At 61.5% G+C, this 57017-nt stretch carries 55 protein-coding genes, 5 tRNA genes and 1 riboswitch (1 of these 61 running past the window's edge); of the genes, 19 read left to right on the plus strand and 41 right to left on the minus strand.

All coding sequences use genetic code 11. The annotated features are described in order from the left end of the window. Positions 1-87: 87 nt before the first annotated feature. Both EWR20_RS11635 and EWR20_RS11640 read left to right on the plus strand, forming a co-directional pair. Positions 88-414, plus strand: a complete 327-nt coding sequence (locus tag EWR20_RS11635; protein WP_129360861.1) for a hypothetical protein — start codon at positions 88-90, stop codon at positions 412-414. 159 nt (positions 415-573) lie between these two features. Next, positions 574-984, plus strand: coding sequence for a hypothetical protein (locus tag EWR20_RS11640; RefSeq protein WP_129360862.1), 411 nt, complete (start codon positions 574-576; stop codon positions 982-984). Between the two features lie 88 nt (positions 985-1072). On the opposite strand, the gene EWR20_RS11645 is transcribed toward EWR20_RS11640, so the two are convergent. Further along, positions 1073-1399, minus strand: coding sequence for a hypothetical protein (locus EWR20_RS11645; RefSeq protein ID WP_129360863.1), 327 nt, complete (start codon positions 1397-1399; stop codon positions 1073-1075). Positions 1400-1844: 445 nt separating this feature from the next. Between EWR20_RS11645 and EWR20_RS13165 the strand changes: the two genes are divergently transcribed. Then, on the plus strand, positions 1845-2423 hold the full coding sequence (locus EWR20_RS13165) for a site-specific integrase (protein ID WP_165001038.1): 579 nt from the start codon (positions 1845-1847) through the stop codon (positions 2421-2423). Positions 2424-2444: 21 nt separating this feature from the next. Here EWR20_RS13165 and EWR20_RS11655 read toward each other — a convergent pair. Continuing rightward, positions 2445-2526: transfer RNA gene (locus tag EWR20_RS11655), tRNA-Leu, on the minus strand. A 169-nt stretch (positions 2527-2695) separates the two neighbouring features. Next, the gene (gene pyk, locus EWR20_RS11660) at positions 2696-4165 is read right to left on the minus strand and encodes a pyruvate kinase (RefSeq protein ID WP_129360864.1); all 1470 of its coding nucleotides are present in this window, start codon (positions 4163-4165) and stop codon (positions 2696-2698) included. Between the two features lie 368 nt (positions 4166-4533). On the opposite strand from pyk, the gene EWR20_RS11665 reads away from it, so the two are divergent. Continuing rightward, complete coding sequence (locus EWR20_RS11665) at positions 4534-5070, plus strand: flavodoxin domain-containing protein (protein WP_165001039.1); 537 nt, start codon at positions 4534-4536, stop codon at positions 5068-5070. 106 nt (positions 5071-5176) lie between these two features. Here EWR20_RS11665 and EWR20_RS11670 read toward each other — a convergent pair whose 3' ends face one another. The 11 genes from EWR20_RS11670 to hisI all read right to left on the minus strand — a co-directional run bounded on the left by EWR20_RS11670 (position 5177) and on the right by hisI (position 18842). Then, positions 5177-6637 carry a glutamate synthase subunit beta gene (locus EWR20_RS11670; protein ID WP_129360866.1) on the minus strand — a complete coding sequence of 487 codons (1461 nt, stop codon included), beginning with the start codon at positions 6635-6637 and terminating at the stop codon, positions 5177-5179. Then, positions 6630-11291, minus strand: coding sequence for a glutamate synthase large subunit (gene gltB, locus EWR20_RS11675; protein WP_129360867.1), 4662 nt, complete (start codon positions 11289-11291; stop codon positions 6630-6632). Before gltB ends, EWR20_RS11670 begins: the two co-directional genes overlap by 8 nt. A 36-nt stretch (positions 11292-11327) precedes the next feature. After that, positions 11328-11480, minus strand: coding sequence for a hypothetical protein (locus EWR20_RS12710; protein ID WP_165001040.1), 153 nt, complete (start codon positions 11478-11480; stop codon positions 11328-11330). Between the two features lie 337 nt (positions 11481-11817). After that, a complete protein-coding gene (gene lgt / locus EWR20_RS11680; RefSeq protein WP_129360868.1) occupies positions 11818-12690 on the minus strand; it encodes a prolipoprotein diacylglyceryl transferase in 873 nt (290 codons plus the stop codon). After that, complete coding sequence (gene trpA / locus EWR20_RS11685) at positions 12687-13547, minus strand: tryptophan synthase subunit alpha (protein WP_129360869.1); 861 nt, start codon at positions 13545-13547, stop codon at positions 12687-12689. Before trpA ends, lgt begins: the two co-directional genes overlap by 4 nt. Continuing rightward, the gene (gene trpB, locus EWR20_RS11690; protein ID WP_129360870.1) at positions 13544-14908 is read right to left on the minus strand and encodes a tryptophan synthase subunit beta; all 1365 of its coding nucleotides are present in this window, start codon (positions 14906-14908) and stop codon (positions 13544-13546) included. The genes trpA and trpB overlap by 4 nt, the downstream gene beginning before the upstream one ends. Continuing rightward, positions 14898-15737: an indole-3-glycerol phosphate synthase TrpC gene (trpC, locus tag EWR20_RS11695; protein WP_129360871.1), complete on the minus strand. Its 840-nt coding sequence runs from the start codon at positions 15735-15737 to the stop codon at positions 14898-14900. The genes trpB and trpC overlap by 11 nt, the downstream gene beginning before the upstream one ends. Before the next feature lie 114 nt (positions 15738-15851). Next, positions 15852-16100: an HGxxPAAW family protein gene (locus tag EWR20_RS11700; RefSeq protein ID WP_129360872.1), complete on the minus strand. Its 249-nt coding sequence runs from the start codon at positions 16098-16100 to the stop codon at positions 15852-15854. 97 nt (positions 16101-16197) lie between these two features. Beyond that, positions 16198-16839 (minus strand): Trp biosynthesis-associated membrane protein, encoded by a 642-nt coding sequence (locus EWR20_RS11705; RefSeq protein WP_129360873.1) that lies wholly within the window; start codon positions 16837-16839, stop codon positions 16198-16200. After that, positions 16836-18422, minus strand: a complete 1587-nt coding sequence (locus EWR20_RS11710; protein ID WP_129360874.1) for an anthranilate synthase component I — start codon at positions 18420-18422, stop codon at positions 16836-16838. Before EWR20_RS11710 ends, EWR20_RS11705 begins: the two co-directional genes overlap by 4 nt. Before the next feature lie 33 nt (positions 18423-18455). Then, positions 18456-18842, minus strand: coding sequence for a phosphoribosyl-AMP cyclohydrolase (hisI, locus tag EWR20_RS11715; protein ID WP_129360875.1), 387 nt, complete (start codon positions 18840-18842; stop codon positions 18456-18458). A gap of 59 nt (positions 18843-18901) precedes the next feature. On the opposite strand from hisI, the gene EWR20_RS11720 reads away from it, so the two are divergent. Next, the gene (locus EWR20_RS11720) at positions 18902-19582 is read left to right on the plus strand and encodes a maleylpyruvate isomerase family mycothiol-dependent enzyme (protein WP_129360876.1); all 681 of its coding nucleotides are present in this window, start codon (positions 18902-18904) and stop codon (positions 19580-19582) included. Positions 19583-19598: 16 nt separating this feature from the next. On the opposite strand, the gene hisF is transcribed toward EWR20_RS11720, so the two are convergent. The 16 genes from hisF to EWR20_RS11800 all read right to left on the minus strand — a co-directional run bounded on the left by hisF (position 19599) and on the right by EWR20_RS11800 (position 33131). Further along, positions 19599-20363, minus strand: a complete 765-nt coding sequence (gene hisF, locus EWR20_RS11725; protein WP_129360877.1) for an imidazole glycerol phosphate synthase subunit HisF — start codon at positions 20361-20363, stop codon at positions 19599-19601. A 30-nt stretch (positions 20364-20393) separates the two neighbouring features. Beyond that, entirely contained in the window at positions 20394-21239 is an 846-nt protein-coding gene (gene hisG, locus EWR20_RS11730) for an ATP phosphoribosyltransferase (protein WP_129360878.1), read from the minus strand. A gap of 52 nt (positions 21240-21291) precedes the next feature. Continuing rightward, a complete protein-coding gene (locus EWR20_RS11735) occupies positions 21292-21555 on the minus strand; it encodes a phosphoribosyl-ATP diphosphatase (RefSeq protein WP_129360879.1) in 264 nt (87 codons plus the stop codon). A gap of 23 nt (positions 21556-21578) precedes the next feature. Continuing rightward, positions 21579-22055, minus strand: coding sequence for a 6,7-dimethyl-8-ribityllumazine synthase (ribH, locus tag EWR20_RS11740; protein WP_129360880.1), 477 nt, complete (start codon positions 22053-22055; stop codon positions 21579-21581). Between the two features lie 11 nt (positions 22056-22066). After that, on the minus strand, positions 22067-22774 hold the full coding sequence (locus EWR20_RS11745; RefSeq protein WP_129360881.1) for a GTP cyclohydrolase II: 708 nt from the start codon (positions 22772-22774) through the stop codon (positions 22067-22069). Next, complete coding sequence (ribB, locus tag EWR20_RS11750; protein ID WP_129360882.1) at positions 22771-24066, minus strand: 3,4-dihydroxy-2-butanone-4-phosphate synthase; 1296 nt, start codon at positions 24064-24066, stop codon at positions 22771-22773. The genes EWR20_RS11745 and ribB overlap by 4 nt, the downstream gene beginning before the upstream one ends. 2 nt (positions 24067-24068) lie before the next feature. Beyond that, a complete protein-coding gene (ribD, locus tag EWR20_RS11755) occupies positions 24069-25148 on the minus strand; it encodes a bifunctional diaminohydroxyphosphoribosylaminopyrimidine deaminase/5-amino-6-(5-phosphoribosylamino)uracil reductase RibD (protein WP_129360883.1) in 1080 nt (359 codons plus the stop codon). Next, positions 25145-25849, minus strand: coding sequence for a nicotinamide riboside transporter PnuC (pnuC, locus tag EWR20_RS11760; protein WP_129360884.1), 705 nt, complete (start codon positions 25847-25849; stop codon positions 25145-25147). Before pnuC ends, ribD begins: the two co-directional genes overlap by 4 nt. 115 nt (positions 25850-25964) lie before the next feature. Further along, positions 25965-26105: riboswitch (FMN riboswitch) on the minus strand. Positions 26106-26118: 13 nt separating this feature from the next. Beyond that, entirely contained in the window at positions 26119-26811 is a 693-nt protein-coding gene (gene rpe / locus EWR20_RS11765) for a ribulose-phosphate 3-epimerase (protein ID WP_129360885.1), read from the minus strand. Between the two features lie 86 nt (positions 26812-26897). Further along, the gene (locus EWR20_RS11770) at positions 26898-28121 is read right to left on the minus strand and encodes a PrsW family intramembrane metalloprotease (protein WP_129360886.1); all 1224 of its coding nucleotides are present in this window, start codon (positions 28119-28121) and stop codon (positions 26898-26900) included. Further along, positions 28118-28666 carry a hypothetical protein gene (locus tag EWR20_RS11775; protein WP_129360887.1) on the minus strand — a complete coding sequence of 183 codons (549 nt, stop codon included), beginning with the start codon at positions 28664-28666 and terminating at the stop codon, positions 28118-28120. Before EWR20_RS11775 ends, EWR20_RS11770 begins: the two co-directional genes overlap by 4 nt. 83 nt (positions 28667-28749) lie before the next feature. Beyond that, complete coding sequence (locus EWR20_RS11780) at positions 28750-30372, minus strand: transcription antitermination factor NusB (RefSeq protein ID WP_129360888.1); 1623 nt, start codon at positions 30370-30372, stop codon at positions 28750-28752. Continuing rightward, positions 30369-31304: a methionyl-tRNA formyltransferase gene (fmt, locus tag EWR20_RS11785; protein WP_129361030.1), complete on the minus strand. Its 936-nt coding sequence runs from the start codon at positions 31302-31304 to the stop codon at positions 30369-30371. The genes EWR20_RS11780 and fmt overlap by 4 nt, the downstream gene beginning before the upstream one ends. Then, the gene (gene def, locus EWR20_RS11790; RefSeq protein ID WP_129360889.1) at positions 31304-31912 is read right to left on the minus strand and encodes a peptide deformylase; all 609 of its coding nucleotides are present in this window, start codon (positions 31910-31912) and stop codon (positions 31304-31306) included. The genes fmt and def overlap by 1 nt, the downstream gene beginning before the upstream one ends. 21 nt (positions 31913-31933) lie before the next feature. Continuing rightward, complete coding sequence (locus EWR20_RS11795) at positions 31934-32818, minus strand: PD-(D/E)XK nuclease family protein (RefSeq protein WP_129360890.1); 885 nt, start codon at positions 32816-32818, stop codon at positions 31934-31936. A 241-nt stretch (positions 32819-33059) separates the two neighbouring features. Next, positions 33060-33131 (minus strand) — tRNA-Val (locus EWR20_RS11800). 275 nt (positions 33132-33406) lie between these two features. Here EWR20_RS11800 and EWR20_RS11805 point away from each other — a divergent pair. From EWR20_RS11805 to EWR20_RS11815, 3 genes are all read left to right on the plus strand, one after another. Further along, positions 33407-33479, plus strand: a tRNA-Gly gene (locus tag EWR20_RS11805). 54 nt (positions 33480-33533) lie between these two features. Beyond that, positions 33534-33604, plus strand: a tRNA-Cys gene (locus EWR20_RS11810). A 27-nt stretch (positions 33605-33631) separates the two neighbouring features. After that, positions 33632-33703: transfer RNA gene (locus EWR20_RS11815), tRNA-Val, on the plus strand. 117 nt (positions 33704-33820) lie between these two features. Here the strand turns inward: EWR20_RS11815 and EWR20_RS11820 are convergent. Beyond that, positions 33821-34561, minus strand: coding sequence for a TSUP family transporter (locus tag EWR20_RS11820; RefSeq protein WP_129360891.1), 741 nt, complete (start codon positions 34559-34561; stop codon positions 33821-33823). Positions 34562-34593: 32 nt separating this feature from the next. Next, a complete protein-coding gene (zapE, locus tag EWR20_RS11825) occupies positions 34594-35652 on the minus strand; it encodes a cell division protein ZapE (protein ID WP_238147743.1) in 1059 nt (352 codons plus the stop codon). A gap of 303 nt (positions 35653-35955) precedes the next feature. Between zapE and ybaK the strand changes: the two genes are divergently transcribed. Further along, positions 35956-36462 carry a Cys-tRNA(Pro) deacylase gene (gene ybaK, locus EWR20_RS11830; protein WP_129360893.1) on the plus strand — a complete coding sequence of 169 codons (507 nt, stop codon included), beginning with the start codon at positions 35956-35958 and terminating at the stop codon, positions 36460-36462. A gap of 16 nt (positions 36463-36478) precedes the next feature. Here the strand turns inward: ybaK and EWR20_RS11835 are convergent, their stop codons facing one another. Beyond that, positions 36479-37828: an alpha/beta hydrolase family protein gene (locus EWR20_RS11835; RefSeq protein ID WP_129360894.1), complete on the minus strand. Its 1350-nt coding sequence runs from the start codon at positions 37826-37828 to the stop codon at positions 36479-36481. Between the two features lie 110 nt (positions 37829-37938). Here EWR20_RS11835 and EWR20_RS11840 point away from each other — a divergent pair, with 110 nt between their 5' ends. The 6 genes from EWR20_RS11840 (at position 37939) to EWR20_RS11865 (ending at position 43999) form a co-directional block, all read left to right on the plus strand. After that, positions 37939-38433, plus strand: a complete 495-nt coding sequence (locus tag EWR20_RS11840; RefSeq protein WP_129360895.1) for a hypothetical protein — start codon at positions 37939-37941, stop codon at positions 38431-38433. After that, positions 38420-38896 (plus strand): peptide-methionine (R)-S-oxide reductase MsrB, encoded by a 477-nt coding sequence (msrB, locus tag EWR20_RS11845; RefSeq protein WP_129360896.1) that lies wholly within the window; start codon positions 38420-38422, stop codon positions 38894-38896. Before EWR20_RS11840 ends, msrB begins: the two co-directional genes overlap by 14 nt. A gap of 83 nt (positions 38897-38979) precedes the next feature. Then, complete coding sequence (locus tag EWR20_RS11850) at positions 38980-39564, plus strand: DUF3000 domain-containing protein (protein ID WP_129360897.1); 585 nt, start codon at positions 38980-38982, stop codon at positions 39562-39564. 163 nt (positions 39565-39727) lie between these two features. After that, positions 39728-41059, plus strand: coding sequence for an HRDC domain-containing protein (locus tag EWR20_RS11855; RefSeq protein ID WP_129360898.1), 1332 nt, complete (start codon positions 39728-39730; stop codon positions 41057-41059). A gap of 102 nt (positions 41060-41161) precedes the next feature. Then, positions 41162-43300: a 3-hydroxyacyl-CoA dehydrogenase NAD-binding domain-containing protein gene (locus EWR20_RS11860; RefSeq protein WP_129360899.1), complete on the plus strand. Its 2139-nt coding sequence runs from the start codon at positions 41162-41164 to the stop codon at positions 43298-43300. Between the two features lie 180 nt (positions 43301-43480). Then, positions 43481-43999 carry a Rieske (2Fe-2S) protein gene (locus tag EWR20_RS11865; RefSeq protein WP_129360900.1) on the plus strand — a complete coding sequence of 173 codons (519 nt, stop codon included), beginning with the start codon at positions 43481-43483 and terminating at the stop codon, positions 43997-43999. A gap of 174 nt (positions 44000-44173) precedes the next feature. Here the strand turns inward: EWR20_RS11865 and acnA are convergent, their stop codons facing one another. The 3 genes from acnA to EWR20_RS11880 all read right to left on the minus strand — a co-directional run bounded on the left by acnA (position 44174) and on the right by EWR20_RS11880 (position 50602). Beyond that, entirely contained in the window at positions 44174-46978 is a 2805-nt protein-coding gene (acnA, locus tag EWR20_RS11870) for an aconitate hydratase AcnA (protein WP_129360901.1), read from the minus strand. A gap of 211 nt (positions 46979-47189) precedes the next feature. Beyond that, positions 47190-48647 (minus strand): class I SAM-dependent RNA methyltransferase, encoded by a 1458-nt coding sequence (locus EWR20_RS11875; RefSeq protein WP_129360902.1) that lies wholly within the window; start codon positions 48645-48647, stop codon positions 47190-47192. Continuing rightward, complete coding sequence (locus tag EWR20_RS11880; protein WP_129360903.1) at positions 48644-50602, minus strand: APC family permease; 1959 nt, start codon at positions 50600-50602, stop codon at positions 48644-48646. The genes EWR20_RS11875 and EWR20_RS11880 overlap by 4 nt, the downstream gene beginning before the upstream one ends. A gap of 121 nt (positions 50603-50723) precedes the next feature. Between EWR20_RS11880 and EWR20_RS11885 the strand changes: the two genes are divergently transcribed. Both EWR20_RS11885 and EWR20_RS11890 read left to right on the plus strand, forming a co-directional pair. Further along, complete coding sequence (locus tag EWR20_RS11885; protein WP_129360904.1) at positions 50724-51527, plus strand: potassium channel family protein; 804 nt, start codon at positions 50724-50726, stop codon at positions 51525-51527. A 1-nt stretch (position 51528) separates the two neighbouring features. Continuing rightward, positions 51529-52272, plus strand: coding sequence for a potassium channel family protein (locus EWR20_RS11890; RefSeq protein WP_129360905.1), 744 nt, complete (start codon positions 51529-51531; stop codon positions 52270-52272). 17 nt (positions 52273-52289) lie between these two features. Here the strand turns inward: EWR20_RS11890 and EWR20_RS11895 are convergent, their stop codons facing one another. The 4 genes from EWR20_RS11895 to dut are packed head-to-tail and all read right to left on the minus strand — an operon-like array spanning position 52290 to position 54784. After that, entirely contained in the window at positions 52290-53030 is a 741-nt protein-coding gene (locus EWR20_RS11895; RefSeq protein WP_129360906.1) for a DUF3159 domain-containing protein, read from the minus strand. Positions 53031-53053: 23 nt separating this feature from the next. After that, positions 53054-53488 (minus strand): hypothetical protein, encoded by a 435-nt coding sequence (locus EWR20_RS11900; RefSeq protein WP_129360907.1) that lies wholly within the window; start codon positions 53486-53488, stop codon positions 53054-53056. Beyond that, a complete protein-coding gene (locus tag EWR20_RS11905) occupies positions 53481-54326 on the minus strand; it encodes a DUF3710 domain-containing protein (RefSeq protein ID WP_238147744.1) in 846 nt (281 codons plus the stop codon). The genes EWR20_RS11900 and EWR20_RS11905 overlap by 8 nt, the downstream gene beginning before the upstream one ends. 11 nt (positions 54327-54337) lie before the next feature. Beyond that, complete coding sequence (gene dut / locus EWR20_RS11910; RefSeq protein ID WP_129360908.1) at positions 54338-54784, minus strand: dUTP diphosphatase; 447 nt, start codon at positions 54782-54784, stop codon at positions 54338-54340. Between the two features lie 265 nt (positions 54785-55049). On the opposite strand from dut, the gene EWR20_RS11915 reads away from it, so the two are divergent. Beyond that, entirely contained in the window at positions 55050-55616 is a 567-nt protein-coding gene (locus EWR20_RS11915; RefSeq protein WP_129360909.1) for a DUF3093 domain-containing protein, read from the plus strand. Between the two features lie 246 nt (positions 55617-55862). On the opposite strand, the gene EWR20_RS11920 is transcribed toward EWR20_RS11915, so the two are convergent. Then, positions 55863-56162, minus strand: a complete 300-nt coding sequence (locus tag EWR20_RS11920) for a DUF4193 domain-containing protein (RefSeq protein WP_129360910.1) — start codon at positions 56160-56162, stop codon at positions 55863-55865. A gap of 308 nt (positions 56163-56470) precedes the next feature. Here EWR20_RS11920 and sepH point away from each other — a divergent pair, with 308 nt between their 5' ends. Continuing rightward, positions 56471-57017, plus strand: partial view of a septation protein SepH gene (gene sepH, locus EWR20_RS11925; RefSeq protein ID WP_129360911.1) — the start only. 572 nt of this gene lie beyond the right edge of the window; only the first 547 of its 1119 coding nucleotides appear in the window; it begins with the start codon at positions 56471-56473; the stop codon falls past the right edge of the window.

A 57017-nucleotide genomic window follows, 5' to 3' on the forward strand; every position in this document is an offset into this window, starting at 1 on the left:
CCCCGTAACTTTGCCTCCCAGCTAGCACCCAGAAAACCCCACGGCTAGACTCAACTTGTTTTTCACTTCACACCAGGAGAACCAGCCATGAAAGCTAGCGCCCTCCCCATTCTCGCCATCGCCGCACTCGCGCTCGCCGGATGCTCCAATGGCGAAGACCACGCATCGCCCTCATCCAGCGCAAGTTCACCGCATGCGGCTCCCTCGTCATCCGGTGACCTGGCACCGCAGGAGCAAGAAAGCCTCGCCAAAGAGAACGTGAAGGCCGCGCAGGGCGATAGCGTCACGCTCACCGCCCACTCGGACACGCCCGCGACCGTCACCTACTCAGCAGGGTCCACGGACAAGGAAGAACAGTTCAGAGGCGACTGGTCCAAAAAGTCGAATCCCCTGGGGATGATGTTTGGGTCGTGACTATCACGCCCGACGATTCCGAGATGAGCGGCAAGCCAACCTGTCGAATCACGGTAGACGGCAAGGAAGTCAGCACGGGCAGTTTCCCCGACTCACCTGTATGTATGCAATCCCCCGAAACGCTCGTGCAAGACCAGTAAGACACGAAGGAACAATTAGATGAGCTACTTCACCGAATCCCTGAAACGGTCCCTCACACCGTCCGCCAAAACCAACAACGCCACATTCGGCCCACACGCCCTCCGCCTCGGTTGGGTCTTCGCCGGAGGGCGACGGTACGACGCAACCGAATGCACCGCCTACATCAGCGAAACCGGAACCGCCGAAGACATCCACACCTCAGGTGCCGGAGGCGCCATCGCAGGCGCAATGATCGCAGGCCCCATCGGTGCACTCGCGCTAGGTGGCGGCACGCACGTTTCCCGCAACACCGGCTGGTTCGTCCTGAACACGCCCGACAAGATTTATCAGGTCCCGTTGCATGGGCGCAATCCTGGCAAGTTTGCTAAGGCCCGCCGTTTCGTTATGAACCTTGAAGCCGAACGAAACCGCCAATTCCACAAACGTTAATGGGCACGGAAAAAGAACCCCCACCCACCGATGAAGGTGAGTGGGGGTCCTTTCGTCTAACACACAGGTCCACCAGCTAAGGGGGATGTTAGAAAGTCTCTACTTTAGCCAAGGCGTCGAGGTCCGGATACGCCTCATCCGCGACGTCCTGGAACGCGGTTTCAACCGCAGCCGGTGTTTCCGTCACCGCATGCTGACCACCATACGATGCGGTCTCTGTTGTATTGACCTCGGACGCGACGGCCTCCGCAACCTCATCAGCAGACGGAACCGTAGCGGTCGGGGCAACCTCAGCGACACGCTGTGCTACTGCATCCGCAGACGGCGCGAGAGCCTGGACCTTCGGCGGGGACAAATAAGCCGCGCCCAGGCCACACAAGGCCGACAGGACCACCGCCAGGGTCGCGGAACCCATCCGTACCAATATCAGCCGGAACAAGCTTCACGATCAACGTTGCCAGGGCGATCCCGATAATGGACGCCCCCCCCGGTGGCCGCGGGCGTAGTCGTCCCGACCTCTTCTTAGCCATATTATTTGCCCTCCTTCAGAGAGGCGATCTCCGCCTTGAGGTCTTCGTTCTGCTTCTGCACGAACAATACATCCGCCTTCAGCCGCCCGAAGTTCTGCGCGTTGTACCGCGCCTCCGTGACCAGGGTGGTAGTACCCCCGACCGGTTAGCCGTTGACCGTTGACCGAGCCTTCACGGTTGAAATTTTCGTTGTGAATCACGTTGTGGATTCACTGACACTGCCGCATCAGGAAGCGAACCCGCTAACCGCCGAGGACGCTAAAGCCGTTCTCCAAGTCGCCCAGGACCGACGCAACTCCCCACGCTGGACTGTCGCCCCTAGCTCTCGGATTGAGGCAAGGGGAAGCGCTTGGTCTTCGATGGGAGGACGTAGACCTGGAAGCGGGAGTGATCCATGTCAGGCACACTCTCCAACGGTCTATCAACGGCTCTGGGACCGGACTCGGGGAACCCAAAACAAAGAAGTCGAACAGATCGATCCCGCTGCCCGACTCTCTACGATCCGCATTGCGCTCCCACCGGACCCAACAGGCGAAAGACCGACTTACACTCGGGTCATCCTGGGTTGGCGACCCGCTAGGTGATTTCGTATTCACCACGGCGAAAGGAACACCTCTATCAGATCAGCCGGATCACGCCGAGTGGAAGAAGATTCTTACCCTTGCAGAAATGCCCGCCGCGAGGCTGCACGACGCGAGACACACGGCAGCGACACTGATGTTGGTGCAGGGGGTCCCAGCGCGTGTGGCCATGGAAATCTTGAGACATTCAACAATTCAGATGACGACCCGATATCAGCACATGGTGCCTGAGGTGACGGATCAGGCGGTGGCGGCGATGGAAAAGGCGCTCGCATGGCCGTCAAAACGAAAAAAGCGGGTCTTATGTATCACGCTAAGTAATACATAAGATCCGCTACTTTACTGCTAGTGCCCAAGGTGGGACTTGAACCCACACTCCGTGAGGAACCGCATTTTGAGTGCGGCGCGTCTGCCAATTCCGCCACTTGGGCATTCGTCGGGGCGACCCTCATAGTCACCTTCGAACCACGATTACTTTACACAATCAGGCCCTCAACGTGAAATCGCCGGTTCACGGTGACGCAACGCGGATGAGATGGCGGGGAAGGAGAAGAGATCTCCCGCCCCGCCGTCGCGCAAGTCATCGAAGGCGTTGAGCGCTTAGTGCTGGTACGGGCCCAACTTTTCGCGGCTCTCCGGGGTGCGGGTGCCGTCGTCATCGACATCCCCGACCCTGTGGACCTTGACCATGTTCGTCGAGCCGGCGACTCCCAGAGGCGAACCGGCGGTCAACACGAGCAATTCGTCCTTCTTGACCAAATTGCGGTTCAGAAGATACCGGTCCACGGCTTCCGTCATACTGTCCGTATCGCTGTACTCTTCCTGCAGCGCCGCATCCACGCCCCAGAAAAGCGCCATGAATGCACGGACCTTGGGATCCGGGGTGAAGGCCAAAACCGGCTTGGAGGGGCGGAGCCGGCACAAACGACGAGCCGAATCTCCCGATTGAGTGAATGTACAGATGTAGTTGACGTTCAGCTGGTCCGCGATGTTAACGGCCGCCAGAGTCACGGCGCCGCCGCGGGTGCGCGGGCTCGAACCAAGCGCGGGCACACGGTCCATACCGTGTTGCTCAGTTGACTCGACGATACGGGCCATCGTCTGGATCGTAATGATCGGGTACTTGCCCACTGAGGTCTCACCCGAGAGCATCACAGCGTCGGCGCCATCGAGAATAGCGTTGGCGCAATCCGAAGCCTCGGCGCGAGTCGGCATCGGGTTGCTGATCATCGACTCGAGAACCTGGGTCGCCACGATGACCGGCTTGGCCCAACGGCGGGCCAACGTAATTGCGCGCTTCTGCACGAGCGGGACCTCTTCGAGCGGGTACTCGACGCCGAGATCGCCACGGGCCACCATGATGCCGTCGAATTTGTCGACGATGTCCTGAAGGTTCTCCACCGCCTGCGGTTTCTCGATCTTGGCGATGACCGGCAGGTGCAGGCCTTCTTCTTCCATGATCTCGTGCACGCGCACAATGTCGTCGCCCGACCGGACGAAGGACAACGCGATGATGTCGACGCCGGTGTTCAGCGCCCAGCGGAGGTCCCGCTCGTCCTTCTCCGTCAGTGCCGGGACCGACACGGCAACACCCGGGAGGTTGATGCCTTTGTGATCCGAGACGGTGCCGCCGACCACGACACGAGTGGTCACGGTCGTCGCGTCAACCTGCGTCGCTTCGAGGCGAACCTTGCCGTCGTCGATCAGCAGGGCGTCGCCGGGGCGAACGTCGCCCGGAAGACCCTTGTAGGTCGTTCCGCACATCTCTTGGTTGCCGGGAACGTCCTCAATAGTGATCTTGAACGTGTCACCCTGGGCCAGATCCACTGGCCCGTCTGCGAAGCTCTCCAGGCGAATCTTCGGTCCCTGGATATCGGCCAGGATCGCAACGTTCTTTCCGAGAGTGTCCGCGGCGCGGCGCACGTTGTCATAGTTCTGGGTGTGGACGTCGTGGTCGCCGTGGCTCATGTTCAAGCGGGCGACGTTGAGTCCTGCGGAGATGGCCTCCGAGACTTTGTCGTAACTGGAAAGGGCGGGTCCTAAGGTACATACGATTTTTGCGCGTCTCATGCCGTTAACTGTAGTTCTCTTAAAGCCACATGAACAGTAAGGCTCGGTTCGTGACTCGCTCAAGTCCCGTTTACTCGCCCTGCCCCACAAAGTAGACCCAGATCACGTCCGACGCTCGCAACCCCTGGATATTCAAGGCAAAATAGAGTAAGGAGCCCGGAGCCTACTGCTTCAGGCCGCCACGGGGTGGGCGACCCACCGAACCCAAAAATCCCACACTGTCCCACACACTTGGACACGCGTTTCGATACGCCGATCCACGTCCGAAAAGTTAGTCTTGAAGGAGCATTATTTAGCTCCACTGCATGGGCCAGGAGCCTTCGCAGGGGCGATATACGTCTGACACAGGCGCAGATACAGGAGAATTCATGACCACGACCCTTGTGCTCTACGGATCGCACTACGGATACACTCGCTCCTACGCCGACTGGATTGCCGAAGACACCGGTGGGCGCGCAATGGCTCTGGACCAGGCTACCCCTTCCACCGTCGACGCAGCGGACACCGTGATCATCGGAGCCAGTGACTATGCCGGAAAGCTCACGGCTGCGGACCGTGTCCACGATTTCGCGGAATACCTACGCGACAAAAAGCTGGCGTACTTCACCGTGTCGTTCTCAGGGGATGTCTCCCAACCGAAAGAGAAGCTCGACGGGGTGCTTGCCAAAAATCTGGGAGACGCTTATCGGCCAGGTGCCCCGACCGCGCATTTCCGTGGGGGTATGGACTATTCGGTGCTTTCCCGCTCGCACAAGACCGCCATGATGGGTGTCAAGACCTTCCTCAAGTCCAAACCCAATAAGACGGAGACCGACCGCCAAATGGTCGAGTGCTACGGCGGATCGGCCGACTACCGCGACCGCTCTGCCATCGCCCCCTTCGTCGACGCCGTCAAGGCACTCTGACTCGTCTTTCCACGGCCCGGTGCAAATCACCGGACCGGATCATAGAGGACGGCCCCGAACCCACGGCGTGGGTTCGGGGCCTCCCTGCATCTGGGCCAGGGTTTCGCTACAACAGATCGATCGGACGGTCGGTCGGAGCCACCGGTTCCGGCAACAGCGTGCTGCCGACCAGATGACGTTCGACCGACGCGGCGCATGCCCTGCCCTCGGCAATGGCCCATACCACCAACGACTGGCCCCGACCGGCATCCCCGCACGAGAAGATGCCCGGGACGTTGGTCATGTACTCATCGTCTCGTGCCACATTGGAACGAGGATCCATTTCGGCTCCGGCCTGCTCGGCGATCGCCTCAGAATCCTGCCCCGTGAAACCAAGGGCCAGGAAGACAAGGTCGGCCGGAATGATCCGCTCGGTGCCTTCCTTTGGCCCCCGCTTCCCGTCGTCCTTGTACTCGGTTTCAGCAACCTTGATGCCGGTGACCCGGCCATTCTCGCCCACGAATTCAATGGTCGAGGCGAGGTAGTTGCGTTCGCCGCCTTCCTCGTGCGAACTCGCGACCTCAAAGAGGTTCGGGAACATCGGCCACGGCTCGTGCCCAGCACGTTCCTCCGGCGGCTTCTTACCAATGGCCAATGTCGTCACCGAGGCGGCCTTCTGCCGATTCGCGGTACCGATACAGTCCGCACCCGTATCGCCGCCGCCCAGGATCACCACGTGCTTTCCTTCGGCGTTGATCTGGTCCGGAACTTCATCGCCGGCCCCGACCCGGTTGGACTGTACAAGGTACTCCATCGCGAAATGAACACCGTCGAGATCGCGTCCGGGAATCGGCAGATCCCGTGGTTTGGTCGCCCCCGTTGCCACCACGACGGCATCATACCGACGCCGCAATTGGTCCCACGGGATGTCCCTGCCGATCTCGACGCCCGCGCGAAAGCGAGTACCCTCGGCGCGCATCACATCCAATCGACGGTCCAGGACGGACTTCTCCATCTTGAAATCTGGGATCCCGTAACGGAGCAGTCCCCCAATACGGTCTTCCCGTTCGTAGACAGCCACGGTATAACCGGCTTGGGTCAATTGCTGCGCTGCGGCGAGCCCCGCAGGCCCGGAACCGACCACGGCTACCGTCTTGTCCACGAGCCGCTCCGGCAGGTGAGGCTCGATGAGCCCCTCATCGAAAGCTTTCTCGCCGATCGTGTACTCGATCTGTTTGATCGTCACGGCCGGCTGGTTGATGCCCAACACGCACGAGGACTCACACGGAGCCGGGCAGACCCTGCCCGTGAACTCCGGGAAGTTGTTGGTCGCGTGCATCCGCTGAACCGCCTCTGCGGTCCGTCCCTGCCACATGAGGTCATTCCACTCGGGAATCAGGTTGCCCAGCGGGCAACCTTGATGACAGAACGGAACGCCGCAGTCCATGCAACGGGACGCCTGCTGTTTCAGCGTAGCCGAGTCCTGTTCAACCTGGACTTCTTTCCAGTCCATGATGCGTACCGGAACCGGCCGCTTGGGGCGGTCCACACGTTGTTCGTACTTCAGAAAGCCGCGGGGATCAGCCATGCGCGGTCACCTCCAGAATCTCTTGCCAGACCGGATCTCCATCCGGATCGTTGCCCTCTGCTTCGGCCCGTGACCGGATCACCTGAACGGCCGCAAAATCGCGCGGCATCACACGCGTCAGGCGTGCCATGGAACCTTCCGGATCCGCGAGCATCGTATGAGCCACCTCGGATCCTGTCTCGGCGTAGTGCTTTTCGAGAAGTTGGGTCACGAGCTTTTCGTCGTCCTCGTCCAAACCGGAAAACGTCAGTTCGCCCGATTCCCGAGCCGCTCTGTTCACGTCGGCAAGGTCCAGGTCCAGCACGTACGCGACGCCACCAGACATTCCCGCACCAAAGTTACGGCCAGTCTGTCCGATGATCAGAGCCACGCCGCCGGTCATGTACTCGCACCCGTGATCGCCGATTCCTTCAGCAACAGCGGTTGCGCCCGAATTTCTCACGAGGAATCTTTCTCCCACTTGTCCGCGCAAGAACAGCTCACCGCTCGTCGCGCCGTAGCCGATCACGTTTCCGGCGATGACGTTATCTTGGGCGTTGAAGAGGGCATCGGCCTCGGGCCGGACAATGACGCGTCCGCCAGAGAGACCCTTGCCCGTGTAATCGTTCGCGTCCCCGGTCAGCCTCAGGGTGATGCCTTGCGGCAAGAACGCGCCCAACGATTGTCCCGCTTGCCCGTGCAAATTAACCGTGATGGTGTCATGGTCCAGGAAGTCAGGCCCAAAGGTTTTGGTCACCGCGTTGCCGAGCATCGTGCCTACCGCACGGTCGGTGTTGATGATCGAATGATCAATGGATACCGGTGTACGTTCGGTCAAGGCCGCCTCGGAAAGACGGATGAGCTCATTGTCCATATGCTTCCCGAGCTCGTGATCCTGAGGACGCATATTGCGAATGCCCTGGTTGCCGTATTCATCCGCCGTCGAACGCAGGATGTGCCGAAGGTCCAGCCCCTCGGCCTTCCAATGCGCAACGGCCTTGCGAGTGTCCAGGACTTCGGCATGGCCAATGGCTTCGTCAAGGCTCCGGAACCCCAGTTCGGCAAGGTATTCCCTCACTTCCTCGGCAATGAATTCGAAGAAGTTGACGACGTGCTCAGCCTTGCCTTGGAACCGCTCCCGAAGCTTCGGATTCTGCGTCGCAACCCCCACTGGACATGTGTCCAGGTGGCACTTGCGCATCATGATGCACCCCTCGACGACCAACGGCGCGGTAGCGAAGCCGTATTCCTCGGCTCCGAGAAGAGCGGCCACGACGACGTCGCGCCCGGTCTTCATCTGGCCGTCGGCCTGAACCACGACTCGATCCCTCAAACCGTTGAGCAGCAGTGTCTGTTGCGTCTCTGCCAGACCGAGCTCCCAGGGAGCGCCGGCGTGCTTGAGGGAGTTCATGGGGGCCGCTCCCGTGCCGCCGTCGTGACCGGAAACCAGTACGACGTCGGCCTTTGCCTTGGTCACGCCGCTGGCGACCGTCCCGATACCGATTTCGGAGACAAGCTTGACGTGCACCCGCGCCTCGGGATTCGCGCGCTTGAGGTCATAGATCAGCTGCGCGAGGTCCTCGATCGAATAGATGTCATGGTGCGGAGGCGGAGAAATGAGGGAAACACCCGGTGTTGCGTGGCGGGTCCGCGCAACCCACGGGTAGACCTTGGCGGACATAAGCTGCCCGCCTTCTCCAGGCTTCGCGCCCTGAGCCATTTTGATCTGGATGTCCTTGGCGTGGGTCAGGTACAGGCTCGTCACGCCGAAACGCCCCGAAGCCACCTGCTTGATCGCGGAGCGTCGCTCAGGGTCGAGCAGCCTCTCCAGGTCCTCGCCGCCCTCACCGGTGTTGGATTTGGCGCCCAGTCGATTCATCGCGATCGCGAGGGTCTCATGGGCCTCTTGGGAGATCGAACCGTAGGACATTGCACCGGTCGAGAACCTCTTCACGATGGAGCTGACGGATTCGACTTCTTCGAGCGGCACCGGGTGGCGACGCCCGTTGAAGTCGAGGAGTCCGCGCAGAGTCATCAGGTCCCTGGACTGGTCGTCCACGAGCTTGGTGTAGGACTTGAAGACGTCATAGCGGCGAGTCTTGGTCGCGTGCTGAAGCCTGAATACCGTGTGCGGGTTGAACAGGTGTGGCGCTCCGTCACGACGCCAGTCGTATTCTCCCCCGGTCTCCAGGTCACGATACGGAACCTTGACCCCATCCTGAGGGTAAGCGCGATCGTGCCTGGACTTGACCTCATCCGAAATGACGCTCAAGCCGACCCCGCCCATTTGGGAATGCGTGCCTGTGAAGTATTCGTCCACGAGCGCCTGCGAAAGCCCGAGAGCTTCGAAAGTCTGGGCGCCGCAGTACGAACTCACGGTCGAAATACCCATTTTGGACATGATCTTCTGCAATCCCTTGCCCAAGGCTTTGATGAGATTGCGCGTCGCCTGTTCGGCACTCACGTCCTTCAGATCTCCCGTGCGGACCAGTTGCTCAACGGATTCCATGGCCAAGTACGGGTTCACGGCGGAAGCGCCAAAGCCTACGAGCGCCGCGACATGGTGGACCTCGCGCACGTCGCCGGCCTCCACGACCAGGCCGACCTTGGTGCGTGTGGCAGAGCGCAACAAGTGATGGTGAACTGCCGCGGTCAGAAGGAGCGACGGGATCGGTGCCCAATTGGCGTTCGCATTGCGATCCGACAAGATCACGTACTCGACACCGCGGTTGACGGCGGCCGAGACCTTCTCGCAGATTTCGGACAGTCGGGACCGCAACGACGCCGCTCCCCCGGCCGGATTGTATAGCCCACGCACCTTCAGGGCCGTGGACATACCGTCCTCGTCCTCAATATGCATGATCTTGTCCAACTGATCGTTGTCGATCACCGGGAAGTCAAGTTCGAGCTGCCGTGTCCGAACGTAGTCGTTGCGCAGCAAATTGCCGTTAGGGCCCAGCGAGCTCCGCAGCGACGTCACGAGTTCTTCGCGGATAGAGTCCAAAGGTGGATTCGTGACCTGTGCGAAGGACTGGATGAAGTAGTCGAAGAGCAGCCGCGGCCGCTTCGCGAGGACCGCAATCGGCGTGTCCGTGCCCATAGCGTAGATCGGCTCGGCTCCCTTGGCGGCCATAGGTCCCAGAAGGGACTTGAGCTCCTCGTGGGTGTAGCCGAAAATCTGCTGACGCACCAAGATCGATTGCGCCGAGGGATTGCGGTGCTCACGTTCCGGAAGGTCATCCAGCGTGAAGATATTCTGCTGTGCCCACTCCTTCCACGGATTGCGCTTGGCGATATCGTCCTTGACCTCCTGGTCAGGAACGATTCGTCCCTGCTTGGTGTCCACCAAGAACATAGTCCCGGGCGAAACGCGGCCCTTGGACACGATTTTGGTGTCTCCCAGGTCCACGACACCCACCTCGGAAGCGAAGATGACCAGACCGTCGTCGGTCTCCCAGTATCTGCCCGGGCGCAGTCCGTTCCGGTCCAGTACCGAACCAACCAGGTCGCCATCCGTGAAGGTTACTGCGGCAGGACCGTCCCACGGTTCCATGAGTGTCGCGTGGTACCGATAGAAGGCGCGCCGGTCCTCATCCATCGTCTCGTGATTCTCCCAGGCTTCCGGGATCATCATCATGATCGCTTCAGGCATCGAACGGCCCGAAAGCATCAGGAGTTCAACGACCTCGTCGAAGGACTGCGAATCCGAAGCTCCCACAGAACAAATCGGAAACAGCTCTTCCGGATGCCGCCCCAGTACTGGGGACTTGAGTTGAGACTGCCGTGCCCGCATCCAGTTGCGATTTCCCTTGACCGTATTGATTTCGCCGTTGTGCGCAATCGCCCGGAATGGCTGTGCCAACGGCCATGACGGGAACGTATTCGTCGAGAAACGCGAATGTACGATCGCGAGACGAGTCCTGAACAGCGGATCAGAAAGGTCCGGGTAGAACGGCTCGAGCTGGGCGGTCGTCAGCATGCCTTTGTACGTGATGGTCCGTGTCGAAAACGACGGGAAATAGATCCCCAATTTGTGCTGGGAGCGTTTCCGCACGCGGAAAGCCTTTTGATCCAGCTGGCGACGTTCCTGCTCGGGGTCCAGGTCGACGAGCGGAATGTGCCCCGTGAAGGCTTCCGCAGTCTCTTCCGTGACCGCCTCGGAGACGAACATCTGCACAAAATACGGCATGACGGCGCGTGCCGAAGCTCCGACGACGGTTTCGTCGACGGGAACGACACGCCAACCGAGCACCTGCAGCCCTTCGCCCTCTGCCATTTCAGCCAAGGCTTCCTGCAGGTCATCGGCATTCACGCCATGGGTTGGCAAAAATGCCGTTCCGACCGCGTATTTACCGGACTCGGGCAGGGAGAAGTCTACGTTCTGCCGGAAGAATTCATCGGGCACCTGGGTCAGAAGCCCGGCCCCGTCTCCCGTGCCTTCGTCCGCGCCGACGGCTCCGCGGTGCTCAAGCGAGCGCAAGGCCGTCAGTGCCTTGTCTACGACATCGTGGGTCGCGTCGCCGGTCAGGCTCGCAATCATCGCCAGGCCGCAAGCGTCCTTTTCGAAGTCCGGGTCGTAAAGCCCCTGTTTCTCGGGGATATCCGCGAACGTGGTGAACGGTGAGCGCACGTGGCCGTGTTCCTTGACGGAACGGGTCATCTCGAAGCCAGTCATACTTGAAGCCTCTCCTCCTCGTGTCAGTCCGTGAACTCAGGATTGGGCCTCGGCCCTCTTGAGTTCCTGGGCTCGCGCAGCGGAATACGCGGAACCACGATCAGCGGCTCGAAGAATCGGTTCCTGAAGGAAACGGGCCAAGCATTTGGGTATAGCTATGGCACCGTCAAGGAAAAGAAAGGTGCTCATCGTGTCCGCAACGAGCGCTTCACCTGGGGCATCGCCCAACGATTCAACGGTGGCCGCTTCATTGCAGCAATCACGAGACAATACCGGCGTTCTCGGTGTGTTGGCGCCGGTTCGATAAAAGTTCCTGCCCGTGATGCAGGGGCAGGAACTACGACTTGCCTATGTGTTGTCTCGCAAAATTACCACGACGAGGGTGGGCGGCGTCATAGATATCCACAGTTTGGAATGTGTTACGGGGAAAATTCGACTCAGTTTCTGGTCGCGAACACGAGAAAACGGGTTCCCCTTGAAGGATGCTCACGGCTCGCGGACTCAGCCGCACGCGGCTACGTTTCACTTACGGTGTCAGCGCGTCGGATTCTTCCGACGGGCTGATCTCCCCAGCTCGCCGCCTCCGTCGTAGGGATACGACCGCGAGCATCACGACTGCAAGCACCACCAGGAATCCGGAGGTCCACACGTGAATGCGCAGGCCCAGGAACACATCGGATTCATCGATCCGCAGGAACAGTTCGATCAAGAAGCGGCCTATTCCGTAGTACATGACGTACACCCAAAAGACCTGCCCGCGCGTGCGAAGAATCCGTTGGGAGAGCCACAGTAAGACCAATCCACCGATGATGTCCCACAGTGATTCATACAGGAAAGTCGGGTGGAATAACGTCCCCGGCGCATATTGGGTCGGGAAGTTATGGCTCATCGGGTTGATTTCGAGGCCCCACGGCAGCGTGGTCGGCTTCCCGAACAGCTCTTGGTTGAACCAATTGCCCCAGCGCCCGATGCCTTGAGCGATGAGGATGCCCGGTGCCGCGGCGTCGGCGAATTTGGCCAGTGAAAGCCCCATCCTTCGGCACGCGATCCACGCTCCAAGGCCGCCGACGGTTACGGCCCCCATAATTCCGATTCCGCCCTCCCAGATCTTGAGGGCATCCACAGGATTTCTGCCGGGGCCGAAATAGTCACCGGGGGCAGTGACGAGAACGTGATACATGCGCGCTCCGACCAGGCCGAACGGTATGGCCCAAATCGCGATGTCCCAGATCCTCTCGGGGTCCTCCCCCATGGACTGCCATCGTTTGGACGTCAGCCACAGGCAAATCACGATGCCTAGCAAGATGCACAGCGCGTACGCATGAATGGTCAAAGGCCCAATGTGGAATCCCGACCAGGTCGGTGAAGGGAGGGAAGCGATCGGCGTCACGAGACTCATACGGACGTGTCGCCGCTGCCGGCCAATTCGCGAGTCAGGGTTCCGACGGCCGCTGGACCGCCAGTGCCCAAGGCACGCACCAGGGCTGTCCCCACGATGACTCCGTCGGCGTACTTTCCGATCTCTTCGACGTGCTCGCGTCGGGAAACTCCCAACCCGACGCACACGTTTTCAGCCCCGGCCGTACGGATATCGGACACCAATTGTTCGGCAACGTCCGAAACCGAGGACCTTGCGCCCGTCACTCCCATAACGGAGACAGCGTAGACGAACCCGCTGGATGCGTGCGCGATCATGTCCAATCTTTCGGCCGACGACGAGGGCGCGGCCAGGAATATCCGGTCCAGTCCGTGGGTCTCGCTGGCTACGAACCATTCCCCCGCCTCATCCGGTACGAGGTCCGGTGTAATGATGCCGGCGCCACCTGCTTCGGCCAGCTTGCGAGCGAATTCGTTGACGCCTTTGCGCATGACCGGATTCCAATACGTCATCACGACCACGACCGCGTCCGTCTGCTCCGTAATCTCCTGGACGGCGCGGAAGACGTCGTTGACCTTGAAGCCATTGCTCAGGGCCACAGCCGTTGCATCCTGGATCACCGGCCCATCCATCACCGGGTCCGAATAGGGTATTCCCAATTCGATGATGTCGGCCCCGTTGCGCCCCAACTCAATCCCGGCTTGAATCGAATCCTCAACCGTCGGATATCCGACCGGAAGATAACCGATGAGCGCCGGACGACCTTCTGCCCGGCAAGCCTGGATGCGTGCGCGTACCTTCGAGCCAGGATTGGGCAGCGGAAAGGTCTTCGTCCCAGCGCTGTACCGGTTCGGGTTCTTGGGAGATGTTGTGGTCATTTCTGCTCCTCCGCGGCCTCATCCTGACCGTTGCCGGATTCCTGGCTCCTGAGGCTGGCGGCGTTGACTTCTGAACTTGGGATGGCTTTGCCGAGTCCGAACCATTCGACCGCAGTATCCATGTCCTTGTCCCCGCGGCCGGAAAGGCATACGGCGATGATCTTCTCGCGGGCCCCTTCCGGATCTTCCTGCTTCCACTGTCCGGCCAGGCGCAGAGCTCCCGCCAGGGCGTGGGCGGACTCGATGGCCGGAATGATGCCCTCCGTCTCGCACAGCGTGCGCAAGGCATCCATGGCCTCGGTATCGGTCACGGCTTGATACGAGGCGCGCCCGATCTCCGAAAGGTACGCGTGTTCGGGTCCGACTCCCGGGTAGTCGAGTCCCGCCGAGATCGAATGGGACTCGATGGTTTGGCCATCGTCGTCCTGCATGAGGTACGTGCGCGCACCGTGCAGGACCCCAGGCCGACCCAAGTTGATCGTGGCGGCGTGACGGTCTGTGTCCAGACCGTCTCCACCCGGCTCCAGACCGTACAACTCAACCGACTCGTCATCCAAAAAGGCGTGAAACATTCCGATGGCGTTGGATCCGCCACCCACGCAGGCGGCAACCGCGTCAGGGAGACGGCCGGTCCTCTCGAGAAGCTGTTGACGTGCTTCCGTACCGATGGCGTCGTGGAAATACCGAACCATTGCCGGGAAAGGATGCGCACCGGCGGCCGTACCGAGGAGGTAATGGGTGTCCTCGACGTTGGCAACCCAGTCCCGCAATGCCTCATTGATCGCGTCCTTCAAGGTCCGCGACCCATTCTGCACCGCGATGACCTTGGCCCCGAGCAGCTGCATGCGGGCCACGTTGAGCGCTTGCCGGTTGGTGTCGACCTCGCCCATGTAGACCACGCATTCCATGCCGAAATACGCCGCCGCGGTGGCCGTGGCAACCCCGTGCTGGCCTGCCCCGGTTTCGGCAATCAGACGGGTCTTGCCCATCTTCTTGGCCAACAGGGCCTGGCCCAATACGTTGTTGATCTTGTGCGAACCGGTATGGTTCAGGTCCTCGCGCTTGAGAAAGATACGAACTCCGGCGCGCTCGCTCAGCCGTTCAGCTTCGGTCAGCAGGGAAGGCCGGTTCGAGTATTCCCGGGACAACCGCTGGAACTCATCGAGGAAGTCGGGATCCGCTTTGGCCTTTTCGAAGGTGTCCTCGAGCTCGTCCATTGCGCGGATCAGCGACTCAGGCATCCACTGGCCCCCGAACTGTCCGAAATAGGGCCCGCTCGCGTTCTTCAACGAGCCGTGAGGGGCCTCCAAGAAGGTCTCGGCTAGGTCTCGGTCCTGTTCCGATGCTGGGTTATTCGCCATGTTCTGCTTCCTTTTCTCCCAGGTAAGCGGCGCGTGCTTTGCGTCCCTGGTTCTTGAACTCGCCGACTGCTTCCCGGGGATCGGAATGCTTGACCAGTGCTTCGCCCACGAGGACGGCTTCTGCACCCTGACTTCCGTAGGTTGCCACATCACTCGGCTCGGCCACACCGGATTCGGCCACGATGACCGGCCCCTCCGGAAGATGGGATGCAAGGTTCGCGAAATGCTGTTTGTCCGTCTCAAGAGTCTTGAGATTGCGGACATTCACACCGACGATACGAGCCCCAACGGCCGCCGCGCGCTCGATCTCCTCGACGGTGTGGGCCTCGACGATCGCGTTCATCCCGAGGCGATGGGTCAGTTCCAGGTAATCACGCAATTCGTCGTCGCTTAGGGCGGCGACGATAAGCAGAACGAGGTCGGCGCCATGTGCACGGGCCTCCCAGATCATGTAAGGATCGACCGTGAAATCCTTGCGCAGGATCGGGATGGAAACCTCGGTGCGAACCGCGTCGAGGTCCTCCAAGGATCCTTTGAAACGCCGCGATTCGGTGAGAACAGAAATTGCGGCCGCTCCCCCTGCTTCGTATTCGTGCGCGAGATCGGCAGGTTCTGCAATCCGGGAAAGATCTCCCGCGGAGGGGCTTGCTCGCTTGACCTCCGCAATGATCTCGACGGTCTCTCGGTCGGGACCACGCAAAGCCGACACGGCGTCCCTCGCGGGGGACACCGAGGAAACCTTTTCCTTCAATTCATCGAGGCTCACCCTCCGACGGCGCTCCTCGAGGTCCTCGCGGACTCCGGCAATGATGTCGTCCAAAACTGTCATGAAAGCGGTGATCTCCGGTCTACTGCGCTTCGTGGCATGCTGCCACGCTGATCATAGAGAACAGCGCCCCTCTGATGATTTCACGTATCAGGGAGCGCTGTCTGACTTCAATGCTTACTTGTGGCTCTTGGTCCGTGAGCCGAGCTTGCCGAATCCGGCGGCCTTGAGCACACCGCTGACGATGAAGCCCACGACGATGATGGCCAGGCCAACGATGACCCACGGAGTGTTCCCCACGACAAAAGCAACGCAACCGACGGTCAAACCGACCACGACCAGCACAACCAGGGCCCATGCGGAAATCGTGTTGCCGTGACCCTCAACGGCGATCGGTGTGAGTTCGAGTTGTTGTTCAGAGCTCACTGGCCCTCCTTTGGTGAAGCAATCAGCGCGGTACAAACGCGCACTACGGTGTCATTCTATGCCATGCGGGGCACGGACAAACGATGTTTCGCCTCCGCTACCGCGTGGGATCTTCCCCTTCGGAGAGCGAATCCCAAGTGTCGATATCGTCGGCGTGAGGGTTCTCACCTTTCTGGACCGAATGTTGCGACTCCCGCTCATACCGACGTGAGGTCGTCTTCCAATGGCGGCTGGACCACCAGAGCCAGACCGCGACCAGAACCGTGGCAATTCCGAGGACAAAGGTCAGCCACGGCCACACCGTCACGACGTAGCTTCCGCCGGGACCGTTGGTCCCGGTCGCCTCACCGACCTTCGTCATCGCCGCGTCCTGCGGGTTGATCGCCGCGGTCAGGGCCGCGATCGCCATGCCTGCACCGGCCAGAGCGATGACTGCACAGATGACGGCACGCAAGACTTTGCCCGCAATCCGGACTGCAACAACGCCGGCGAGAGCGACCAGGCCGAGCGCGGAAACCGCTGGGGCGGCATCGGTTCCTTTGACGTCCACGTTGACCTGCGAAAGGACACTCGAGACATTCGCGTGGATCCATGGGAACAGGGTCGTGACGAACGCGAGAATCGGCACCAGGAGGCTCGTCAATATGATGCGTCCGGAGCCCGCCTTCTTCGTGTTCTCATCGGTGTTCCCGGCCACCTCGGCGGTGGTCTTAGACCCTTCGGCGGGATCCTCGCTCATATTCGGTCCTCCTCTGCCAGGCTCGTGAGGTTACGAGCTCGAAGCACGGCTCGTAACGGAGCAGCAGCCTTGCTGACGGTTTCATCGGCCTCGGTATCCGGTACGGAATCTGCCACAATACCGGCCCCGGCTTGTACATACGCACGCCCGTTCTTGAGCAGTGCGGTGCGGATCGCGATCGCCATATCCATGTTTCCGGCGAAATCGAAGTAACCCACCACGCCACCGTAGACGCCTCGGCGATGAGGTTCGTAATCGTCGAGCAATTGCATAGCCCGTGGCTTGGGTGCTCCGGAGAGCGTGCCCGCCGGGAAGGTGGCCCTCAGGACGTCGTAGGCATTCGCGTCCTCCCGTATCCGGGCTTCAACGGTCGAAGAAATGTGCATGATGTGACTGAAGCGCTCGATTTCCATGAATTGTGTCACCGCCACGGTGCCCGGGGAAGCAATTTTGGACAGATCATTGCGGGAAAGATCCACGAGCATCAAGTGTTCCGAGCGTTCTTTCTCGTCCGCCAGGAGCTCTTCCGCGAGCGCGACGTCGTGCGCATGCGTGTCTCCTCGCGGCCTCGATCCGGCGATTGGGTGCGTGGTTGCCCTGTCACCGCTGACGGTCACGAGGGCTTCCGGCGAGGACCCCACGATCGAATACGGTTCTCCGTCCGGATCCTCGAATGTGTACAGGTACATGTACGGCGATGGGTTGGTCTGTCTCAGGACGCGGTACACATCGAGGGGCAGGGCATCGGTCTCAGCCTCGAATCGTCGAGAAATGACGATCTGGAAGATGTCGCCGTCGTGGATCGCGTGCTTTCCCTCGACGATCGAGTTCATGTACTGCTGACGGCTCCACGTTTCTGTGATGTCTTCCTCGAACGGATTGGCTGGAGCGTCGTTGTCCGACAGGTATGACACGGTGGTTCGTCCCAAGGGCTCCGCCAGATGCTTCAGCATGGAGTGGACGCGGGAGACGGCGTCATCGTAGGCCCAATCCACCCGCTCCGAGGTGCCGTCCCAGTTGATGGCGTTGGCGACCAAAGTCACCGACCCGTCTTTGTGGTCATGGATCGCCATATCGGAGACCAGGTTGAGGGCGAATTCGGGCAGGTTGAGGTCGTCGGTCGGCGGGTGCGGCAGTTTCTCCCAATGCCGAACCGTATCCCAGCCCAAGTATCCGACCAGACCCGAGGTCAGGGGCGGCAAATCCTCGAAGGGTTCTGTGTGGAGCATCTCCAACGTGTCACGTATGGCATCGACCGGACTGCCGTTTGTCCTCGCACCCTCCGGCACCGTGCCCTGCCAGAATGGCTTGCCGTCTTTGGTGGTCAGCGTTGATCGTGAGGATACGCCGATGAACGAATATCGCGACCACTGGGCTCCAGCATTTGCGGATTCGAGGAGAAAAGTGCCAGGTTTCGCCTGCCCGTCCCGAGCGACGAGCGAACGGTAGATTCCGATGGGCGTCAGCGAGTCGGCGACGACTTTGATGCTCACCGGTACGACGCGTCGCTGAGCCGCGAGCTCACGGAATTCCTCTCTGGTGGGGCGAATCTGCCCCGGCAGTTCTTGTTGCTGACTGGTCATGGTTGCGTCCTTACAACAGTTGGTGTTGAGGGCTCAGGCTTCCGCGTCTCCGACCACCGCAGGAAGCTCACGCCCGTCGAAGCAAGTGCGGGTTCCGGTATGGCATGCGGCCCCGATCTGGTCCACCCGCACCAGTAATGCGTCTCCGTCGCAGTCGAGAGCCACGGACTTGACGTATTGGCGGTGCCCGGAAGTGTCTCCCTTGCGCCAATATTCTTGGCGAGACCGCGACCAGAAAGTCACGCGTCCGCTGGTCAGGCTCCGACGGAGTGCTTCGGCGTCCATCCAGCCAAGCATGAGGACCTCTCCGGTGTCATGCTGCTGCACAATGGCGGCAACCAATCCTTGTGCATCGTATTTGAGGCGCTCTTCGATCTCTGCGGAGAGCGCCGTGTCCTGGGCGCGCGACTGAGTCATCATCAAGCCTTTACTCTACCGTGTGGTGTCCCTTTGGCACCCGACGGTCTTAGGATGAGGACATGAGCGCGATCACAGATCTCAGAAACCAACTCGTCGAAGTCCTTCAAAAGACCGGTCCGGGAAAGCCCACACTGTGCGAAGGGTGGAACACCGAGCACATGGTGGCGCATTTGCTCCTCCGCGAGACCCGGCCCGACATCGCGGCAGGAGCCGTTCTGTCCCCGCTGGCAGCGAGAACCGAAAGGAAGACCGAAGAACTTGCCGAGAAGCTGACCGACGGTCGCCTGTACATGGAAGCGGTCGAGAAATTCGCGCAGGCGAAAGCTCCCAACCGAATGCACGGAACCGTGGACGAGGGAATGAATTACGTCGAGTACGTGGTCCATCGAGAAGACGTGCTCCGAGGCTCTCCCGCTGCGAATGAAATGAACGGCGGCGAATCCCGGGTCGATCACGAGGACGAAAAGATCTGGAAAACGCTGTCTTCGCAGGGAAAAATGTTCTCCAAGAGCTACCCCGACGGCCTCACGATCGTCGGCACCGACGATCAGGGCTCACCCGTTTTCGGACGGGAAACGCTCCGAAAGCCAGCCGAGGCATCCAGGGTCAGCGGGCTCGTGCAAAAGGTCGTCAAGGCTCCGAGTACGGGCGAACAGGTCACGATCACGGGAACGCCCCTTGAAATCCTTCTGTATCTGTTCGGCCGCCGAGAAGCCGCCGAGGTCGAGGTCGAATACTGAACAGATTCCCGCCCAGTTATCGGACCTCGAACCCCGCCTCTCGAATCGCGTTCTTGACCTCGTGAATCGCACTGTCCGGCCCGAAATGGAAGATCGACGCGGCCAGTACCGCATCTGCCCCGGCCCGTATGGCCTCCGGAAAATGCGCGGGTTCGCCGGCGCCGCCCGAAGCGATCAAGGGGACATCCACGACGTCCCTGATCGCCCGGATCATCTCCAGGTCGAATCCGTCCCTGGTACCGTCTGCGTCGATGGAGTTCAGCAAGATCTCCCCGACCCCGCGTTCGGCCGCGTCGCGGGCCCAGTCCAGAGCGTCGATCCCCGTGGACCGTCGTCCGCCATGAGTCGTCACTTCGAAGCCGGATGAGGTTTGATCAGTGCGTTTGGCATCGACCGACAGCACCAGCACCTGGTTTCCAAAGCGTTCGGCGATGGCGTCGATGACCTCAGGATTGTTGATGGCGGCGGTATTGATCGAGGCCTTGTCCGCGCCTGCGCGCAGGAGCCGGTCCACGTCTTCGGGTGTGCGGACTCCTCCGCCGACGGTGAGCGGAATGAAGACCTGCTCGGCCGTCTGGGCGACGATGTCATAGGTCGTCTCGCGTGCGGACGAGGACGCCGTGACATCCAGGAATGTCAGTTCATCGGCTCCAGCGGCGTCGTAACGCTTCGCCAGCTCGACCGGGTCTCCGGCGTCCCGAAGCCCTTCGAAATTCACTCCTTTGACCACGCGTCCGGCGTCGACGTCCAGACACGGGATCACACGCACAGCTACAGTCATATTGCTTTTCCTCCTCGGACCATCGGTCGTTCAGAGCCGGGCCGCGGCAATCGGCGACACCAGAATGGCACGGGCTCCGACCTCGTAGAGGCTGTCCATGAGTTGGTTGGTCGAACGCTGGGGAACCATTGACCGCACGGCGTACCAGCCCTGGCGTTGCAGCGGCGAGACCGTAGGCGCTTCGAGCCCTGGGGTGATCGCGGTGGCCGCTGCCAGATTCTCTTCGCTCACGTCATAATCCATCAGGACGTACTGTCGGGCGACGAGCACGCCGCGCATCCTGCGGGCTAGGACCTCCAAGCCCGCAGCGTCTTCGAGACCGCGCCTCTTGATGAGCAGGGCTTCTGACCGCATGATGGGTTCGCCGAAAATCTCCAGGCCCGCCGCACGCATGGTGTTTCCGGTCTCGACGACGTCCGCAATGGCATCGGCGACACCCAGGCGGATCGAGGATTCGATCGCGCCGTCCAATCGAACGACCGACGCGTCGATCTTCTTTTCGGCCAGGTAATTGCGCAACAGGCTGGAATAGCTTGTCGCAACCCGCTTTCCCTGCAATTGTTCGATTGCCGAGAACTGCCCCACAGGCCCCGCGAAGTGAAAGGTCGAACGAGCGAAGTCGAGACCGAGAGCCTCGTCTGCATCGGCCTCCGCGTCCAGAAGCAGATCCCGGCCGGTGATTCCGACATCGAGGGTCCCGTGCCCCACATAGACCGCGATATCCCGGGGCCTCAGGTAGAAGAACTCGACCTGATTGACGTCATCGACGATGGCTAGTTCCCGAGTGTCTCGTCGCTGGAGATATCCGGCTTCGGAGAGCATGGTCTGTGCGGCCTGAGAAAGAGCGCCCTTATTGGGCACGGCTATGCGCAACATGAAAGTCCTTAAGTCCTTGCGGAAACGATCGTTCCCGTGGTCCGATGCTGGTTCAGAGGTACTTGTAAATATCTTCGGACTTGAGTCCGCGGGCAATCATCAGGACCTGAAGATGGTAAATCAGCTGTGAGATCTCCTCGGAGAGCTCCTCGTCGGTCTGGTATTCGCCGGCCATCCAGACCTCGGCGGCTTCCTCGACCACTTTCTTCCCGATCCCGTGGATTCCGGAATCGAGTTCGGCGACGGTCTTGGAGCCAGTCGGCCGGTCGGTGGCTTTGGTGGTCAGTTCAGAGAACAGGTCTTCAAAGGTTTTCACTTGCCCAGGGTACCCCGCAGCCCTCACACATGAGCGAGTGTTACCGCTGTCTGCACCGCGGCGGCCGTGGCTTCGTAGCCCTTGTCCTCGCTCGAGTACTCCAAACCAGCGCGGTCGAGAGCCTGCTCGTCGTCGTCGCACGTCAGAACGCCGAAGCCCACGGGTGTGCCGGTCTGGACGCTGACCTGGGTCAGCCCTTCCGTCGCCGCGGCGCACACGTACTCGAAGTGAGGGGTGCCTCCCCGGATCACGACGCCGAGCGCCACGACGGCATCGTGTTTGTCCGCAAGACGACGCGCGGCAACGGGCAGTTCGAAGGACCCCGGTACGCGAACGAGTGTGGCCGACTCGTCGAGACCCGCATCGTGGAGGGCCCGTTGGGCCCCGTCCAGGAGGCCATTCATGACCTGCTCATGCCACGATGCGGCTACCACGGCGACTTTCAGCCCTTCGGTCTGAAGTTGGCCGAACGCCGTGCTGGGTGTTCCGATTCCGCTCATGATGTGTCCCCTTAGAGGTCTTCAGTTGGTTGGGTGGGGAGGCCGTCGGAGTCTCGAGGCGCGCCCCCTTCGAGGTTTGTCGGAGCAAGCACCAATCGATGGTGCATCCGATCGCGTTTGGTCGCGAGGTATCGGGCGTTCTCGTGCCGGGGAGGGACCTCGTCGGCTTCCAAGGACCGAACCGTGAGCCCGAGCTCCGCAAGAGCCTCGCCTTTTGCGGGGTTGTTGGTGATCAGACGCAGATGCGTGATCCCCAGTTCCCGGAGTACACTCGCCGCCTGTCGATAGGCCCGTGGATCCGCGAGGAACCCCAAAGCCAGGTTCGCCTCGACGGTGTCCATGCCTTCATCCTGCAGAGCGTAGGCCTTGAGCTTGTTGACGAGTCCGATCCCCCGGCCTTCATGACCTTTGACGTAAATGAGCGTTCCGCCTTGGGCTGAGATCTGTTCGAGGCCTTGGTGGAGTTGGGGACCGCAGTCGCATCGGAAAGATCCGAAGACGTCGCCGGTCAGGCATTCGGAGTGGAGCCTGACAAGAGGTGCCGGATTTTCTCCGTCGATTGCGCGCCCCTGGTCGTCCACGGCGGTCGCGCTGAGCAGCTCGTGCTGATCCGGAAAGGACCAGGCCCGCATCTCGAAGTTCCCGTGAGGTGTGGGTACGAGGACAGGACGGGATGAGTCGACGGGGTCGTCATCGTCATGTGGAGGCTGGCCCATCATGCCTCCACGCTTTCGGCATCCATCTGGTTCAGCCTGGCGGCCAATGCCTCGATCGAGATCATCGGCAGACCATGGCGATCGGCGAAGGCCCGCAGATCGTCGAAGCGCATCATCGTGCCGTCATCGTGAACGAGCTCGGCAATGTACCCGACCTCCGGTAGTCCGGCGAGCCGGGTCAGTTCCACAGCGGCTTCGGTGTGGCCCGCTCTGGTACGCACGCCACCGTCGACCGCCCGAAGCGGCAGAATATGTCCGGGCCGGGTCAGGTCATCGGGTGACGAGCTCGATCCGGCCAGAACGTTGAGGGTTTTGGCTCGGTCCTGAGCACTGATCCCGGTTTCGACACCGTAGGCCGCATCACAGGTGACGGTGTAGGCGGTGGCTTTTGGATCCTCGTTGTGAGCCACCATAGGCGGCAACTCGAGTGCGTCGGCACGCTGGGCCGTCATCGGAGCGCACACAACACCCGACGAATACCGCACCATGAATCCGAGGCGAGCTGGGTCGGCCAAAGCGGCCGCGCCGATGAGGTCCCCCTCGTTTTCCCGGTCCTCGTCGTCGACGACGACCACAAGACCTCCCCTGGAAATCACGCGGATGGCTTCATCAATCGAATCGAATGTCTCCTGGGTTCGACCGAGCAACGAGGGGGAAGATGCGGTTCCGATCTCCGCCGGCGCGGTCCCGAATTCGTGGGCGCGCAGCAGGTATTTCGCCACGGCGTCGGTCTCAAGGTTGACGGTGTCTCCCGGTTGGCTCGTACCCAAAGTTGTAGCGCGCAGCGTCGTGGGGATGACACCGATTTCGAACCACTGTTGCTGCTCATCGGGTCGGCTCACGGCGGTGACCGTGAGCGAGATGCCGTCCAGTGCGATGGACCCTTTCTCGGCGATCTGCGGGGCCAGGGCCGGAGGCACGGTCACGCGAATCAACGACCAGTCGGGATGCTCCTCGATGGACTCTATGGTCCCCGTCCCGTCCACGTGGCCCTGGACGATATGGCCGTCGAAGCGTCCATCGGCGGGAAGGCACCTTTCCAGATTGACGCGTGATCCTTCTCGTAACGCACCCAGATTCGTACGGACCAGTGTTTCTCCGATGACGTCGGCGACGAAGAGATCCTTTCCCGCCTCGGTCCGGGTAGCTGTAAGGCATACACCGTTGACGGCCAGCGATCCCCCTTCTGGCAGATCTGCGGCGAGGCGGCCGGCACGTACGCGAAGGACCGCGGAATCCTTGTGCGTTTCGATCTTCTCAACCGTTCCCAAGGTCTCGATGATTCCGGTGAACATGTCTACTTCTTTCTGTTGGCCGCAGGCGCGGCGGCGAGGTGGGTGAGGGTGTCTTGTCCGAGAAGCCGAATTCCGGAGGTGGTTCCGTCGGCCTCGGAACCGGCGGCGTCCACCGCCAGAGAATGGGCATCACTGAGAGTCGCGGTTTCCAAGCCGCCCACGGCGGATCGCCCCGTACCGAAGAGCATTGGGGCCGTGTACCAGTACATTTCGTCGACCACGCCGTCGGCGAGGAACGCAGAGACGATTCCTGGACCGCCTTCGACAAGCACATGCCGCGCGCCGTCTCGGGCAAGACGTTCCAAGGCTTCTCGCGGGGACCTGGTGTCGAGCTTGGTGAACCCTGCGTCGAGGTGTATTGCCGCGTACTCCGGCACGTGTCTCAGTCCCATAACGGCCCGGCGCGGTTGATTCTCCTCAAGCACACCGTCGCGAGTTCGCGTTGTCAGTCGAGGATCGTCGGCAAGGACCGTACCGGTACCGACGAGAACCGTGTCAACACGGTTGCGTATCCGATGCCCGTGGTTGCGGGATTCAGGACCCGTGATCCATTGGCTCGTGCCGTCCTGGGCCGCCACGAATCCGTCCAGAGACGCGGCCACTTTGGCCGTCACGAAGGGGCGTCCAGCCCTTTGGGCCTCCCACCATCGGACATTGAGGCGATGGGCTTGATCCGAGAGCAGACCGGATCGGACGTCAACTCCGTGACGCGCGAGGAATCGCCCGCCCCCGGAAGCATTGCTCGTGGTGTCCGATTCGGCGTAGACCACCTTGCGAATCCCGGAGTCGAGGATTGCGTGTGAGCACGGACCAGTGCGACCCACGTGGTTGCAGGGTTCCAGAGTGACGTAGAGGGTGGTTCCCCGCATGTCGGTCCCTTCCGCTCGCGCCGAGGCGATCAGGTCGGCTTCCGCGTGCGCCGACCCCCTGCCCAGATGCCGACCGGTGTGAAGGATCCGGCCGGATTCGTCAACCAGAACGGCCCCGACCAGGGGGTTCGCACCCCGTGGACCGCACAGCGCGACGTCGAGGGCGGTCGTCATGGCCCGCTGATCCGATGCATCGAATTCCGGGGCTATCACTTGGAATCCTTGTCGACGTCCACGGTGGGGTCCGGGAAGCGGGTTTCGACCTGGACCCTGTGCTCACGATTCCTCGTGCGCCACCAGATAAAGAAACCAGTCAGGGTAAAGCAACCGTAGAAGAGATACATCAGACCTGAAGCGTAATAGCCGACCGAGAAAAGCAACGGTACGCCAACGATGTCGACCGCAACCCAGATGAGCCAGAATTCGACCCAGCCACGGGCCATCCCCCATGTCGCGAGGAGAGAGCCCATGAAAATCCATGCGTCGGACCACACGGGTTCGTAGGAGCCGAGTGCTCTGAAGACCGGGGTCAGCAGTGCGGTGCCCCCGAATAGCGCGACGACCAGGACCAATCGCTCTTTCCACGAAGCCCACCGAGGCGAAACGGCTGCGTGCCCTTGGGATTTCGCAGCTTTCCACTGGTACCAGCCGTATACGGAGACGATGATGAACATAATTTGACGACCGGCTTGGCCGAGGAGGTTCACGGGGTGCGGTGAGCCGAAGACGGCACCCAGGAATACCGTGAAGAGCAAGAGGTTGCCGGCGATGCCGATGGGCCAGGCCCAGACCTTGCGACGCATTCCGCCGAGGGCGGACGCGAGGCCGAAAAGGTTGCCCAGGACCTCGCGCCAGAGAATAAAACCTCCGCCGATAGTCAGCTGAGCGTCGAAGAGCCACCGCAGAATATTCACTGTTCTCCTTCCGAGCTGCGGAGGCTCCGGGGAGAACACAACGAACGACTCCACGTCCGGCAAGAAAATCGATCTCTGAGGAGAACGAATATTCCTCGACGTGTGCCGCGTTCTGCTCGTGCGCCTTTATCCAGACTGTACTGTCGGTACCGGAATTTCACCGATTCGGCCGCAGATTCCAAGACTCATTCGAGCCGACTGCGGGTCGCGGACTTTCACCGCCGGTTCGGAATTTCACCGACCCCCGGAGCACGATTGCGTGACATTGATTATGGCATAAATGCGTTCCGCGTCGAATCCCCGACGGCACGGGACGCAACGGAACGCAATCCGGCGATCGCGGCAGCCGGGTCCTCCGCACCGTAAACGGACGATCCGGCTACGAAGACGTCTGCACCGGCCTCCGCGGCTCGGCCGATGGTTTCTTCCGAAATTCCCCCGTCGACCTGGAGGGCCACCGTGCCACCGGATCCGCGGATTGCCTCCGAGGCGCGACGCAGTTTCGGCAGAGTAAGATCAAGGAATTTCTGCCCTCCGAATCCTGGCTCGACTGTCATGACCAGCAACAAGTCCAGCTCGTCGAGCATTTCAAGATATGGCTCAACGGGCGTGGCCGGACGAAGGGCCATCCCGGCCCGGGAGCCCTGGGAACGCAGTTCCCTGGCCAACTTGATGGGAGCTATGGCCGCCTCCGCGTGGAAGGTTACGGATTCGCACCCGATTTCGGCGTATCGAGGCGCCCAGCGGTCAGCGTCTTCGATCATCAGATGAACGTCGAAAGGAACCGGTGAGACCTCGTGCAACCGTTCGACGACGGCCGGTCCCCAGGTCAGATTCGGCACGAAATGATTGTCCATGACATCGATGTGAGCCGCATCCGCGGTTTCGATCGCTTGCAGCTCTTCGCCCAGTCGAGAGAAGTCCGCGGAAAGAATCGACGGGTTGATGTGGAGATGACTCACGTGGGCCTCCTGATTGCACAACGCTGCGTACGGTTACCGGATCCGCCTTGGGGCGGGTTGTTCTCCAGCCTACCGGGCAGCTCTCATCAGGTGCGGGTCACGGCATGCGGGGCACATTCGACCGACGTATCCCCTGAGGACTGCCGGATTCTTTCGGCCACCCCACGGGCGATCCCCTCGTTGACGAATGCGCCGAGCACGTGGTGGCCAGGGTACTGTCGACTGGTCACAAGCCAAACCTCCCCGATCGGCCCCGCAGGAACTCGCAAGGCGTCTTCTTCAGCGATGCGATTGGCCTCGTGGACTCCGGGAGCCCGCGGGTCGTCGCCGTCGCCCAAGAGGTTCGATCCCAATCTCAGGGTCTCCGAGGTGAACGTCGTGTGCGGATATCTCCCGATCGCTTGCTCGATGAAGGGACGCACCTCGTTTTCGGACGGCAGTACCGCGACGATCGGAGGGATTCGGCTCCCCTTCTGAAGGATCACCGACACGGTGGATGGATCCAGGCGGTCTCTCCGTGCCTGGAGACAAGCGACGACCAGGACCCAGACGAATACGCCGTACACGACGACGGCCGTGACGATCAGCGCGATGAGCTGAACCTGGTCGTCGCCCCACTGTATGTTCCACCCGAAGTGCAACAAAAACGCCAGGAGAACCCAGACGGCTCCGGTGAGCCAGCGTTTGGCTGTCGTGCGGTCTCGCACGAAGAGCGCGCGTCCGATCCCCCAGCCGGAAAGGCTCGTGAAAACCACGTGAAGGCCGATTCCGAAGAGAGTCCGGTTGCCCCACATCTCCAAGGAACCGATGGCATCGCCGTTGGGGTTCAGAATCGCCCCGATAGCACCGTATTGAATATTTTCCACGGCCTCGAAGCCCAGGCCGATCATCGCGCCCGTCATGAGCCCGTGCCAGGGCCGATTGAGTTTCCGAAAGCTGAACAGAATCAGAAGGACACCCAGTGCCTTGCCCAATTCTTCGGGATACGCGCCCGATAGGGACGCGTCCAACGGATACCATCCGACTTTCTGGACCAAGCCGCTCAGCCCTGGCCCTGAGGCAAGGGCCAGACTGACCGCGACACTGCCGCCCCAGAGGAAACTAGCGGCCGACCAGCCTAAACCTGCGCGAGGCCAGGTCGGCAGGAGGCGGAACAGAAGGATCAAGACTGCGGAGAGGACCACGGCCGAGGCAAGCCCGACCGCCGTCCCGCTGGGTGATGTGAGGGCGGAGATCAGCACGAAGGCGGCCGAGACCAGGCTTCCGAGGCCGATCAGTATCCACAGTGAAACAGGATATATCTTGCTCATGACCGACCTCCCGAGGTCACGTTGTGCCACACGAGATCCGAATACTTCATGCGATCCGGTCCGGAGACAACGACCATGATGGTCTGATCCCGATGTTCGCCGGATCCTTCCAGCGAGATCGCCGTCGCATCGGCGGCGGTGTCCTCGATCTGGCGGGCCTCGGCTCGATGCCTCAGGGGAACATTCTGGTCGAGGACCCGCCAGCCGACTCCGACTCCCCGGATGATTCTGCGCAATGCCAGATCCTGGTCTTCGGCGTTCTCAACCACCGTCGTGCGGATCTCGGTCTGCCCGCAGGTCCATCGTTCGGTCATGGGGTCGTCGAAGTGCTGTTCGCACACCAATTCGGAGCCGTCTCGGTCACGCATTCCTACGGTCCAGCCGTAGTCCTCCGAGCCGAGCTCGACCCGAGACATCACGGGGGCTGCATCCGGGACTGCGGCGTTGATCACGGCGGGGGCCCCCAGCAGGATGACGGCGACGCCGACTATGGCCCACCAGGCCCTTGCCCCGAATCGGGGTTTGATGCGGTATGCGGTTCTCACGTGAGCGTAATTTCCTCTGATGTGGTTCGTCCGAGTGCGAGCACGGCCCCGAGAACGGGTCCGGTCCTCTGGCTGTGAAGTTCCTACTTTTTGCGCAAGAGCGCCAGGAACATTGCGTCCGTGCCATGGACATGCGGCCAGAGCTGAACCGTGGTCGCATCGTCCTGCCCTTCCGCGGGTTCGATGCCTGGCACCCTCGTGCCGGGCGCTGAATCGCCGTCGAGGACCCCCGGTTTGGCGACTGCCCGGACGGCGGCGGCGGTATCGAGGAGCTCGACGTCGCCGGCATCGAGGATATCGAGCAGAACATTCTGGGTTTCGGCCGGATGCGGAGAACAGGTGACGTAAGCTACAACGCCGCCCGGACGAGTGACAGATATGGCCGACTTCGCCAGTTCGAGCTGCAAGGACATGAGATCCGCAATGTCGCCCGGTTTCTTGCGCCACCGGGCTTCGGGCCGCCGCCTCAAGGCGCCCAGGCCCGAGCACGGAGCATCGACCATGACGCGGTCGAAGATTTCTCCGCCCTCGCCGAACGCTTCGACCGCGAGGCTTACCTCCTCGGGGAGGACGGCCGTCAGAAGATTCTGATGGATCTCCCGTCCGTCACCGGTCAGAACCGAATATACGTTCTCCGGGAGGGGCTTCAGAGCGCTTCTGACCAATTCGGCTCGATGCTCCGACGACTCGTTGGCTACCAACGCCGCGCCCCGTGCCGAAGCGAGCGCACTCAAGAGCGCCGCTTTGCCTCCGGGACCGGCGCACAGATCGAGCCACGCCGAGTCCGTTCCTTCCAAGTCGACCGCGGCCAGGGCACGGGCCACGAGCTGGGAACCGGCGTCTTGCGCCCGGACCGTGCCGGACCGCACCGATTCCAAGCGACCCAGATCGCCATGACTGTAGGTCGCGGAACCCTCGACGAGCACACTGGGTTTCGCGTCGTTCTCTAGGGCCTCTCGCAGGTCACCGAATCCCGGCAGCGCGACCAAATGAACCGAAGGGCTCGCGTTGTCGGCCGCCAGAAGATCTTGGATTTCGGTCGGGACGCGGCCGTGGGCCGCAAGGGATTGTCTGAAAGCGCGGACAATCCACACGGGATGCGACTCTTCGATCGACATGCGCTTGATGTCGTCCGTGACATCAGCCGTTAGCTCTGCGATCCATTCCTCCCGAGACTTCTCGCTGACTCGCCGAAGCACGGCATTCACCAGCGTTGCGGGACCGGCGCCGATCACTCCGCGAGCAAGCCCGACGGTCTGATTGAGGGCCGCGTGATTCGGTACGCGCATTCCGAGAAGTTGATGGGCCCCGAGACGGAGGGCCGTGACGATTTTCGGGTCCGTCTTGTCGAGGGATCTGTCGAGGCAGCGCGACAAGATCGCGTCATAGGTTCCGCGTTCCCTGAGCGTTCCGTATGCCAGTTCGGTCGCGAAGGCCGCGTCTCTCCGGTCCAAGCGGTGCTTGCGAATCGCTTGGGGCATCACGAGGTTGGCGTAGGAGTCCTGGCTTTCGACCGCTTGCAGCACTTCGAACGCGACCAGCCGATCCGGGTCCGCAACCCTGCGTCGTCCGCTCGGTGCCGATGCTGAGAACTCGCGCTTTCCCTGGGCTTTTCGGTTTCTTTCCCTTCCCTGGGCATCGCGTCGTGCATTCCGCGTGTCAGGGCGCCCGCTTCGGTTACCGCGGCGATTGTTGCTTTCACTCATTCAAAGATCACGGTCTCCTGGTCGATTTTTCCTGCGCCCCGCGCCCAATCGGCCGCGTTCATCATCTTTTTCCCGGCGGGTTGAATGCGATCGACGACCACTTCGTCTTTCCCGCACGTGACCACAACGTTCTTTCCTTCCAGCCGCGCCGCTCCCGGAACACGGCTACTGGCCATGTCTCCAGGGTCGAATGCGTGCAGGCCTTCCATTTTCAGGCGTTGCCCCTTCAATTCCGTCCAAGCGCCAGGCTCCGGCGTGGTCCCCCGGACATGGGCCTCGACGTCGGAGGCATTTCCAGTCCAGTCGATGCGGGCATCCGAGATATTCAATTTGGGAGCGAAGCTCGGTTCACCGATCTGCGAGGTCGCGACGGCGGTCCCGGAACCGATGCTTCGGAGGGTTTCGGCCAGAAGTCTTCCACCGCTGGTTGCCAATGCCGCCAACATGGTCCCTGCCGTGTCGTCCTCGCCCACCGGTTCAACCAGTGTTCCGTACACGGGACCGGTGTCGAGGCCTTCTTCGATGAGGAAGGTCGAGGCTCCCAGCTCCTTTTCACCGGCCATGAGCGCTCGTTGCACAGGCGCGGCGCCACGCCAACCAGGCAAGGTCGAGAAATGAAGGTTGATCCATCCATGAGGGACGAGCTCCAAGGCCCGACGCGGCAGAATCGCTCCGTAGGCCACCACGGCTGCCACGTCCGGTGCCAGGTCCGCAACGGCAGCGTGAACGGCATCGTCGTACCGATTCCCTTTGATAATGGGGATCCCGAGCTCCTCGGCCCGCTCGGCGACGGGAGAGGCGGTCATGAGTCGCTTCCGTCCCACAGGCGCATCTTGTCTGGTCAATACGCCGACCACATTCAGGCCCGCGTCGATCAATGCGTTGAGCGGTTCGACCGCCGTGTCCGGGGTTCCGGCATAAAGCACGCGCATCATCCGGCACCTCCCGCGGCGCCGAAGGAAGAACCGGGTCCAAAAGAGGAACCGATTCCGAATCCGCTGGACACGTTGCTCGCGCGGCGCCGCTGCACTCCCGCTGACACCTCACCATAGTCTGCAGAACGAATCGCCCTCATGACTCGTTTCTTGTCCTCGCCGACGAGGCGGTCGATGTACAGTTTCCCGTCCAAATGGTCCGTCTCGTGCTGCAGACACCGAGCCAGCAAGCCCTCGCCTTCGACGACGATCGGAGCGTTATTCCGGTCCACACCCGTAACTCGGGCCCACTGGCGCCGTGGTGCGTCCCCGCTCAATCCCGGGACGGAAAGGCAGCCCTCGCCGCCTTCCTGAGGCTCTTCCCCGATCTCGATGACGGGATTGATCACATGGCCCACCTCGCCCTGCGGCCCTTCGACGCCGTACGTGAACAAGCGAAGAGCCACGCCTACCTGCGGGCCGGCGAGTCCGACCCCGTCGACGTCGAACATCGTCTCGATCATGTCGTCGATCAGTCGTGAGAGTTCCGCGTCGAATTCGGTCACGGGCTCGCAGACGGTCCGGAGCACGGGGTCGCCGATCGTGCGGACGGAGAGAACGGTCATCGGATTCCTTTGGTTTCTTCTCTAGCTGGCGTCTTGTTCTGGAATGCGCACCCGAGGCGGCGGGACCACCGGCATCAAGGGCTGGAGAGCACTTTCTGTGAGAGCCAGATCCACCGACCGATGGTATTCCCACACTTTACGGAGGGCGCAGAACTTGAACCAGTTGTGCTTGAGCAGGTCCGGATTGGCTTGCTGAGGCTTGACCTCGGTCTCCCCCAAGGCGACGCCCAGAAGTACGGGCGCGTTCCCGAACTCCCACGGGCCCCACGTCCCCGCATCCGCGTCCACCAGCGCTTCTTCGGCCTTGACCCCGGCGACCAGCTGCATGATGACTTTGGTGTCCAGAGGCTTGACCCGATTCTTGCGGTCCGTTCCTTTGGTCTTGTAATCGATGATGCACACGCGCCCACCGATCCTCGCGACCAGGTCGAGGGTGCCTGCGTAGCCCACGGTTTGGTTCCAGACGGTAACCTCGGCGGCCAGGGGTTCCGGCCGATACAGGTCCCACCATTCGTCGAAGCGGTCGGCCCACGCGGTCTCTCCGTACTGGCGCAGGTGTTCCCTCGCCTCGTCCGCTTCGTGGTCCTGACCCATGACCCGCAGGGCGACGTTCTCGCAATAGTTGTGGATGCGGTCCCCACGGGCGGCAGCCTGATCACGGTATCTTTCGGCCGCGGCCGCGGCATCGCGAATCACCGCATGCTTGAGGCCTACGGAACGGGAGGCACGCATGGCACGGTCGTCCTCGAGGGCAGCTTTGGCGGCCATGTAACCGTGCCACCCTCCGAGGTCCTGCGCGTACTGCCCGATCACCGTGGTGATCGACGGTACTTCAGGGTCACCCTCGACCGAGCGCGCGTACATGCGCCCATATTCGGTCTGGGTCGCAAGCCTCGGCTGGGTCATGAAATAAACCGTCCTTCTCGCTCACGTTGTGATGGCCTCTGAATTCATCAGGCGGCGACTCCACTGGGTATGGCCCCTAGCACCGGTGCAGGATGTCATCAGGCCGCCTCATGTCAGTCTGCCGCCATGAAGCTCCCTCACCGTGCATTAAGACAACCCATGCAGGCCCATGTCATGCAAAAGGCCCCCGCCCGGATGCTTCCGGCGGGGGCCTGATGCGAGCTGTCTCCAGCGCTCTACGTGCGCGATACTGGGTTCGAACCAGTGACCTCTTCGGTGTGAACGAAGCGCGCTACCACTGCGCCAATCGCGCTCAGCACTCGATTCAGTTTAGGGACACCGGCCAATCGAGTCAATTTGAGAGCCCGAGCCTGCCGGTGACACACAACACAAATTTCCTCGGTGCGGATTTGCGCCCCCGGGTGGGGCAAATAGCCCGGAATGCCGCGGGTTCGCGGGGGATTCGGGCGGGACACCTCCGGATTTTGCATCCCCCTCAAGGATGTGTAGAGTATTCATCTGTCAGCGCGACGGACTGAAGGAAAGCCCGCCGAAGCTCAGGTTGTGAAATTTGAGATCGTTGAACATGCGGTTGTAGCTCAGCTGGTAGAGCACCACCTTGCCAAGGTGGATGTCGCGGGTTCGAATCCCGTCAACCGCTCGCAGATTGCTTCACATCGTGGGGCATAGGCCCTGAGTCCTTCGATCAGGACATGGTGAGGTGGTCGAGTGGTTAGGCAGCGGCCTGCAAAGCCGTGAACGCGGGTTCGAATCCCGTCCTCACCTCGCAGTACATAATAAAATATGTATCCAGCGCGATTGGCGCAGCGGTAGCGCGCTTCCCTGACACGGAAGAGGTCACTGGTTCGATCCCAGTATCGCGCACAGATAAGGCCCCGGTTCTACGGAACCGGGGTCTTTGTGCGTCCGACAACGGGCTGGCTCATCATATGCGATCTGATCACGCATGACTGCCCGGAGAGGCCGGACTGACCCACAGGGTTAGCCGATGAGCCCCAACGCACCTTTAAGAATCGCCAAAACCGCCCCTGAACCGGCCAGGATCAGCGCGAGCGTCCTCGCGGTCGACGCCGGTACCCGTTTGACCAGGGGTGTGCCGATTCCTAGCCCCAACAGGACCATGGCGGCAACGCCGACGAAGAGCCACGGCGTCGGCATGGACGCGTGGTGGACGGCCCCTGCCAAGAATTTGGCCGCCAGAGACGTCACCCCCAGTGTCATGAAGACGGGCTGCATGGTCGCGGCGTATTCGGCTTGCTTCCACCGGGTGATCCGGGAATAGACGACCATCGCCGGTGCCGCAACCCCCGCCGTGACATTGAGCAGACCGCCGGCCGCACCGGAAGCGACCGTGAGACCTTTGCCGGACCGTTCGCTTCCCTGGTTGCCAGCAAGAATTACGACCATCCCAAGTAGCACGACGAGACCGACGACCAGTTGCAGGATCGAGCCCGGAGTCAACCGAACGATCACGGCGCCCGGGACCGTGCCGATCAGGGCGCTCGCGCACAGAATCGACCACTGTCTCCAATTGACCATGCGCCACAACGCGCAGGTCAGGAGAAATCCGGAGACGGTGGTCGTGACATTGGTCAGGAAGACGCCATTGGAGCCGCCCAGCGCAATCGCGAAGGCCGGGGCAACCACGAGGCCGACGCCGGTCCCCGAAATCCGTTGCAAAACAGTCCCCAGCAAGACGGCCGGGAGGATCAACCACAGCATGAGGCACTCACCTTCTCCGGTCTCGAGAGCCTCTACTTTTCGACGGGTTCTTCGAGCACTCCCTCACGGGCCAATGCCGTCAGACGTGAGACGGCACGGAAGTATTTCTTCTGGTATCCACCGGACATCATTTCTTCGGTGAAGACCTGGTCGAAGGGAACCCCCGAGGAGACGATCGGCAAATCCTTGTCGTACAAGCGGTCGGCGAGGACGACGAAACGCAAGGCCACAGCCTGAGCGGTAATGGGTTTGACGTTACGCCATGCAATACCCTCGAGCCCTTCGATCAGCTGCCGATAGCGGCTGGGGTGAACCTGAGAGAGGTGTTCGATGAGCCGGTCGAAATCGTCGACGGCTACCTTGTGGCCTCGGTCGAAGCGGGCGGCCACGGCGTCGTCGAATCCATCGTTGTCCACCGGGCGTGGGGCTTCCGGCAATCCACGGTGACGATAGTCTTCGCCGTCGATGCGGATGACGTCGAATTGGTCGGACAAGACCTGGATCTCGCGCTTGAAGTCAGCTGCGGCGAATCGGCCCTCGCCGAGAGAACCGGGCAAGGTATTCGACGTCGCAGCGAGCTTGACGCCCGCATCCGATAATTCGCGCATCAGCCGCGACATCAGAACCGTGTCCCCCGGGTCGTCAAGTTCGAACTCATCGATGCACACCAGGTTGTAATCGGAGAGCGCCTCGACGGTTTTGCGGAACGTCAGGGCTCCCACCAGGTTGGTGTATTCGACGAAGGTGCCGAAGGCCTTCGGACCGGGAACCTGGTGGAAGAGCGAAGCCAAGAGGTGGGTCTTGCCGACGCCGAAGCCACCGTCAAGATAGATGCCCGCTTTGTCGTTTTTCGGTGTGTTTTTGCCAAAGAGCCTCGAGAAGAGTCCCCCGCCCTGTTTTGCTCCGCCGACCGATCGCCCGAATTCTTGCAGAGCTTCGACGGCGTGAGCCTGTGAGGGCTGGTTCGGGTCGGGAATGTACGTGTCGAAGGAGACTTCGCCGAAACGCTCGGACGGTTTGAACCCCTTCAGGAGTTCCTCTGCTGACACGCTCGGACGACGATCGACCAGACGGATAGAGGCTTCGGGCACCTTGCTCCTTAAACAATTTCTCGAGTGCGGTTGCTCGGCGCCGTCTCTGCAGAGACAACGTCCCAGCGAAGCCATGACGGAAGCGTTATGGCCCAAATGCGAGTGTAGCCGCCGAAAACCTCGCCTTCAGCCTCCACCAAGGTATTGAGTATCCGACGACCGAATCCGTGCACGCGAAGCGGAACGATCGTGACACGTTTCTCAATATCGGGAGAGTGAAAGAACGCCGAGACTGCCGCCGTACCGATTACTGGTTGCCTACCATGAACGCAGAGACTCACGTCCCTCGAGAAAGGTCTTGCTTTGTCCAGGAAAAGGAATTCCCCGTCGACAGGCTCCGCCCCAACGGCCGCGATAGCAGCGCTTCAGGAGGCCGGCGTCGCTTTCGAGTTGCATCCCTATGACCACGACGACGCCGCGGAGTCCTTCGGGGCCGAGGCCGCCGAAAAACTCGGACGCGAAGCCGGCCAGGTCTTCAAAACCCTGATGATCACGCATGACAAAGAATTCGCGGTGGCCGTGGTTCCGGTGTCCGGAAGGCTAAACCTCAAGCATGCAGCGGCTGCCATGGGATGGAAGTCGGCGTCCCTCGCGGATCCGGCCGTCGCGGAAAAACGCAGTGGATACGTCGTCGGCGGCATTTCTCCCCTGGGCCACAAAACCCCAGTGACTGTGCTTCTGGACAAGAGTGCCGCCCTCTGCCCCACCGTCCTCGTCTCGGGCGGCAAGCGCGGTCTCGACGTTGAGTTGTCCCCTGCCGATCTGCTGGGCGCCACCGACGGACGTTACGCGGACATCGGAGCCAACTAGCCTATCTCGGCGAAGCTCAGTAGTCGGCTTGGCGCTTCGACAGCTCCACAGGAGACTCCCCCTCGGCGGGCTCCGTCGGTTGCTTCTCGTAGTACAGATAGTCCGGAAGCCACTCGGTGACGGCGTTTTTCCATCGGGCCGGATCCACGTTCCACTCCTTGGTGTGCCGGGCCTTGTGGAAAGGGACCACGCTCACGAGCCGGTTCCTCGAGGCGAGTTCCACCGACGTGTTCGCCGGAACGAATTCGTCGTCCACGGAGTGAATGATCAAGGTTGGAGTCAGGAGCTCACCGCTTCTGGAGAGCCAGTCGAGGTCGGACAGCAGAATCGGAGTATCCAGGCCAGTCATCATCGCGGCTCGCGGTTCCGCCAAGAGGTCGGCCACGAGCTGGCCTGCCCGCAACGGCAGACGCTGCATCCGCGAGTGATAGCGAATCAGCTCAAACCAATCGACCACCGGCCCGTCGAGCACCAGGGCCCGGATCAAGTGCTGGTACTGCGACTTGTCGGCCGCTTGGAGCGCGATCGCGCCGCCCATGGACCAGCCGAACAGCACGACGTCGCGCGCTCCGTTGTCCAACGCGTAACGTATCGCGACCTCGACATCCTCCCACTCGGTGAATCCCAAACCGTACCGTCCGTCTTCCGAAGGCGGAGCATCCCTGTCGTTCCGGTACGAGATATGGACCGTCGGCATGCGCAAGTGCTGGGTCGATTCGAGCGAACGCAGCGTTTCCTGGCGCCCCGCGCCCCGACCGTGAATCATGATCCCCCATGTGCGGCAGGTCGAGTCGGCCGGCGCCGAAACCACCCAGGCCGGTGCTTCGCCGACCGGCAGCTGAAGAGCGATCTCTGTGTAGTCGAAGCCTGCGCTCGCAGGGGTCTCGTAGATCGCGCCGGACCAGCGCCCGCGTTTGGCCACGGACAGGTCGCCTACGCGGACTTCCTCCACGCTTCTGGTCACGGTCTCCAGCCGAGGCGAATAGGTGACGACGTCGCCGATGAGAGCATGACCGCGGCCCCCGTCGAAGAACAGCATGTAGCGTCCGGGCACAAGAGTTTCGTCGTTGGCCGGCAGAGTGACCGTCGAAGGCGGCATCCCTGCCGCGGGCTCGGCCGTCTCATAACCCACGCCGAGGATCCGCAACGATTCGTTGCCAGGCTTCGGCGGCGTCACGATGGTTCGGGCATAGAAGCCCGCTACGGTTGCCACCAAGCCAACGGCCAATCCGGCGGCACCGGCACCCGCGACCAGGCCCGTACGCAACCCGGACGCCCACGGGCGACGGACCTCGACCGGTGCTTGGGAAGAACCAGGCCGCCCCCGCGATGATGTAGGCACCAGTCGCGCCCGAAAGTCGCTCATTCTCACGTGAATCTACCGGCCTTTCGTCAGCGTGCCTTCTTCATCTTCGTGCCCCTTGGCCCGTCAAACAACTCCCAATGGCCTTTGTTTTCCCTAGTAGTATCGGGAATATGAGCAACTTGCTGGTGGTTACCGAGGCAATACTCGGGCAGACAGAGATCGACAACATCAATATTGTGGCGCCCAAGGAAGGTTCGACGCCTCAAGACGACGTCCGTGTCATCGTCCCGACGGCTCTCAACAAAAGGTTATGGCTGGAATTTTTGGACCAGCTCGCGTTGTTGGACTTTGAACAAGCATTTCACGTGGTCTCCCACGCCGAGAAAGGTCCCGCAACGCTGGAAGCGGATGCCGAAAAGATTCTCGAAGGGTCCTTGCAGACCCTGAGTGATTCAGGTTTTCCTGCCCGGGGCAGGGTCGTCGCAGGCGATCCTCTCCAAGCCATGCGGGAGGAAGTTGCTGATGGTATCGACCAGGTACTCATCATCACCGAGCCTCATCCCGTCGAAGACACACTGAATATCCATTGGTCCAACGAAGCGGAAAAGACCCTGGGGGTGCCGGTTTTGCATCTGTACTGGGGCACAGGACATGTCGATGATTAATAACCCATTCAAACGATCAGCTCTCAACACCGATGGCGCCAACTCGAGCGCCTCGGCAGATGGAACCTCCGTGAACCGTACCGAAGTCGAGTGGCAGGAAATCCTCTCGCCCGAAGAGTACTCGGTGCTTCGCGAAGCCGGTACCGAACGGCCTTTCAGCGGCGAATACTGGGACGAGTTCTCTTCGGGAACGTACTCGTGCCGTGCCTGCGGTGCCGAATTGTTCACGGCCGACACGAAGTTCGACGCCCAGTGCGGTTGGCCTTCATTCTTCGCTCCCTTGGCAGAGGATCGTGTCCGTTACATCAAAGACACGGCTCTGGGGATGGAGCGCATTGAGGTGCAGTGCGCGAACTGCCATTCGCATCTCGGACACGTTTTCGAGGGTGAGGGACTGGGAACGCCGACCGATCTCCGCTACTGCATGAACTCCGTGTCGTTGAAATTCACGCCCGCTTCCTAGGGGACGCGTAACGTGCCCGGAACACCGGGCTCGACCGGCGCGCCTTATCCAAGGTTTTGACGGACCACCGTAGCCTGACTTACGTGACGGCTAGTCAGGACGAAAAAAGCGCGCCGATCCAGTTCAGGGAAGCCCTGAGCTCGCTTCGGCGTGCTCGCTTCCAACCCGAATTGTCACTTTCGAGCATCGACGCCCCGACCCATCTCGCACCCTATGGTGTGGGCCTCGGGGCGGGTGTTACAGATCCGTCGAACCACGATCAGCAACTTGCGCTGGGGAGGTTCATGCTTCTGTACGACCCTCGGTACCCAGAGGCCTGGGAAGGCGACTTCCGGGTCGTCAGTTATATCCGGGCGACCGTCGAGCCCGATGTCGCGGCCGAACAGATGTTGTCCTCTGTCGCGTGGGATTGGCTTCTCGAAGCCCTCGACCGCAAAGAAGCCCGACACAACAGGGCCGGAGGAACAGCCACCCGTGCATTCTCCCAGGGCTTCGGAATTCTCGAAGAAGACAGCGAACGTATCGAAATCGAGCTCCGAGCATCGTGGACTCCGAGGGGGCCAGACATGCAACGGCACCTCGAGGCATGGGCCGATATGGTCTGCACCTACGCGGGCTTGCCTCCGTTGCCGGAGGACGTCGCCAGATTCCCGGGCAGCGGGATCTGAGATGACCCACGTATCGACTGCGCCCCCAGAGCCGGTCGAGGCGAGCCTCTCCGGCCCGTGAACTAGACTGTTTGTGCACTTGCCTTCGGGCACAATGAACCGCGCGGGAGCTTACGGCCCCGTCCCCGACACGAAGAATGGATTCCCGACCCGTGATTGCGCCATGAAAGACAGTTCGGCGAATACCCAGGACGGTACGGAACCAATACTTTACGGAGAAGGGCTCAGCGCCGGCGAGTTGGAAACCCAGTCCGTCGAATCCGACGGTCTGGTCGCGTCCGACCTCGGGCTCACCCCTGAACTGGTGATTCCGCCTACCGTCAAGCTGAATGAACCAGCTGGTGGAGTCCCTGGAGTCATCGACTCCCCCGCAGGACTACGGCGGGCCGCGGAGAGCCTGAGCGAGGCCGATGGCCCGGTTGCCATCGACACCGAACGAGCATCCGGCATTCGCTACGGCCAACGCCCGTTCCTGGTGCAACTCAAACGGGGCGACTCGCCCATTTTCCTCATCGACCCGGAAGCATTCGATGACCTTTCGCTCATCGACGATGCTCTTCGCGGTACGGAATGGATCATTCACGCGAGCACGCAAGACATCCCCAGTCTGCGAATGGTGGGCATGAATCCGGATGCACTCTTCGACACCGAATTGGCGGGACGTTTGGCAGGTCTGCCCCGCGTCGGCCTCGGAGCCATGACCGAAGAACTTCTCGGCTATACCCTGGCCAAAGAGCATTCCGCGGCAGACTGGTCCAAAAGGCCGTTACCGGAACCGTGGCTCGTTTATGCCGCTCTGGATGTCGAGCTCTTGGTCGATCTTCGCGAGGCTGTGTCGGAGGTTCTGCGCGAACAGGGCAAGCTCTCCTGGGCCATCGAGGAATTCGACGCCATTTGTTCCGCGCCGGACCCCCAGCCCAAACCGGATCCTTGGCGAAAGACCAAGGGGATTCGCCAGATTCGTTCGGCCCGTCAACTCACCGCTCTCCGTAATCTCTGGTACGAACGGGATTCGCTGGCCCAGAGCAAAGACATCGCACCCAAAAAGCTACTTGCGGATTCCGCGTTGATCACGGCCGCCAAAACGATGCCTCAAACCGTTCCGAAGTTGCAAAGAATCCCTGGCTTCCACGCCAAATTGATCCGACGTGAATCGGTCCGCTGGGTCCAGGCGATTCGGGACGCGGCTTCAGGGCGGGACGAGGTTCCGTACAACGTTCCGAGTGATTCGCCGCCGCCAGTCAAGGCATGGGCCTCCAAACGTCCGGACTCGGCCGAGATCCTCAAGCCCGCCAAGGACGCCGTCGCCGAACTTGCGGATTCGTACGGTCTTCCCCAGGAGAATCTCCTGACGCCCGAGCATCTCCGGCGTCTCTGTTGGGACCATCCCTTCGCGTCTTCCGACGAAATCCCCGAATTGCTCGAAAGCTATGGGGCCCGCGCATGGCAGATCGCGCTCGTGTCCCCTGTCCTGGCCCAAGTTTTCGAGGAATAGTCGGTACCGAGAAGACACGCGTAGTGATACCGCGAGTATCGAGTAGATTGTGACTCACGCTATAGGTAACGTGGTGAGAAACACTGCCTCGAGAGGAACACCATGAGCGCTTCACGTCCCGACTACTCCGTTTTGACCGATCGTTGCCCTGACGAGGTAGTCAGTCACGTCTCCCGGGAGATGGTGGATCTCCCCCAAGGCGGCAAGATCGCCGTCCTGACATTGCATAACGATGCCGAACGCCGCCCCGAGACTCTCGGTCCCCGCTCGATCCAGGAATTGCTCAATGCGATCGACGACGTCCGGAAACTCGCCGACGAGGGTTCGGTGGACGGCATCATGATCGAAGGAACCGAGCCGACATTCGCGGCCGGCGTCGACCTGACCCTCGTCGATACCTTGGCCAGAGATCCTGATGCGCCGCTGACCCTCGTCGGGCAGATGGGTCACGATTTCGTGGAATCCATCCGGTCACTACCCGTCCCGACGTGTGCTCGCGTCAACGGAACCGCGCTCGGCGGCGGCTTGGAACTGGCCCTTTCCGCCGACTACCGCGTGGGGCACCCAGGAACCAAGAATATCGGTCTCCCGGAAATCCGACTCGGGCTGATCCCGGGTTGGACGGGCATTTTCACCCTGCCTCGCCTCATCGGTCCCGAAAACGCCGCTCGCGTGATCTTCCAGAACCCGTTGAACAACGGCAAAATGCTCACCTCTGAACAAGCGCGCGAAATCGGAATTCTGGACGAATTGACCCAGGCGAAAGCCGACGATGCCGCCGCACGTACGGAGGCCATCGACTGGTTCGGGAAAGCCATCCGCGAGGAGGTGTCCGTTGAGCGCCCTCATGAGACCGACCAGAACGATCCTTTGTGGTCAGAGGACGGCGACGGAGGCGGCGAGCTACGCGAACGTTTCAACGAGGTTGCCGTAGCCACGGACGGCCTGATCCGCCGCAAGACCTCCGGCGCCAGCGAAGCATGCTGGGTTGCCCTGGACATTTTCCGGAAGGGACCGGTCGAGAACCGGGCGGACTCCCGTCAGCGACAAATCGATGTGCTCGACTCTCTCGCCCGGGGCGACCAGTTCTCTGCGAGCGTCTATTCGATGCTCGAACTGGTCCAGCGCCGGGCCAAACGTCCGTCCATGGTTCCACCGGAAACTGAACCCACTGAGATCAAGAAGGTAGGCGTCGTCGGGGCGGGACTCATGGCGTCCCAGCTGGCGCTTCTGTTCTTGACACGTCTGCAGGTTCCCGTACTCATCAGCGATGTCGAGCAGGCCCGCGTCGACAAGGGTTTAAAGTGGATCACCGACGAGTTGGCCAAGAATGTCCAGAAGGGACGGCTGACCCAGGACCAGTCCGACCGACTGGGCCAGCTGGTCTCAGGGACCACAGACACCTCCGAATACTCCGATTGCGATTTCGTGATCGAAGCGGTCTTCGAGGAGACAAAGGTCAAGCAGGAAGTCTTCGCCAATCTCGAAAAATCCGTGAGGGACGACTGCATTCTCGCTACCAATACGTCGTCGTTGCTGGTCGGCGAGATGATTGAGGGCCTCGAGCATCCCGAGCGCGTGATCGGTTTCCACTTCTTCAATCCTGTGGCCGTACTCCCCCTGGTAGAGATCGTTCGCACGACGTCGACGACGGATGCCGCGATCGCCACGGCCTTCTCCCTTGCCAGGAAGCTGCGGAAGACGGCGGTCGGGGCACGGGATTCTTCAGGATTCATCGTCAACCGCGTGCTCGGCGTCGTACTCTCCGAAGCAGGACGCGCGCTTGACGAAGGCGCCCCTGCCGAACGGATCGTCGAGGCCTTCCAGCCTCTTGGCTTCCCCATGGACTCCTTCGCCCTGATCGACCTGGTGGGATTGCCCATCGGCGTCCACCTTCTGGAGTCTCTGAACAAGTACCAGGGCGAGCGTTTCCACGTCTCTGAGAACTTCAAAAAGCTCAACGAGTCGAAGATCTCCCCCATCTCGAATCAGAAGGGCGGTTTGAGCCCCGAAGCCCAAAATATCGTGGCCGGCGAGGGGGAAGGAAAAGCGGTCGAAGACATTCGGACGAATGTCGAGGACGCACTGGCCTCCGAGATTTCTCGTATGCTGGATGAGGGCGTGGTACCGGATCGGCAGGACATCGATCTGGCCACGATCCTGGGAGCCGGTTGGCCATTCTTCAATGGTGGTCTCACCCGGTACCTGGACCGTGTCGGAGCTTTCGAGCGGACGCGCTGACCCACACCGTGTGGCCACCGAGAGCCCGGGCCAGGGTCAGGTGTTCGATGTGTTCAGGGGTTGGCCCTGCTCCGCGACGCCGCGCCCAGACCCGGGCTTTGGTGTGCCCGGATCTTCCTTGAAGAACTCGGCCGTGGAGCTCAGGTTTCACGGCTCCCCACATCCATGAATGAGGTCAGAATGTCTCACCAGTCCCCCAGTTTGCAGCAATCCCTCGCCGAGACGACGACGGACGACGGCCGCACCTCGTCGGACGACGAATCGGCGGGACGGGCGGCGGCTGAGGGAACCTCGCGACGCCGCGCCATTACCGGCGCTGGGATACTTGCCGGGTCCGCCGCCGTGCTCACCGCTTGCGGATCGGGGTCCAGTGACGATGCGGAGGCAGCGGATATTGACCCGAACAATCCGGTTGACATCGCTGCGGTGGATGACGTGCCCGAAGGAGACGCCGTCAAAGCTTCCGCGGACGGAGTAACCGCCATGGTGGCCCAGCCGACCAAGGGCGTATTCAAGGCCTTCAGTTCCTCATGTACGCATCAGGGTTGTTCCCTGAACGTCCAGAACAAGGCCATTTCCTGCCCCTGCCACTCATCCCAGTTTTCGATCCAGGACGGTTCCGTGCAGGGTGGCCCGGCGCCGAAACCGCTTCCCGAGTACACGGTCAAGGTCGAGGACGGACGCATCAAGCTCAGCTGACGCAGTTCCGCGATCAGGTCGCGATCAGGCCGCGAGGCGACAGGTATTGGACTTTTTCGAGCCGCAACCCTCGACGGGCCCGCGGATCGCTGTGATTACCCCGGTTGAACATCGGCATTAAACGACGAAGGTGCGGGAGGCTCATGAGCCTCCCGCACCTTTTCGGTGAAGAACCTAGTTGTTCCGCACCAGGTTCCTCAAGACGTACTGCAGGATACCGCCGTTACGGAAGTACTCCCGCTCGCCTGGGGTGTCGATTCGGACGTCGGCGTCGAATTCGGTCGTCTTGCCGTCTTCCGATGTTGCCGTCACGTGGACCGTCTTGGGCGTCTTGCCCTCGTTGATCTCGGTGACTCCGGTGATGGTGAACGACTCGGTGCCGTCCAGGCCAAGCGACGAGTGCGACTCGCCCTCCGGGAATTGGAGCGGAAGAACGCCCATACCGATCAGGTTCGAACGGTGAATGCGCTCGAAGGATTCGGCGATGACCGCTTTGACACCCAACAAACGGGTGCCTTTTGCCGCCCAGTCACGGGAGGAACCGGTGCCGTACTCCTTGCCGCCCAAAACCACGAGCGGAGTTCCTTCGGACGCGTAGTTCTGCGCCGCATCGTAAACAGTGCTTTGTTCGCCGCCCTTGGTGAAGTCGCGGGTGAAGCCGCCCTCGACGCCGTCGAGAAGCTCGTTTTTGATGCGGATGTTCGCAAACGTTCCGCGGATCATGACCTCGTGATTACCGCGGCGCGAACCGTACGAGTTGAAATCCTTACGCTCGACGCCGTGCTCGATGAGGTACTTTCCTGCGGGCGTGTCCGATTTGAAGGAACCGGCCGGAGAGATGTGGTCGGTCGTGACCGAGTCCCCCAGCTTGAGGAGGACGCGAGCATTCTCGATGTCCTCCACAAGGTCCGGCTCCATGGTCATGCCGTCGAAATACGGTGGCTTGCGCACGTAAGTCGAGTTCTGGTCCCACTCGAAGGTGTCACCGGTCGGGGTGTCCAGGTTCTTCCAACGATCGTCACCGTCGAAGATGGTGCCGTATTCGGTGTTGTACTGATCGGTTGAGACCGAGGCGTCAATGATCTGCTGTACCTCGGTCGGATCCGGCCAGATGTCCTTGAGGTAGACATCATTGCCGTCTTCGTCCTGGCCCAGCGGATCGTTCTCGAAGTCGAAGTCCATCGACCCGGCCAACGAGTAGGCGATGACCAGCGGCGGGGAAGCCAAGTAGTTCATCTTGACGTCCGGGTTGATGCGACCCTCGAAGTTGCGGTTGCCGGAAAGGACCGACGTAACCGACAAATCATTGTCGCTGACTGCCTTGGACACTTCGTCCTCGAGCGGGCCCGAGTTGCCGATGCACGTGGTGCAACCGTAACCGACGATGTAGAAACCGACGCTCTCGAGCTCCGACATCAGGCCGGCTTTCTCGTAGTAGTCGGTGACGACCTTGGAGCCCGGAGCAATTGAGGTCTTGACCCACGGCTTCGCCTTGAGACCCTTGGCTGCGGCGTTGCGTGCCAGCACGCCTGCGGCCATCATGACGGAGGGGTTGGAGGTGTTGGTGCACGAAGTGATGGATGCAATGGCAACCGCACCATGATCCAACTCGAATTCGCGGCCGTCCGGCATGTCCACCTCGACAGGGTGGGAGTGACGTCCATGAGCCGATGAAGCGGCAGAGACACGGCGCGGACGCTGTTCCTCGGTCACCTCAGGCGAATCGTCCACGGCGGGAGCGTCAGAAGCCGGGAAAGACTCTTCGCCCGACTCGGGCTCCTTCTGGTCGACGTAGTTGTCGAGGTCAGTGCGGAACTGGTTCTTGGCGTTGGTCAGTGCAATGCGGTCCTGCGGACGCTTCGGACCGGCGATCGAGGGAACCACGGTGGAGAGGTCCAGCTCGATGTACTCGGAGTACGCCGCCTCGTCGCTCGGGTCGTGCCACAGGCCCTGTTCCTTGGTGTACTTCTCAACCAGGGCGACCTGGTCCTCGCTGCGGCCGGTCAGACGCAGGTACTCGAGGGTCACGTCATCGATCGGGAAGATCGCGGCGGTCGATCCGAACTCGGGGCTCATGTTGCCGATGGTCGCACGGTTGGCCAGCGGAACCTCCGTCACGCCCTCGCCGTAGAACTCGACGAACTTGCCTACGACGCCCTGCTCGCGGAGCATCTGGGTGATCGTCAGTACGACGTCGGTCGCGGTCGAACCCGCGGGGATCTTGCCCGTCAGCTTGAAGCCGACGACCTTGGGGATCAACATCGACACGGGCTGGCCGAGCATCGCGGCCTCGGCCTCAATGCCGCCCACGCCCCAGCCGAGAACGCCGAGGCCATTGACCATGGTCGTGTGTGAATCGGTTCCGACAAGAGTGTCCGGGTAGGCGCGCAGGACCCCGTCGACCTCGCGCGACATCACGGTGCGCGCCAGGTATTCGATGTTCACCTGGTGCACGATGCCCATTCCCGGAGGAACGACCTTGAAGTCCTCGAATGCGGTCTGCCCCCACCGAAGGAACTGGTAACGTTCGCCGTTGCGCTGGTACTCGATGTCCATATTGCGTTCGATGGCGTCCTTGTTGCCGAACGAATCGATCTGCACGGAGTGGTCGATCACGAGCTCGGCAGGAGCCAGCGGGTTGATCTTGGTGGGATCTCCGCCGAGGGACTTCACGGCCTCGCGCATGGTCGCGAGGTCCACGACGCAGGGAACGCCGGTGAAGTCCTGCATGATCACGCGAGCCGGAGTGAACTGGATCTCGGTGTCGGGTTCGGCTTTGGGATCCCAGCTAGCCAGGGCCTTGATGTGCTCATCGGTGATGTTCGCACCGTCTTCGGTGCGCAGCAGGTTCTCGAGCAGAACCTTGAGGCTGAAAGGCAGCTTCTCTGCACCTTCGACCTTGCTGAGTCGGAAAATTTCGTATTCGGTTCCGTTGACGTCCAACGCGCCCTTGGAACCGAAGCTGTCCACAGTGCTCATTGCTTGGGACTCCTCTCGCCACTGTCATTTCCAGGCGTAGTTCCGCGTCCCTAGGTGAGTCCTAGCGGTTGCGCGCTCAGCATGAGCGCAATTGTTAGGTGTGATGCAAACCTTTAGAGACACAGTGACACTAAGCCTTCTCTTCAGCAGTCTACCTTCTGTGCCCAACGGTGTTCTCATGTGACGACACCTTTAGCCCGTGATGAAAGGTCTAGTTGCGGTGGGGTTCGAAGACCGCGATCGTCTCCACGTGATGCGTATCCGGGTACATGTCCAGCCCCTGAACGCCGGTCAGCTGCCAGCCGGAAGCACGCAGATAGCCCGTGTCCCGTCCCAAGGCCGCCGGGTCGCACGCGACGTACACAATCCGTCGGGGCCCGATCTCCGCGAGCGCTTCCATAACGCGCCGCCCTGCACCCTGTCGGGGCGGATCAAGCACAATGACGTCCGGTCGCCCCTGCGGTATCCGCCCGCCGCGCGAATCTCGGCGAGACCGCCCCGTGCCCCCGGAATCCCACTTTCTCAGCGCTTGTTCCACGCCGGCTTTCGTGGCCACCACATTCGCTTCGCGTGCGCAAGGTGTCCGTGAAGCTCCCTCTGGTCCGAAGTTGAATTCGGAATCCGCGGCGGTCACGGGCGATCCTTCGACGCTCCACACGGTCCCGCCTTCACCGACTCTGTCGGCGAGGGCCGCGGTCAGCAGACCGGCTCCCCCGTAGAGGTCCCACGCTATCTCGCCGGTTCGCAGATCGCTGGCTTCCTCGACGATTCGAGCCAGTCGTTGCGGAGCGTTCTTGTGGTTCTGCCAGAACCCGCCAGCGCTGACTCGGAAGGCAGCGACCGTTCCGTCCGGGAACGATACTTCTTCGTAGACTTCGGGTTCTCCCCGGACCAGTTCGGAATCCGGTTTTTCGCCTCGCTGACGGCCTGATACGGACGCGGGCACGATGACTGCCGAGGCCTCAATGCCTGCGGGAAGGCACGTCGCCAACTCGACGTCGATGTCGTCGACGATGTCCTCGGGTACGGCTCCCTCCTCGGCGGTGAAGAGGATGAGGGGCGGAAGACCTGTTGCCGGAGCGGCGACGTCGACCCTCTGGATATTGCGCCATTCGCCTTCCCACAGGTGCAGGTTGTTGATTTCAGGAACGGCGAACGGGAGCTCACTGACTGGAATGATCTTCGAACCGTGGTACGGGTGCATTCCCAAACGGCCGTTCTCGTCCACGGCCCAGTGCACGCGTGTTCGCCAACCTCCGCTCGTCCCGGAGCCCAGAGGCTCGACCACGAGTTCCCGGAGCAAGGGAGAATCCTGATCCACGCCGCCCAAACGGGTCAGTTGCTCGGAAATGACGTGCGATTTGAGCCGCAATTGCGCCTCCGGGCGGATGTGCCCGTAGTCCGCACCCCCGACGGGGAGCTCGTGCGCGAGCGCATCGGCCAACGGCCATGGATGGTTTCTGCGGTCCGACGAGGGTTCGTGCACCTCGAGGACGTGAGCATGGGCGAATCGATTGCCCTTGCCCATCGAGTCCACTCGGACCCGCAGTCTTTCACCCGGCACGGCATCGCGGACGAAGATCACTTGTCCCTCGTACCGACCGACGCTCGCACCACCGTGCGCAATCGCGTGGGTCGTAACTTCGAATTCGTCTCCAGGTTGGATCACGGCAGATTCTCCTCGTCTTCGTGTCCGAGGCGCCACGGAACCATTGCCGTGACCACCCCGGGTTCTTTCCGTAGCGCCGCCGCGATCTTGCTTCCCGAACGGTGATGCAAAAGCTTGTCCCACCAGTGCTCCAAAACGTACTCCGGGACGTAGACGATCACGACGTCGCGCGGTGAGGCTTTGCGCACTTCTCGCACATGTTCGATCACTGGGGTCACGGGGTCACGGAAGGGCGATGCCAGGATGGTCAGGGGCACAGGTACCTCGTAACGATCCCATAATTCCCGGATTTTCCGGGTACCGGCCTCGTCGACATTGAGCACGAGTCCTTCAATCGTCGAGGGGCGGGTCGCTCGTGCGTAGGCCAGCGCCCTGAGCGCGGGCTTTCGGAGGCGAGGCACGACGACCATGGCGTGTACCCGCGACGGAAGGGCCTTGAGAGGGTTCTTCTGCTTCACGGCAAGCTCCTGGTCGATTTTCCGGTAGTGCTTTTTGATGGCAAGAGTCGCCAATGTAACCAGGCCGACCACCAGAACGGTGACCCACGCGCCCTGAGCCAGCTTGGTGACCAGGACCACGGCCGTAGCCAGAACGGTTGCCACCAAGCCTATCGTGGTGACGACCTGATCCCGGATGAGTCGCCGTCGTGGCTGAGTCTCCAGCACCACCCGGATGTCGTTGCGACGTTTGAGGAAAACGGCGGCCTGCGTCAAAGACATTGAGAAAAGCACGCCCACCACATAGAGCTGGATGAGGTCGTTGACGTCCGCTCGGAAGGCCAAGGTTACGACCAGTGCGGCCACACCCAGCACGATCTCCCCGTTGGCGTACAACGAACGGTTGCTTCGTGCCTTGAAGTGGACGGGCAAATACCCTTGTTCGGCCATGGTCGACGCCAGGATCGGGAAACCGGCGTACGCGGCCGCCGGAGCCAGGAGGAGGAACAGCACGGTGCTGACCAGAAATACGTCGAAGAACAGGTTGTCTCCGGTTACGGCTTGTGCCACCTGCGCCAGAATCGGGATCTGGTGAAAGTCCGCCGGCATGGCGCGACCGGCCACCACGAGTTGCGTCGATTCGAGTGTCACCACTGCGCCGCTGGTCCGTGCCAGGTAGAGGATCCCCACCAAAGCGACGGCCGTCGACAGCCCCATTGTCACGAGACTCCGCGCCGCGTTGCGAGCCTTGGGAGCACGGAAGAATCGAGCCGAATTGCTGACCGACTCAACGCCCGTCAACGTCACTGCGCCGGATGAGAAGGATCGGGCAACCAGGAGCAGCAAGCCGAACCCGGTCAAGGAATTGGATTCCGCTGTCTCAGGGCGGACGTAGAAATCTGCGCTGGGCGCCCGACCGAGGACCCCGAACCAGGACTCCACGATGCCGACGGACAGGACCAGCCCCAGACACAGGATGAACAACAATGCAGGCAGAAGAGCGATTCGCCCCATGAAATGCAATCCGCGGATGTACAGGAAGGTCAGAAGGACCACCAAGACGGCAGCGACCCACATTCGATGCCCCGCAAGGGCAGGTATCAAGGTTGTCAGGTACGAAGAGGCTGATGAGACCGAGACGGCCACGGTCAGCACGAAGTCGAACAACAGGCTGGCTCCGGCCGCCGCGCCGGTTCTGGGCCCCAGACGATCGCTGACGACGTGATAATCACCACCCGAGACGGCGACGTCGCGGATGTTGTAGCGGTACGTGCCGATCACCAGGAGCAGGACGACCGCAACGCCCAATCCGATCCAGGGTGACATGACCACGCCTGCCGAACCGGCAAGGGCCAGGACCATGATGATCTCGTCCGGGGCGTAAGCAATCGCCGAGAACCCGTCCGCGCCGAATACCGGCAGCGCCGCGCGTTTAGGCAAGGCCAGACTACGGATTTGCTCCGTCTCTTTGGGCGCCCCGAAGAGGGCCCGCCGCGCGCTCGTAGGAAGTGATTGCACAATGCCATAGGCTACCCCACACCCCCGTGGGGGTCGCGGTGCATTACCCTGGAGATCAGACCCGCTGGATCGACGATCGAGCGCTTTCACAGTCCCGGCAAACGTCAGGAGCCATTGCACCGTGCCTCACTTCGTGATTATGGGCGCCGGGCGAGTCGGAGTCATGCTCGCCCATTCCCTTGAGGCCGCGGGCCACACCGTGGCCATCATTGATCAGGATGAACGCGCTTTCAGGCGTCTTCGCAAGGATTTTGACGGCAAAAAAGTCAAGGGCGTCGGTTTCGACCGCGAAACCCTCAAACGCGCAGATATCGACGGCGCCTATGCGTTTGCTGCGGTGTCCAATGGCGACAATTCGAACATTCTGGCCTCGCGTGTAGCCCGCGAAACTTTCAAGGTCTCGCACGTCGTCGCCCGCATCAATGATCCCAACCGCGCGGAATTCTTCCAAAGACTCGGCATTCCTACGGTCGCCGCGGTTCGGTGGAGCACCGACCAAGTACTGCGCCGAATTCTGCCCGAGCAATCGATGACCGGTGACTACCGTGAAGCCTCAGGTCGTTTGGTCCTGGCCGAATTGCAGCTGCACGAGGACTGGACGGGGCATCCTCTGAGCGACATCGAGGAGGCGGCTGACGTACGCATCGCATTCATCACCAGGTTCGGCGAGGGAATGTTGCCCGGCTCGGACACGAGTTTTCAGCAGGGCGACGTCGTCCACGCGATGATTCGCACCCAAGAGATGAATACGGTCGCCAGAACCCTTTCTTCGCCACCGGCAGAGCTCGAGGACGAACCTTTCGAACCGCGGCTCAGCCAGCGGGCGTGGGGCAAACCAGCATCGACCGTCGAGCGGACCGATACGGGCGAAAGCCAGCGGGACGCCGGAGAATCAGGGCTTCAACGCGGCGAAGGAGAGGAATAACGTGCAGGTATTGATCGTGGGCGCGGGCTCCGTGGGCTCGTCCATCGCATTCGAGCTACTCGGCCACGGACACCACGTCACGATTCTCGACGAAAAGCCTGAAGCCATCGGCCGGTCGGATCTGCGCGGGGCAACGTGGCTGATCGGCGACGCTTGTGAGCTGTCCATTCTGCGTCAGGCCGATCCCCAAAACGCCGATGTCATCGTTGCGGCGACAGGCGACGACAAAACCAATTTGGTCGTATCTCTCTTGGCCAGGTCCGAATTCGGCGTCCCGCGGACCGTGGGCCGCGTTAACAACCCCAAGAACGAATGGTTATTCGATGATGCGTGGGGTGTGGACGTCGCGGTCTCCACTCCGCGTCTCATGACGGCATTGGTCGAGGAGGCTGTCGAAGTCGGCGACGTCGTCCGGCTGCTCAATCTGCAAACCGGCGGAGCGACGCTGATCGAATACACGGTTCCGACGGACCACGCATTCGTCGGGTGGACCGTCGAGTCCGTCGAGTGGCCCGCAGAAACCACTCTTGTTGCAATCCTGCGCGATGGGATCCCCGTGACGCCGACCGGAGACGACGTACTCGAGGGAGAGGACGAACTGTTCCTCATCACCACGCCGCAGGGAGAGCAAGACCTGCGTTCCTTGTTCAATGCTCAGACCGAGAGCGAAACGGATGAGCAAGATGACGACGTCGTCTCGGAGGAGCCGGGCCTGGACGAAACGGCCCACGGCCAAGAGCTCTAGGTCTTGGCCGATGCGTCTTAGGAGGTTGCCTCGCTCTGAGACCTGGTTTCCGCGGGGCGAGTCATCATCCACGCGAGCCACAGGCAGAACGCGTACAGCGGTATTCCCATGATCAAGCGACTGATGCCCAAGGCCGTCACGTTGTCGGCGAAGAAAAAGGGCAACTGGACCGCCAAACGAACCACGAACATCACGACCAGGATTCCCGTGGCCGTTTGATAGGCCCGAAGCCTGCCGGGCTGGCGCCGCCAGTTCATATCCTCCCCACGGAGCATCCCGAAGACAACGCCGAGCAAGGGCCAGCGGACCGCCATCGAGATGGCCAGACCCACCGCGTAGGCCCCGTTCGTCCAGAAGCCGACGAGGTAGTAGTCGATCGGTTTCCCGCCGGCGTGTGCGAAGAAGGCGCAGATGAGAACGCCGACCGCACCGGAAAAGGCTTGAATCTTCTGCCCACCGGTGATGAATCGGATGATCGAGATGACCACGGCCAGACCGATCGCGATCACGAGCGACGTGGACAGAGAAGACGTGATGATGAAACACGTCAGGTAGGCCAATGACGGCAAGACGGCTTCGACGAGGCCTCTCACTCCCCCGATCGCGTGCATGACGTCGATCTGCCCACTCTCGTCCCGCCGAAATGCGCCTGATTTTCCGTAGGCGGCGGCCATCTGCTGACCGAAGGACGGCGTGCCGTCGGCTTGGTCTCGGTTTTCCGGTCGACGCCCTGGACCGTTTGCGTCCCGTTGCTCCATCGTGTTGATGCTCTCCAGTCGGTCTAAAGCTCTTGATGCCGCGATACGATCTCGTACCGCGGATTGTAAATGACCGGGACGCCGCCGAGGAACGCAAGCATGCCCGAGCACCGCAGTCGCGTCCCCGCGCCGATCCCGGGGACGGTCCTCTGTCCGTGCCAGATCAGTCGTACGTGCGTTCCCGGACCGAGCGGCGCATCGGCATCCTCGAAATGCGGCATGTCCATTGCAATCGCCGAAGTGGGCGCGGCAAAGGAGCCTTTGGGAAGCCTGTGGCGAGCATCCGACGAAACGGTGCGATAGCTCGCGGTGATATCAACTTCGGCTTCGTACTGCGGAAGCGCGTCGACGGGTTGGATGTGTACCTCGTTGACCCTCCCCTCGACAAGCACGCGGATGCGCCGCATTCTCTGGTCCGAATGATCCATCGAACCGTGAACCGGCAAGGGTTTAGCCAATCTGCGTGATCTCCGGTCCTCGCTCCGGCACATCGCTGCTCAGGGTGCGCTTTTCGTCTTCGTTGGGGTCCCTGCGCACGGCGTTGTCGGGTATCTTCAGTGGCAACAAGTCGCGCGGAGCCATCGGATCCTGGCCCCGGACCACCACGAGAGCGCGGAAAATACGTTCCATCTCGCGTGCGGCACTCCTCTTGACGGCAGCGTCACCCGAGAACACCCCGCGAAGGAACCAGCGGGGGCCGTCTACACCCACGAACCGCGCAACGCGGTACCCGCGGTCACCATTGGGCATGGAAGCGGGCAATTTGGCGATCACCTGACGGCCCAAGGCCCCGTCCAGGATGTCGACGACGCCGTTCTGCTCACGCACTGAAGCCGCGAGTTCGGTGCGGATCTCGGACCACAGTCCACGACTCTTGGGCGCAGCGAACGGCTGCACCTGCAGAATCGCTCCGTTCTTTTGGAACGTCACCGAGACCACGGATTGGTTCCTCTGATCGACGTCAATGCGCATGTCCACGGTTTCGTCCGGCTTGATCCGGAGGCCGCCCAGATCGATATAGGAGTCATCGGTTTCGATTTCGGTGACGTCGAACGGGCCCGTGACGGAGCGGTCCGGCTCGTGGGCGATTGCTTCCTCGGCCGCAGTAGCGGCCTGCTCGGCCTCATCGATGTCTTCGTCGTCCTCGGCGTTGATCAGATCACGATCGGGCCGGCTCTCGTCCTCGGTCTTCACCGGGCGGTCTTTCGCGGGTTTTTTCTCCGCGGTATCGGTCTCTTGCGGGGTCGCTTCTTCTTCGGCCTCGCTGGCCTTCTTCTTGTTGCCGAATCCCAGCACGATAGTCCTTTCTAGTCAGTTCCGGTCGAGCCGAATCCTGCCGCGCCTCGTTCCGAGAGCGGCAGTTCCTCAACCACGTCAAAAGTCGCATGCTCGTATTTCTGGATCACGAGCTGCGCGATGCGGTCGCCTCGGTGGACCTCATATGGCACATTCTGGTCCGTATTGAGCAAAGTGACCATGAGCTCGCCGCGATATCCCGAATCGACGGTGCCCGGCGCGTTGACGATCGTAATGCCGAATTTCGCAGCCAGGCCCGAACGCGGATGCACCAGGCCCACATATCCATCCGGCAGAGCGATGGCCACCCCGGTAGGCACCAGGGCCCTTTCTCCCGGGGCCAGCACGACGTCCTGTCGGGAGCGGAGATCGGCACCAGCGTCGCCGTTTTGCGCGTATGCGGGGGCCGGAAGTTCCGGGTCCAACAGAGTGATCTTGACGTCGACGGTCGGTTGCATGAAACGTTTTCCTGGATCGGTGGCTGGTCTGAAATGAACGGTGGGTTCAGCGGTTGGTCCGCCTGGAACTCGCTCGTCCTTAGACACTGTAACGGTTCGGCATGGTTACCACCTGGGTCTGTGGCCAAGATCCGCTTTTCCGTGGGATTCCGCGACCCCGGGTCGGGCTCATGGCGCCCTGCCTTTCCGTCTCTGCCTCCCAGAAGAATCTTTTGGGTCGCGTGCGAGTTCCGGCTTGCCTCTGGCGACGCGTATTCTTGACGTTATGTCTGACTCCGTCTCCCCGAACGCCGACGACGCCGGGTTCGGCTCTTCCTCGGCCGTCGAATTCCACGAAAAGCTCTATCCTTCCCCAGGGGTGTGGGTCTGTGTCGTGGTCTTCGGCTTTGCTTGCTTTGCCGTGGGCGCGCCGATCAATATTCCGATCGCCATTTTGGTGGCGATCGTTCTCGCCGCGACCCTGGGTCTTATCCTGTACGCTTCATCGCCAGTCCTCGAGGTGACCGCGGATTCCCTGCAGGTCGGTCGCGCGCATATTGAACGCGAATATGTGGGAGAGGTCGAGATTTTCCGCGGGGAGAACGCCCGCATTGCCTGCGGACCTGCCGCTGACGGCCGGGCCTATATGAATTTCCGACCGTGGGTGTCCCCCGTGGCTCGTATTCACTTGGTCGACCCGGCCGATCCCACGCCGTATTGGCTCACCAATTCGCGCCGCCCGGAAGAGCTGGCCCTGACTTTGGGCACGGACCCCGAAATGCAGGAGAACCGCACCCCTTCGGTCAATCAGGTGGTCGTCGAGCCCGAGGACGAGGACTCGACCCAAGGATGAGGCCGAGGGGCCTCACGCCGGTCGGGAACGCGTCCCGGGAAGCGTCGCTTTTTCGGACATGCTCCTTGTCGGTGTGTTGCCCCGTCGCCCCACCGCATATTGGTCGACGGACCGGCTCGTCCGCGGAACCGAGTCCACAATGGTTCTTGGCGGCGGAGCGTCCCGTGAGAGCGCAAAAAAGGGAGGAACTCGAGGTTCCTCCCTTTTGCCGCCATAGGCCGCCTACGTTGCGTAGCTGCCGTCGTCTCAGGCCTCGCACTCCACGCAGTAGAACAATCCGTCTTCTTCGCGAGCAATCTGGGAACGGTGACGAACCAAGAAACACGAAGCACAGGTGAATTCATCCTGCTGCGCAGGAAGCACGACCACGGATAGTTCCTCATGGGACAGGTCTGCTCCGGGGAGCTCAAAACTTTCGGCCGCTGCGTTCTCGTCCTCATCGACCACGTTGGACTGCTGGTCGCTGCGGTGCGACTTCAGCTCCTCGATGGAATCGGAGCTGCTTTCTTCGTCTTGCTTGCGCGGGGCGTCGTAATCGGTAGCCATGTGTGTGTCACGCTTTCGTCGGTATTTCTCGGTAGGCCCACGTAGCCTGCCGATCATCGTGTGGTTCTGCTACCAGCTTGTGCACCCGTTGACCTCGTTATGAAGTATGCGTCGAACTCAATGCCTGCCGGTATCGCGATGATTGTTCACTATTGAGCCCGGTTGTGTCCAGCCGATTTTACTGTCAGCGGATTTGACGAGGTGCAGGGTGTCCCGACGTCGGGTCCCGAAGCGGTATTCTTTGTGGAGAAACGGGCGCGAAAGCACTGGTCGCGAACGCGTCGGAGCGGAATCAATAAGGAGAACTGATGGATCGGCTGACCTTCGTGGGAGTCCAAGACGACGGCGAACACCTCGTTCTCGAGTCTGCGGACGGCGAGCAGCGATACCAAGTTCGCATCGACAATAGCCTGCGCAATGCCGTGGTGAAGGCCCGGCGAGCCCAGGCTCCGCGCGGCCTGAGCGGGCGCGGGGACTACGGTCCACGTGATATCCAGACGCGGTTCCGCCAAGGAGCGACTGTTGACGAAATCGTCGCCGAGTCCGGGTGGAAGCCCGAGCGAGTACGTCGCTACGAATGGCCGATCCTGGCCGAACGCGCGCACATCGTGACCGCCGCACGCAACGTCGTCGTGAGGTCCCTCGACCCCCGCTCTCGAGGACGCAAAACGCTCAACGACCAGGTCGTGGCGGTGCGTGAGGACTGGAATTTCGCAGAGGGCGATGCCCAGTGGAACTCGTGGCAACGCGAAGACGGGCAATGGAACGTCACAGTCTCGGTCAACTATTCTCAGCCGGCCCTCGCTCAGATTCCGTCCGGGGCCGATTTCCCGGCTCGGTTCGTGTACAACCCCG

Origin of the sequence: Rothia uropygioeca, assembly GCF_004136585.1 — a bacterium.
In the GTDB taxonomy this organism is placed as follows: Bacteria; Actinomycetota; Actinomycetes; order Actinomycetales; family Micrococcaceae; genus Rothia.

Bases quoted from the DNA above. Each gene is read 5' to 3' on its own strand.
- dut (WP_129360908.1), bottom strand. From the start codon at position 54,784: ATGCAACCGACCGTCGACGTCAAGATCACTCTGTTGGACCCGGAACTT.
- EWR20_RS11915 (WP_129360909.1), top strand. From the start codon at position 55,050: ATGTCTGACTCCGTCTCCCCGAACGCCGACGACGCCGGGTTCGGCTCT.
- EWR20_RS11895 (WP_129360906.1), bottom strand. From the start codon at position 53,030: ATGGAGCAACGGGACGCAAACGGTCCAGGGCGTCGACCGGAAAACCGA.
- trpA (WP_129360869.1), bottom strand. From the start codon at position 13,547: ATGACCACAACATCTCCCAAGAACCCGAACCGGTACAGCGCTGGGACG.
- trpB (WP_129360870.1), bottom strand. From the start codon at position 14,908: ATGGCGAATAACCCAGCATCGGAACAGGACCGAGACCTAGCCGAGACC.
- EWR20_RS11855 (WP_129360898.1), top strand. From the start codon at position 39,728: ATGAAAGACAGTTCGGCGAATACCCAGGACGGTACGGAACCAATACTT.
- EWR20_RS11820 (WP_129360891.1), bottom strand. From the start codon at position 34,561: ATGCTGTGGTTGATCCTCCCGGCCGTCTTGCTGGGGACTGTTTTGCAA.
- ribH (WP_129360880.1), bottom strand. From the start codon at position 22,055: ATGAGCGGAATCGGAACACCCAGCACGGCGTTCGGCCAACTTCAGACC.
- EWR20_RS11745 (WP_129360881.1), bottom strand. From the start codon at position 22,774: ATGATGGGCCAGCCTCCACATGACGATGACGACCCCGTCGACTCATCC.
- fmt (WP_129361030.1), bottom strand. From the start codon at position 31,304: ATGCGCGTGCTTTATGCCGGAACCCCGGACACGGCGGTCGAACCGCTC.
- EWR20_RS11770 (WP_129360886.1), bottom strand. From the start codon at position 28,121: ATGAGCAAGATATATCCTGTTTCACTGTGGATACTGATCGGCCTCGGA.
- lgt (WP_129360868.1), bottom strand. From the start codon at position 12,690: ATGAGTCTCGTGACGCCGATCGCTTCCCTCCCTTCACCGACCTGGTCG.
- hisG (WP_129360878.1), bottom strand. From the start codon at position 21,239: ATGTTGCGCATAGCCGTGCCCAATAAGGGCGCTCTTTCTCAGGCCGCA.
- EWR20_RS12710 (WP_165001040.1), bottom strand. From the start codon at position 11,480: ATGAGCACCTTTCTTTTCCTTGACGGTGCCATAGCTATACCCAAATGC.
- EWR20_RS11640 (WP_129360862.1), top strand. From the start codon at position 574: ATGAGCTACTTCACCGAATCCCTGAAACGGTCCCTCACACCGTCCGCC.
- EWR20_RS11920 (WP_129360910.1), bottom strand. From the start codon at position 56,162: ATGGCTACCGATTACGACGCCCCGCGCAAGCAAGACGAAGAAAGCAGC.
- hisF (WP_129360877.1), bottom strand. From the start codon at position 20,363: ATGACTGTAGCTGTGCGTGTGATCCCGTGTCTGGACGTCGACGCCGGA.
- EWR20_RS11705 (WP_129360873.1), bottom strand. From the start codon at position 16,839: ATGAGCGAGGATCCCGCCGAAGGGTCTAAGACCACCGCCGAGGTGGCC.
- msrB (WP_129360896.1), top strand. From the start codon at position 38,420: ATGTCGATGATTAATAACCCATTCAAACGATCAGCTCTCAACACCGAT.
- EWR20_RS11860 (WP_129360899.1), top strand. From the start codon at position 41,162: ATGAGCGCTTCACGTCCCGACTACTCCGTTTTGACCGATCGTTGCCCT.
- EWR20_RS11665 (WP_165001039.1), top strand. From the start codon at position 4,534: ATGACCACGACCCTTGTGCTCTACGGATCGCACTACGGATACACTCGC.
- EWR20_RS11710 (WP_129360874.1), bottom strand. From the start codon at position 18,422: ATGACCAGTCAGCAACAAGAACTGCCGGGGCAGATTCGCCCCACCAGA.
- def (WP_129360889.1), bottom strand. From the start codon at position 31,912: ATGACCGTTCTCTCCGTCCGCACGATCGGCGACCCCGTGCTCCGGACC.
- EWR20_RS11780 (WP_129360888.1), bottom strand. From the start codon at position 30,372: ATGAGTGAAAGCAACAATCGCCGCGGTAACCGAAGCGGGCGCCCTGAC.
- EWR20_RS11795 (WP_129360890.1), bottom strand. From the start codon at position 32,818: ATGACCCAGCCGAGGCTTGCGACCCAGACCGAATATGGGCGCATGTAC.
- EWR20_RS11670 (WP_129360866.1), bottom strand. From the start codon at position 6,637: ATGGCTGATCCCCGCGGCTTTCTGAAGTACGAACAACGTGTGGACCGC.
- EWR20_RS11635 (WP_129360861.1), top strand. From the start codon at position 88: ATGAAAGCTAGCGCCCTCCCCATTCTCGCCATCGCCGCACTCGCGCTC.
- ribB (WP_129360882.1), bottom strand. From the start codon at position 24,066: ATGTTCACCGGAATCATCGAGACCTTGGGAACGGTTGAGAAGATCGAA.
- pyk (WP_129360864.1), bottom strand. From the start codon at position 4,165: ATGAGACGCGCAAAAATCGTATGTACCTTAGGACCCGCCCTTTCCAGT.
- acnA (WP_129360901.1), bottom strand. From the start codon at position 46,978: ATGAGCACTGTGGACAGCTTCGGTTCCAAGGGCGCGTTGGACGTCAAC.
- trpC (WP_129360871.1), bottom strand. From the start codon at position 15,737: ATGACAGTTTTGGACGACATCATTGCCGGAGTCCGCGAGGACCTCGAG.
- EWR20_RS11865 (WP_129360900.1), top strand. From the start codon at position 43,481: ATGTCTCACCAGTCCCCCAGTTTGCAGCAATCCCTCGCCGAGACGACG.
- gltB (WP_129360867.1), bottom strand. From the start codon at position 11,291: ATGACTGGCTTCGAGATGACCCGTTCCGTCAAGGAACACGGCCACGTG.
- hisI (WP_129360875.1), bottom strand. From the start codon at position 18,842: ATGATGACTCAGTCGCGCGCCCAGGACACGGCGCTCTCCGCAGAGATC.
- EWR20_RS11840 (WP_129360895.1), top strand. From the start codon at position 37,939: ATGAGCAACTTGCTGGTGGTTACCGAGGCAATACTCGGGCAGACAGAG.
- EWR20_RS11645 (WP_129360863.1), bottom strand. From the start codon at position 1,399: ATGGGTTCCGCGACCCTGGCGGTGGTCCTGTCGGCCTTGTGTGGCCTG.
- EWR20_RS11835 (WP_129360894.1), bottom strand. From the start codon at position 37,828: ATGAGCGACTTTCGGGCGCGACTGGTGCCTACATCATCGCGGGGGCGG.
- EWR20_RS11720 (WP_129360876.1), top strand. From the start codon at position 18,902: ATGAGCGCGATCACAGATCTCAGAAACCAACTCGTCGAAGTCCTTCAA.